Source organism: Acinetobacter sp. GW821-FHT09D10, assembly GCF_059416285.1.
In genome coordinates this window covers 922,555-979,833 of sequence record NZ_JBWKOW010000001.1, presented here as the reverse complement: position 1 = coordinate 979,833, position 57,279 = coordinate 922,555, and the positions used below count along the sequence as shown (strand labels likewise).

The window sequence follows — 57,279 nt, the reverse complement described above, 5'->3', positions numbered from 1 at the left end:
TTGGGCGCGGCGTGACATGGATTGCATGTACGGATGCAGATACTGTGGTTAGTCCTGATTGGCTACGCTATCAGATCCAGCATCAACCAACAGATGCAATTTGCGGTACTGTGACCTTAGATGACTTGAGCCATCTATCTATAACCAAACGGCAGAAATACTTGGCACATTATAAAGATCAGATGGATCACGCGCATATTCATGGGGCAAATCTAAGTTTTAGTACAGAGGTTTACTTGCTGGTAGGTGGTTTTGAGCCAATATCTTGCCATGAAGATATTTCCCTCATCGAAAAGATTAAAAGTCTATCTTGCAATATTACTTGGAGTAATCTGGTCCGAGTAACGACGAGTAGTCGGCTAAATGGGCGCGCACCTCAGGGCTTATCTTACTTTTTAAATAATCTCTAATGACTTAAAGCATAACCTCGCCCAATATCGAAATATTCTTTAAGTTCTGTGAGTCATATTTAATTTTTATTTTGCTACCGACTTTATATTGATCGTGATTTTGTTTAGCAGCAAGCACCTTTAGGTTTTCAGTAATGCAGATAAGACCTCATCGTTAATAGCCAAAATTAAAAGATTCTTAATTAAATTAAGGCAGGGTATATAACTTAGTTGTTGTATTTATGACTACATATGTAAACAAGTCTTATTATCAAATGCTTTAGCCCTTAAAATTCTAGAATTAAATTTTTAAGGGGTAGATGTTTGGATTTTTTAAATTTTTTTCGAGATATTCGGGTTGAGTTAAGCCATTATCCATGGCTAGAGATGTTGGTTTCACTCATTATTTTGATTTTATTTGCAGCTTTTGCAAACTTTATTGCTAAACGAATTATTGTTCGGGGCGTGCGTCATTTAATCACAAAGCTCAAATCACCCAATCAATCTATTTTTGCTCAGCATAGCGTCATAAAGAAATTTGCAAATATTGTTCCTGCCGTTGTGATTATGAATGGTATTGCAACAGTTCCTCATCTAACTCAGAAGGTTATTACTTTTGTGGAGATGGGGGCGCAAGCATTTATTTTTCTTACACTCGCACTCACAGTCAGCGAAGTGTTAAATATCTTCAATCTTATCTATCAGCGTAATCCAAAATCTAGAAATAAGCCGATTAAAGGTTACTTACAACTGGTTAAATTAATCTTATTTGTTGTGTGTGGCCTGATGATTTTGGGAACATTCCTTAAAAAGGATGTGTTCACTTTACTTGCAGGTTTTGGTGCGATGGCAGCAGTATTAATGCTGGTTTTCCAAAACACGATTTTGTCTTTAGTTGCCAGTGTACAAATTGCATCTTATGACATGGTTCGTATTGGCGACTGGATTGAGATGCCGTCACTAAATGCAGATGGGGATGTGATCGATATTTCGTTGCATACGGTGACGGTTCAAAATTTTGATAAAACCTATACCACCATTCCAACCAATAAGCTCGTTACCGATACTTTTAAAAACTGGCGAGGCATGAGCAATTCAGGTTGCCGTCGAATGAAGCGTTCACTCTTTCTCGATCAAAGCAGTGTTCATTTTATGACTGATGAAGAGCAACAAAAGCTCAAAGAGTTTTTATTATTAGATCAATATCTCGATGCAAAGAATTCTGAAATTGAAGAATTCAATAAACATTTAAGTAATCAATCTCGTTATAACAAACGCCGTTTAACCAATATTGGTACATTTAGGGCTTATGTAGAATTTTATTTGCGCCAACATAAGGGTATTGCTCAAAATCAAACCATTATGGTTCGTCAATTACAGCCGACTAGCCAAGGGCTGCCTTTAGAAATTTATGCATTTAGCAATACAACTGCATGGGTTTCATATGAAGCAATTCAGTCTGATATTTTTGATCATTTAATTGCGATTCTTCCTGAATTTGGCCTACGCGTTTATCAGGCACCTTCGGGTCATGATTTGCAAAGATTAACGTCAGAAATTCATCCAAGTTAAGTTTTAAGTTGTAAATAATAGACCTCAAACTATTTTTGAAAAAGCTCCCATATGGGGGGCTTTTTTAATCTTTCTCACTCCTGAAATTTTCTGTTAGCTATTATTTTAAAGATTAATTTAAGTTTTTGACCGTTCTGACACAGGAATTGTCCTTTAAAGATATTAACAAGTTCCTTTTTGGAACTTAGTGTGTAGTTATCTTGAGGAAGAGAAAAAGAACATGTACCCAAACGCATTCAAAGATATGGCTTCTAAAACTTTATGGCCTTTATTTCCACGTCGCGTCGCTTTTGATTGGAATGAGTCACCACTACATTGGATGCCACAATCTCCAATAGGAAGTCATGCTATAAACCATTTCAGTTTTACACTTGTGCGAGGAGAGTACTTTTTCTGCCGCATTTTTAATAAGGCACTACCATTCATAACCGATGAAAAATTAAAGAAAGATGTAGAAACTTTTATTCGCCAAGAGGCAATTCATGCGCAAGCGCACAAAGAATCTATCGAAAAATATATACAGCGTTATGGGATTGATATTGAAAAACAGTACGAACGTGTAATGGAATTATTTGATTATATGCTTGCAGATAAGCCGTTTGGCAAAGCTCTACCAAAGCGTATGCAAAAATCTTGGTTATTGTTCCGTGTTGGTATTGTCGCTGCTGCTGAACATTACACTTGCGCATTAGGCCAATATACTTTGACGAAAGCTCACTGGGAGGAAAAAGGTTGTGACCCAGCAGTAAGTGATCTATTTACTTGGCACTGTGCAGAAGAGGTTGAACATCGCACGGTTGCTTTCGATTTATTTGAGCACTTAGGCGGAAACTATGCATTACGTGCTGCGATCATGAGTTTAACTGCACCAATTTTTACTTATTTAATGATTAAAGGCACCCAAGAGCTGGCAGCAGTAGATCGTAGTTTACCTAAATCTCAACAAAGCTTAGCTCGTCTAGGTTTTTGGCAAGAATGGTTTAAAGCAAGCTCTCAAGAGTTAGTACCAAGTCCTGTGTGGTTTATCACGATTGCTAAAAACTTCTTTAAACCTGCGTATCATCCTTACTATGAAGGTTCAACCGAGCTTGCATTGGATTATATAAATCGATCACCAGCGGTCAAACTTTATGAAGAAATACAAAAAGGATTGGTGAGTTAATATGAATACAAATATTGAAAAACAACAAAGATATATTCAGTCTGCTGATGTCACTTTATCAATATATGAATGGGGGACAGCGGCGGATCATAATGAAACACTGGTGTTTATTCATGGCTATCCTGACGAAGCACAGATTTGGGATGAGCTAGCTTCATTACTTAAATCAGATTTCCATATTGTGACTTACGATGTACGAGGTACGGGTTTATCTGGGGCTCCTTTATCTGAAGCGGGATATCAGATGGACTATCTCATTTCTGATTTAAAAGCTGTTATTGAACAAACAAGTCCCGATCGTCCTGTACACCTAGTTGGCCATGATTTAGGGGCATTACAAGGGTGGGAAGCTATTTTAGATGACAAGTTAAAACCTTATATCAAAAGTTATACAGCTTTAGCGCCTAGTATCGACCATGTGGGCATATGGTTTAAAGAAAATCTAAACAGTAAAGATCCGATGAAAATGTTCGCTGCTGTCAAACAAATGATTTCCTCGAGTTACATGCTGTTTTTTAATGTTCCCCTTATCCCTGAATTAAGCTGGTATTTGGGCTTGGCAAAAGTTTGGCCCCAAGTCGTTTCACAACTCGAAGGTAAGAAAGTTACAGCTCATTCCAACCAACTGAAAAATGGAATACATGGCTTGGGCTTTTATCGCCTAAATTTATTCAAGCCATTATTGAATGCACAGAAACGTTATACATCGGTGCCGATACATGTTGTATCAATGACTAAAGATCGTTTTGTGCCTCAGCATATTGTAGACAAACAAGATCGATGGGTGAATTCATCTTTTACACGTACAGATATTCCATTGGGCCACTGGGGAATTGCAAGCCATCCTGATTTAATCGCAATGCCTATTCGTAAATATATTCAAAAGCTGACTGCGTAAAAACAATAAAGCTGGAGGTCTAAAATGGAAACCGAATTAAAACTGGCATCACCATTTGTTTTAAAAGATGGTTTTACACTCAAGAATAGGCTTATTAAATCGGCTTTAAGTGAAGGGCTGGCACATACAGATGGGCGACCAAGTAAAGAGCTGATTCAGCTATATCGAACTTGGTCGCAATCTGGTGTCGGAGTTCTGATTATGGGTAACGTGATGATTGATTCTAGAGTAATCGGTGAACTGAGCAATGTCATTATTGAAAACGAAAAAGATAAAGGATTGGGGATTTTCAAAACTCGTCGATTACGTGCGTCTTAAAATTATAAATTAACGTTTTATATCAATGAGGTTATAAGTTATGTCGACCGCTTTTCAGATAAAAATATCGAGATTTAGTCTAGTCGCAAAATTGATGGGAATTAGCTTTCTTCTATTTTTTGCAGGTGCAGCGCTTTTCATCTTTTTAAATATTCCTGCAATTTTACTTCAGTTCGAATGGGGTAAATTTCTTGTTCGATTAATTCGCTGGGGAGAGTTGCATGGGGGAGGTGAGCATTACGAGTTGATGATCTCAGCCATCTATATGGTATGGGGCTGGTTTCTATTAAAAGCCGCCAATGAACCTCTAAAAAACTATATGTTTTTTGAATTTACCATGATTGCAAATATTGCTCATTTCGGTGCAATGTTTGTTATGGGATTGGTGATGGCACATGAGTCTCCACATTTAATTGGAGACGTATTGTTGGGTTGGATTATGCTATTCATTTATATTTATTTCTGGTTGCCTGTCAGGAAAATATATAAATCTGATCATCAGTTGACTCATTCAGTTTAAGACTTAGCGGTTGAGGGGGCGAAAATTGAACTCGAACCCTTCGCTGTAGATTATCCAGCAAACCAAATATTCTGATGATCACACATTGGGCTTAAATGTTTAATGCGTAAATTGTCTTGTTCAAAATCACCTAAACCCCCAGCAATATCTAATTCACTGCCTATGGCGATATGTTTACCTTTATAACTTAAACTTTCTTTTTCAGAATCCCACTGAGCGGTGTGTTCCGGAAAGATAACCAGTATATCGTTCACATAAAGACACTCTTGTTTTAGCTGCAATATTCCTTTTAAGCGTGCTGAAGCTGAAACACCATTAAACTGATAAACAGGTAGTTTCACTGCACTCGTTTCTTCGTTCGCCTCTTGCCGCTGACATCCCGTAAGGAGTAGCAATACAACTGTGCAAATCAATTTATTATTAATACCCAATTTTGTTCCTATAGGGACTTCCATGTATTTTTGATAGTAATGGACTAACGTTGCATATCAACATTTAGATTGTTAGAGAAGATTTCATCTTATTATATTTTACTAATTCATATATTGTTATCTTTTTCGTCTGTGTTTGCGGGTAAAATATGACGTGTCATCCACCAAAATAATAGCGCCAACAGACTCACACCTGCACCTAGAGCACACACGCCAAGCCAGCCAGCATAGGCATAAGTAGCTGTGGTACTGATTGCCCCCCAACCACTACCCACTGCATAAAACAGCATGTAAAGGCCAACAAGCCGGCTATGAGCTTCTGGACGAGTACGAAAAATCATACTCTGATTGGTCACATGTAAAGCTTGTCCACCCAAGTCTAGCAGTACGATGCCAATCACAAGTGCCCAGAGCGAGTACGCCATGAGTGAAAGTGGACCCCATGCAATTAATAATATTAACAGTGCCGCCAAGCTTGTGCGCTGAGCATATCCGCGGTCGGCCCATTGTCCAGCACGTGCAGCGGCGAGAGCACCAACGACTCCAACAAGACCAAAGGACCCAATAATCGTATGTGAAAAACTATAAGGTGGCTCACTCAACGGTAATACAAGTGCGCTCCAAAAAATATTGAATGCCGCGAACATGAGTAAAGCTAAGACACCACGCACTTGTAGCAATTTTTCTTGGCGAAGCAGTTTTACCATAGAGGCTAGAAGTTGCGGGTAGTGCATTGAAACGGGCTGAACTTTTAAATGAGGAAGTCTTCTCCAGAGTGGTAACGCAATCATGAGCATGATGATGGCTGCACAAAAATACACGCCACGCCAACCCGCTACATCACTGATTCCCCCTGAAAATACTCGGGCAAGCAGTAAACCAATGAATACACCACTTTGGGCAGTGCCAACGACATGTCCTTGCTCATGTGGGGCCGCAGCACTCGCTGCATAAGCAATAAGCCCTTGAGTCATTGCTGTCCCGAGTAAACCGACCGCAAGCATTCCTGCCAAAAGAACAACAACAGAATGAGCAAATGCAATAACTAGCAATGCAGATACTAAAGCCAGTAACTGTATAGCCATTAATCGACGCCGATTTACAAAATCACCCAACGGCACCAGAAACACGAGGGCCAGCGCACAACCAATTTGAGTGGCTGTAACTACACCACCGATGGCGGCATGACTAATGTTAAAGTCCCTAGCCAATATGTCGAGCAAAGGCTGTGCATAATAGACATTTGCTACGCTTGCACCACTTGCAATAGCAAACAGCAATATGAGGCCACGAGGCATGCCTGAAAGTTGTCTATGATTTTCTAGGGCTGTGTTTGATGGCGCAAGAGAAGCTTTCATAGTCCTAAATCCATTTAATCTAGTTTTAAAATGAAACTAGTTGAATGTTAGGTTGCCTAGTTTTAAAATGCAACTAAATGTTTTATTCCTGATTATTGGTAAGGGAACTCAATGGCGAACTCTACAGCTTTAAAAGAAGAACCTTGTCCTGTTGCGCGCTGCGTCAATCTCATAGGAGATCGGTGGTCATTGCTTATTGTGCGTGATGCTTTTGATGGAATGCGCCGTTTTGGAGATTTTCAGCGCAGCTTAGGAGTAGCACGTAATATTCTTTCTGATCGTCTAAAAAAATTAGTCGATGCTGGTGTTCTTGAACTACAAGATGCTTCAGATGGTACGGCCTATCAAGAATATGTGTTGACCGCTAAAGGGGAGAGCTTGTTTCCAGTGGTTGTAGCTCTACGACAATGGGGTGAGCACAACTTATTTGAAAGTGGTGAGCGCCATTCTTTGTTAATTGATAAGAAAACAGGTCAGCAAATCCCATTTATGGCGCCAGTCAGAGCAGATGGAAAAGTGCTTAATGCTTCTGATACTCAAGTGCAAAAGATCAAATGAAATTAATCGCCCCATCCCATTCTTTTGCAACTGTAAAAGCGGAGAAAAGAAAAATTAACCTTTCTTAACTTAAATTTTGGGAAATTAGTTGTTAACCTTGCGCGTCAAATTAAGGTGAGACTATGAGATTTATATTCCTCTTTATCAGCGCAATTTCTATCCCATGTTATGCAGCGTCAGAAGTAATGCAGCTTCATTACTGCGAAACTGTAAAAAAAGCAGCAAGTGGCGTGATGGATGCTAGACAACATGAGGTGCCAGCTAAAGAGCTACATGACATAGCGAATCATCTTGAAGAGGAACAAGCCAAACAAATTTATCAAGAGCTTATTAAATCTGCATATTCTTCAAAATTATTTGAAGACCCTCTTATTAAGTCAAAAGCTGTCGAGAACTTCCAAACCACTTGGCATGAGCAATGTTTGGCAAAAGAATTGGCTAAAAATATTTGAGGGTGTCGGTAGGAAATAGTTAACTGACACAAATAAAAAGACCATCTAATTTTTTAAGTTAGGTGGTTTTTTAATTTTAGAGCGAGAAATGAGTTTGAGCACATGACTTCAAGTTTGGCAAGCTTTCAATAGTTATAAAAAATGGATTATGTATTTATTGTATCGGAGTGGTGTCGAATGATTTTTTACAATTAAAGCGGAGGTAATGAGCGATTTGATGAGTAACTTGTTTAACAATTACGCCATAAAAGAAAAAGTGCATTCCAATTTATGAAATGCACTTTTATAAAGTGCTAAATTATCCAGCAAGCCAAATACTTTTATGATCACATGAAGCGCTTAAGTTTTTAATTTCATGGTTATCAAATGCGTATTTACCAGAACCCCCAACGAGATCTAATTCTTCACCTAAGGCAATTTTCTCTCCTTTATAAGTTAAAGTTTGATTTTTAGTATCCCATTCAGCAGAGCGTTCAGGAAAAACAATTAACACGTCATTCACATATAGACATTCGTCTTTTAGCTGTAATGGGCCTGTTAATCTTGCGGATGCGGAAATACCATTGAACTGATAGACAGGGATTTTTACTGATCTAAGTTGATCATTATTTTCTTGCTTACCTGATACTTGCTGCTGACATGCAACAAGTAGTCCAACGGAAGCCATTACTAACAATATTTTATTGATATACAAGTTGAGCTCCTATATCAGCCAAGTAATCCACACTGGTATATATGACTGTGTTCGTAACTGTTTCACCTGTATCTTTCCATGAACAAGCAGATTGAATACCAAATGCAACATTTAAGGCAAACCAAGGCCCACCACTATCACCACGAACACAACGTAAAGTGCCTAAACCAGATGTATGATTTGTTCCCGCTCCACTTTGAGTATTTGAAACGACTACATAAGTGTTTCCACCTGAATGATGATTCGCACCTGTAATTGATATTACCTCGCCACAACTTTGCATCAATGCTGGATTTGTACGCGAAGTTTGTCCAAGGTGACAAACATACGATCCATTAACCGTTCCGCTTTTTGCTACTGTACTTGTTCTATTTCGTTTACCAGTTAATGCTCGGGCAGGAGATGTAGCGTCAGCATAAAACTCCGGTACTGCTTGTTGAGCGGTAGTAGTTCCAGCTTTCATGAAGGCAAGATCCATTCCAGTATCGTCACGGTACATACCTGCTACAGGTGAAATCGCATATTGTGTGCCATCTTTGTCTTTATAATTCAATGGAACAGATGGCACGATACAATGACCTGCAGTTATAACACCAAGCTCTCCAGTTGAAATTCTTTTTGCAGTAAAGCCTGTCATACAGTAATTGGCACCTGAATTAGTTACTAACCAAGATCCACCACGAGATTTAGCTGGTTGAATACCAGTAGGAATTTCAGATAAGTCTACTTTGACGTTGAGTATTCTTTCGAGAGCTTGTTTATCAACTTGTTTTAGAGATTTTACATAGACTAATGCATTTCCTGTCTGCTCATTATCTAAAATCATTTCAACAGTAGGGTACGCCTTTTTAACAGCAGCAAATGATTTATTAAGATGATTTACTCGTTGTTGCTTAGTATTTGAAGCGCCTTGTATAAGGGAAATAGGGGCACTTACACCCCGCTCGATAGCTCTATATGCTGATTCCACTTCAGTTTCAGTTAAATTTGCCAGCTTTCTAACTTGAATACGTTCTTGAACATTTTTGTTTTTTAAAAGTTTAACTGATGTATCTGGTTTTCTTTCTAATTTAAAAGCTTGTTGAGAATTATTATTTCCAACTACTTTTACTTTTAATCCAAAGTCAGGTCCATTATCAAAATATAGGCCAGAAATAACATTTTTATATTTATCACTTAAACCTGCTACTTGATTATCTGTACCATGCATAATAAGTAATCGTCGCATAGCTTCGTCTAATGTAACTCCATAAGATGCTGCATAGTGTTTTGCATCAAATGCTAATGTCTCAGCGACATTCATTACAGGTTTTTGTTGATTTGAACTGCTATCTGCTGCAAATACACCAGTCGAAGCAAATGCAATAAATAAAGTGGTTGAAAGGGTTTTTAATTTAAATTTCTTGTATTTAGATGACATTTTTTGTCTCACAATGGAATCAATTATGAGTCTAAAACCTAACATATAGTTTTTTTATAAAATATTAAAGCGTGTAACTAAATATTTTACCAATTGATAAAATATAAGAATTGATATGTTAAATAGTTAATATAAATATAAAAATAAAATCATTATAAAATTGTAAATAAATTAATTTATAAGTGGTTTTTACATTGAATAACTTTAATTAAAACATTGTTTTTTAATATGTGATTTTATTTAATTAAACTTGGGGTTTTGATGGAATTTATTTTTTATAAGAAATAATAAAGGGGCAGAAGCCCCATATTAATTCTTTCGTCTCGACTGCCGTTGATGCCTTTGCCTATTTAAATTTTCAAGGATAGGAATAACTTCATTTGGATCGTAAAGATGCTTTCCGTCTGTTCCTTTGTTGAAAGAATGCAGCCCGTCAAATTTGATTAAAGATAATTATAAGAAGGGGTGGGAGCAATCTAACTTTTTAGCTAACTACCAGACAATAAAAAACCACCTAATTCTTTCGAACTAGGTGGTTTTTAAATTTTGGAGCGGGAAACGAGACTCGAACTCGCGACCCCAACCTTGGCAAGGTTATGCTCTACCAACTGAGCTATTCCCGCAATGTGAGCACATTATAGAGTGTTTCACTAAAGTGTCAACACTCTTGTGATTTAATTGAACATTTAATCAGCACGACGCCAAACTGTACCTTGACGTGTATCTTCTAATACAACACCTTGGTCGAGCAAAGACTGGCGAATGCCGTCTGCTTTAGCAAAATCTTTTGCTTTTTTCGCATCAACACGTTGTTGAATAAAATCTTTAATTTCAGCATCAGACAAAGTAAGAGCTTCTTGTCCAATATCTGATTTTAAGAAAGCATCTACATCGTGTTGTACCAAACCTAAAATGTTGGTGAGGTGACGTAACGTTGAATAAAGCACAGCAGCTTGGTCAGCTTGCTCTTCTTTTACAGCACGGTTTAACTCTTTGTTGAGTTCAAACAAGACAGCCATAGCTTCGGCAGTGTTGAAGTCATCACACATTGCATTGTTAAAGCGTTCAACAAAGCTTTGATCAAGCGTTTCAGTTGTCGTTTGACCATACACTTGTTGATAGGCTTTAAATGAATGATAGAAGCGAGTTAAAGAAGTTTTTGCTTCTTTCAATGCCACATCAGAGAAGTTCACAGGACTACGATAGTGTGAAGACACAATAAAGTAGCGAATCACTTCAGGGTGGAATTTCTCCATCACGTCACGAATAGTAAAGAAGTTGCCTAAAGACTTAGACATCTTTTCACCATCAACGTTAATGAAGCCAACATGCATCCAGTAGTTTACATATTGTTCGCCAGTTGATGCTTCACTTTGCGCAATTTCATTTTCATGGTGTGGGAACATTAAATCTGAACCACCACCATGAATATCAAAATGGTTGCCTAGGCAGCAAGTCGACATTGCTGAACATTCAATGTGCCAGCCCGGACGACCATTGCCCCAAGGCGAAGCCCAAGACGGTTCATTTTCTTTGGCATGTTTCCAAAGTACAAAGTCAAACGGATGTTTCTTTTCAACTTCTACGTCAACACGCTCACTTGCGCCTGCTTGCATATCATCAAGCTTACGCCCAGAGAGGCGACCATATTTCTCAAATTTAGTGACTTCAAAATAAACATCGCCGTTTGAAGCAGGATAAGCAGAACCTTTATTTACTAGATTGCCAATCATATTTTGCATCTGATCAATATATTCAGTCGCTTTAGGTGCTTCATCAGGTGCAGCACAGCCTAAATTTGCTGCATCTTCGTTCATTGCATCAATGAAACGAGTGGTGAGCTGCTGAATGGTTTCACCATTTTCATTCGCACGTTTAATAATTTTGTCGTCAATGTCGGTAATGTTGCGAATATAGCGAACATTCCAGCCTTGACTACGCAAGAAACGTATAATGTAGTCAAATGCAACCATAACTCGAGCATGCCCGATATGACAGTAATCGTAAACGGTCATACCGCAGACGTACATATCGATGTGACCTTCTTTGCGAGGTACAAATTCAACTTTTTTTCGTTGCTCAGAGTTATATAAAACAAACGGTTGCATAAGGGTTTTCAAACACTCTAAAAAAATCGTTATCCATCATAACGTATACACCATATTTCATAAAGTTATCAGTAAAAAAGATGCTGAGATAAGTATCGTTATTTGAAAAATGATTCGTTATAGGTGAAGATGCTGAAAGTTTTTAATGAATAAGAAAATTTATATGAATCATGCAAGTAACCCTTTTAAAAAAGCTGGTATTGCGCTCCTTACAATAGGTGTTCTAGATATTATTTTAATGATCTACTCGATAATAAGTAAGATTAGTTACTCATCATCATTTAATATATTTGCTGTAATTGTGGGAGTTCTCCTTCTAAAAGGTAGTATAAAGACTGCACGATTAACAAGATGGTTCAGTTTATTCTTCTCTATTATATTGGTGGGAGGAGCTATTGGGATGATATTGATCATGCCTTTCGATTTATTAAAAATACAAATTAAACTCAATATATTATCTGCGCTAATTACATTTTTTATTGTAGTGATATTTTTCTCTTTACTTGTATGGATCTATCGTCAACTTTCGACTCCAGAAGTGCTGAAATTATTTACTGAAGCAGGGTATGCAACTACAAAGAGTTCAGCTTATTTCTTTGGTTCTGTTTTTTTGATATTTATGCTGGGAATGCTTACTATTGTAGGCAAAGAGTCAGAACAGAAGGCTAAAGAATTAGCTCGGCAACAACTTGGTTCCAATTTTCAATATTACGTTTCGAGCATGTCTTTGTCAGGGAAATCGGGTCAGGCAAATGTTATTGCGTATACAGATAAAGAAATTCGGCATATTCAGATAGATTGGTAATAAATATGGGGGAAAAAAGATTCTTTGGTAAGTGTTCTTTAAATAAGTTGAAATAAGAACCAGTTTTTTCTCCATGTTTAATTAAATCCTATACATTTAAAAACGTGTAGATGATTGAGTTATGTTAGAATGCCCCCCAAATCTTTTGATTAAAATCACCGATCTTAAATAAGAGATCAGATCAATTATTTTGAGTCAAACTCGTATGCCCAATCCTACAGATTTTCAAAGCAGCGCATTAGCAACATTGCGTATTGAACAGCAAGCCTTAGACGTGTTAGCAACACAAATTAATGACAGTTTTAGTCAGGCTTGTGAAATATTGTTACAGTGTAAAGGCCGTGTTGTGATTACTGGCATGGGTAAGTCAGGGCATATTGGTCGTAAAATGGCTGCGACTTTTGCTTCAACCGGTACACCATCTTTCTTTATGCATCCAGGCGAAGCTGGGCATGGTGATTTGGGTATGCTGGTTCGTGGTGATGTTTTAATTGCGATTTCCAACTCTGGAAAAAGTGATGAAATCATGATGTTGATGCCACTCATCAAACATCTTGGTGTACCTCTTATTACTATTAGCCGTACTGATAAAGGGCCAATGCCTCAAAATGCTGACATCGCTTTAACTTTAGGTGAGTCTGACGAAGCGTGCCCATTAGGGTTAGCTCCGACATCGAGCACCACAGCAACTTTAGTATTGGGTGATGCGCTGGCTGTTGCTTTACTTGAAGCGCGTGGTTTTACCGCAGATGATTTTGCTCGCTCGCATCCTGCAGGAGCTTTGGGTAAACGCTTACTTTTACATGTAAAGCATCTGATGCACACTGGCGATGAATTGCCAAAAGTTTCACCAAATACACCAATGAATCAAGTGCTTTACGAAATTTCTAATAAGCGTTTAGGCTTGACCACGATTGTAGATGAACAAGAACATTTGCTTGGTATTTTCACCGACGGTGACTTACGTCGTTTAATTGATAAACAGCAAGGTTTCGATGTGAATTTACCTGTTTCTGAAGTAATGACAAAAAAACCGTCAACTATTTCTCAAGAAGCACGTGCGGTAGAAGCTCTACAACAGCTTAACCTGAAAAAAATTAGTCAATTTGTTGTGGTTGATGACCAAAATAAAGTGATTGGTGTAATTAGTATGCATGACCTTATTCAGGCAGGGGTAAATTAATCAATGGCATCTTATGCATTGTTAGAACAAGCACGTCATTTACAGGCATTGGTTCTGGATGTTGATGGTATTTTGAGTGATGGCTTTGTAACTTTAACGAATAGTGGCGATGAGATTAAGTCGTTTGATATTCGTGATGGTTTAGGTATGAAACTTGCGCAGCAAGCGGGCATGAAAATCATCATTATTACAGGCCGAAAAAGTAATATCGTTGAAAAACGTATGTCTGATTTAGGCGTGGATCTGGTTTTTCAAGGGCGTGAAGACAAAGGTTCTGCGCTACGTGAAGCTTGTTCACAGTTTAATATTCTGCCTTCTGATTGCTTATATATGGGCGATGACTGGCCTGATTTATCTGCTTTTGCAATAGCAGGAATGAGTGTCACTGTGCCAAATGGTCATGAAGAAGTGCGTCGCCGTGCGCATTTAGTTACCCAGTCGATGGGTGGACGTGGTGCTGTACGAGAAGTCTGTGATATGTTGCTGATCGCAAAAGGCATTTACCAAGAACTTCTTGAAAAATATCTTGCAGTACCGCATTAATAATAAGATTACTTAAAAAGGTAGGCTATTCCTGCTCATGGATACCAGAGTTTTATCTATTGTTGCTGTAGTGATTGCTGCTATAAGTGGTGGTTATTACTACTATAGTGGCAAAGCAAAAAAACTAGACATTGGTTCTGCGAAGAATATGACATATTCGGCGCAGGGCGTCCATTTGACTCAAACTGATGATCAAGGCAATTTGTATATTCGTGCTGAAGTTCGTCAGCTTGAACAGGATATGCAACAAAAAACATCAAAGTTGGATCAACTTAATGCGTCTATGTATAAAGATGGCAAAGTTGATGCAACGTTCTTTGCGAAACAGGCAAATGGTTATGATGATAATAGTAAAGTTATATTATCGGGTGATGTGGTGGCAACTAAACTTGCTCCACAGGGGAAAATTGAATTTCAGACCGATGAGTTAACTGGATATCCAAAGACCAGAGAAATTGAAACGGATCATCAAGTGATTGTTCAGTCTCCACAGGCCAACTTTGTTAGCAAAGGATTAAAAGCAAATTTAAATAACGGTCAGTACGAATTTTTTAATGTTCGAGGAAAGTATGCACCAAAGTCTTAATTTAAAACGTTCTTCAGCTTTCCTAAAACAAGCTGCGCTCATTACATTCGTTGCTTTATCATCAGCTTCGACTTTTGCGTTACCGTCTGACCGTAATCAACAAATTTCATTAGTGGCAGACCGCGCAACTTATAACGAAAAAACTGGTTTGACGACCTATACTGGCAATGTTGTGATTGAGCAAGGCACGATGAAGCTTCAAGCAGATTCAATTGTTGCTACGCTAAACTCTAAACGTGAAATTCAAACGATTACTGCCAAGGGTAGACCGTCTAAATTTCAGCAACAAATAAGTGCTGATAAGGGCGTGGCACGTGGTGAAGGACAGACCATTGTTTATAATGCAGATACGGGCATTATTACATTGAATGGTGGTGCATATTTATATCAAGATGGTTCAAGCATTCGTGGTAACTCATTGAAATATAGTATGAACAAAGGTGATGTAGAAGCTCAAGGCTCATCGTCAAATCGTGTGCAAATTATTATTCCACCATCAAGTTCAAAAAGCTTTCCAGGAGCGCGTGACTAATGCAACAAGCTCTTCAACAACCCCAAACTTTGTGTATTAAGCACTTAGGAAAAAACTATAGTAAGCGTTGGGTCGTCAAAGACGTATCTTTTAGTATGCAAAGTGGACAGATTGTTGGTTTGCTTGGCCCTAACGGTGCAGGAAAAACAACAAGCTTCTATATGGTTGTAGGGCTAGTACGTATGGATAAAGGTGAAATTCACCTTGATGATCTTGATATGTCCGATTTGGCAATGCATGAACGGGCACGTAAAGGAATCGGATATCTTCCGCAAGAAGCTTCTATTTTTAGAAAGCTGACCATTGCTGAAAATATTATGTCCATTTTAGAAACACGCAAAGACTTAAATAAGCAACAGCGCCAGCAACGTCTTACTGAATTATTAAATGACTTTAAAATCAGTCATATTAAAGATTCATTGGGAATGAGTGTGTCTGGTGGTGAACGCCGCCGTGCTGAAATTGCACGTGCATTGGCTGCTGATCCTAAATTTATGTTACTTGATGAGCCATTTGCCGGCGTTGACCCAATCTCGGTTGGAGATATTAAAGATATCATTCAGACTTTGAAAGATCGTGGTATCGGGGTACTCATTACTGACCATAACGTACGTGAAACTCTGGCAATTTGTGAACGTGCATATATTGTCAGTGAAGGGGCTGTCATTGCCGAAGGTACACCACAAGAAATTCTGGATAACGAACAAGTCCGTAAAGTTTACTTAGGTGACGATTTTACAGTTTAAATAAAATGGTTAATCTATTTGTCTAAAAAGAGGTCAATACCTCTTTTTAGTTTTTTTGTATTTATTTATTAAAAACAATAATTTAAAATGATCAGTTGATGAAAAGGTAATGTGTAAATTATTCAAGTAATTATGCTTCTTTATGCAAAAAACTATGTAGAATGTAAAAGCTTTTAAACGATAACAAACAAGATCAACAAGACAAGCATGATTGGATATAACCAAAGAAAAGTAGAAAGGACATGTAAAAAGCCGGCTTTCCTGAAAGGGTTGATGCTTTTAACTTCGTTGCATGTACCTGTAGTGATATATGCTGCTAAACCCAGTGAGCAATATCACACCCTAAAAGACAACTTATCACAACTTTTTGCCCCTAAAAGTAGTGATGAATTTAAAGTTGCCAAGATGCAAGAGCTGAGTAATTTTAAGTTGGATCGTTCTAGAGTTCAGGAGTTTCCGACTGTTCAACTCAATGATCGAGCAGCTTCATCTTATTCAAATTTGCCATCAAGGAAAATGACTTTGCAGGAAGCGGTGAAAGTCGCGATCCAGCGGAACCCAGATATTTCCCAAGCCATCTCCACTTTAGCTGGCCAAAATGCAGGTATTGATTATGCCAAGGCTGGTTATTATCCCCAGCTTTCAGGTGGAATAACGACAGGTGATTTGAGTAGTGGCGAACGTGGGCGGCAGTTATTGACTCTAAATGCGACTCAAATGCTTTTTGATTTTGGCAAAGTCAAATCAGGTGTGTCGGTTGAGAAGGCCAAAGTACAAGTCGAGCAGGCCAATGTGCTGGTCAGCATTGATGATATTGCACTTGATGTTGCACAGTCGATTGTCAATATTCAACGCTATCTTCAATTAAATAAGATTGCCGAGCAGCAAATTGCGGGTATTCAGCGTATTCAGGAAATTGCCAATTTACGTGCAAATGCCGGTATTAGCAGTCAAGCCGATCCGATTCAAGCCCAGTCCTATTTACAAGCTGCCCAGTCTAGTTTGATCGCACAGCAGTCATTATTAAGACAATACCAGCAACACTTAAGAACATTATTAGGTGGTGATGTTTCTCGAACAGGGTGGATTATTTCAGATGATCTGGTGAAAGTGTCCGATTTATATGGCGAACCTGAATTCAATACCATCCCAAAAATGATTGCGGCGCAAGCGGGTGTTGAAGTAGCTAAAGCTCAAAAAGAACAGACCCGACTGAGTCGTTATCCGACTTTGGCGGTAAAAGGTTCTGTGAGTCAGGCCATTAACGGCAGAAACCCAAACAATGATGAAGATGACGGTCTGTACAGTTCGGTCATGCTTGAAGCAACCAGTCAGTTTTATCAAGGTGGAGCCGTTTCTTCTCAGGTCAAAATGGCAAGTTATGCAGAAGAAGCAGCAAAGTCTAAAGTTAATTCAGTTTATCTGGATGTTCTTGACCAGATCAGAACCAGCCGTGAGCAAATTGAAAATAAACAACGCCAAATGCAGGTACTGACCAATCGCCAAGCCACTACGGTTCGTACACGTGAACTTTATCAAGAGCAGTACAAACTTGGTACACGTTCATTGGTTGACTTATTGAATGCAGAGCAGGCCATTCATAGTGCCAATTCAGAACTCGAAACCGCACGTTATGACATCTATAACAGTATTGTGCAATACATCTCGGCAACAGGACGTTCCCGCCAAGCTTATGACTTAAATAATATTTCAATTCAGGGGTTCGAAGTACAACCATGATGACAAAAATAAATTACCAGCCCTGGTTACAGGCGGTCTTAACGATTGCTAAACATTATCGAATTGAGCCTTCAGAAGAAAGAATCCGTTTACAACTTGACTGGAACCAGAATCAAAACCTTGATGATGTTTTACAGCTCATTACACGTCAGGTTGGACTAAATTTACGTAAAGTACCGTTTTCTTTAGAGCTGCTGAATCCGTGGCGGCTACCTGTTATGGTCGAGTTTTATGACGGACAGGTTGGTATTATTGATAAAGCCGATACCCAAGGAAATGTGAGTATCCAGTTTAGCGGAGACCATGGACTTTCTCAAAATTTAAGCCTAGATGTCTTAAAAAATACCATTAAGAATGTCTATATCCTGCGTCCTGAAAGCTCGATTCCCGATGCGCGTATTGATGAATATATCAAACCCTATGAAGCAAGCTGGTTCTGGTCAATTGTTCTAAGAGACTGGAAACGCTACGTTGATATTATGTTTGCCTCACTCATTGCCAATATTTTGGCACTGGCAACCATTATTTTCTCAATGCAAGTCTATGACCGTGTTGTGCCTTCACAGTCTGTTCCAACCTTATGGGTTCTGGCTGGTGGTGTGCTTATTGCTGCTATTTTTGAGTTTACCTTACGTGTGTCCCGAGTCTATCTATCCGATATTATTGGTAAACGTGCTGACTTACGTGTTTCTGACCGTGTATTTGGCCATGCCTTAAGAATCAAAAATAAAGATCGTTCAAAGTCTACCGGTAGTTTTATTTCGCAGATTCGTGAGCTCGAAGGTGTTCGTGAACTGGTAACCTCTACCACCATTAGTGCAATTGCCGATTTCCCATTCTTTTTCCTGTTCCTGACCATTTTCGCCATTATTGGCGGGAAGCTGTTCTGGGTGATGTTGCTGGTTGTACCGCTTATGCTTTTGCCGGGTATTCTGGCACAGAAGAAGCTAGCGCAATTGGCACAAGAAGGCATGAGAGAATCTTCAATCCGTAATGCCATTCTGGTTGAAGCAGTGCAGGGTATTGAAGATATCAAGTTATTGCGTGCTGAATCGCGTTTTCAAAACCAGTGGAACCACATGAACGAGGTTTCAGCCGATATTGGTATGAGACAGCGTAAAATTGTCGGGACCTTAATGGCATGGACTCAGATGCTTCAGGGTTTAACCTATGCAATTGTGGTTTTAGTTGGATGTTTTGCGGTAATGGATGGTGAAATGACCACGGGTGCATTAGTGGCCTGTTCAATTTTATCGTCACGCATGTTAGGACCGATTGCACAAATTACGGGTGTATTGGGGCGTTTACAGCAGGCGAAGGTTGCAAAACAAAGTCTGGATGAACTCATGCAACGTCCGATCGACCAAGCTGACCGTTCACATCTGGTACATAAAGCAGTTTTAAATGGCGACTACGAATTAAAAAATGTCTTGTTCCAATATGGAGAAGAAGACCCGAAACCAAGTTTAGCAATTCGCCATTTAAAAATTCGTGCTGGTGAAAAAATTGCAATTCTGGGGCGCAATGGTGCTGGTAAATCGACCCTACTTCAGCTTCTATCTGGCATGCAGGTCCCTGTTCAAGGGGCAGTGCATTTAGATGGTCTGGATCTTTCTTTAATTGACCCATCTGATGTACGTCGTGATATGGGTTTACTCAACCAGAATGCACAACTTTTCTACGGTACGATTCGTGAGAACCTCACTTTGGGGGCACCGCTTGCAACAGATGAAGATATTCTTCGGGCTTTAGTTGTGACAGGTGCATTACCTTTTGTTCAAGAGAAAAAAGAAGGACTCGATCACCTGATTTTAGAAGGTGGGGTGGGTTTCTCGGGTGGGCAGAAACAAGCCTTGTTATTGGCCCGTCTATTGATTCGTCAACCCAACATTTTATTGCTGGATGAGCCGACAGCAGCGATTGATGATGTGGCAGAGAAACAACTGATTGATCATTTAAAAGGATGGCTGGCTCATCGGACCTTGGTGGTTGCGACTCACCGCCGCGCTGTTTTAGAGCTGGTGGACCGTATCATTGTCGTTAACGAAGGCAAAATCGTGATGGATGGTCCAAGAGATCAGGTCCTTAATCAATCAACAGCCCAACAAAAACAAGTGCAAGGAGGTAATTCATGAGCGAACCACAACAAGAACAAGAACTCACCCGTTCAATGAATGTCTCTTATAGTGAACCACCGTTACCACGTGCCAGTTTAGTAATCTGGATTGTGGGGATTGGTTTAGTTATTTTCTTTATCTGGGCATGGGTATTTAAACTTGAAGAAGTTTCTACAGGCACAGGTAAAGTGGTTCCATCGTCTAAAGAGCAGGTCATCCAGTCTTTAGAAGGCGGTATTTTAACCAAGCTGAATGTACAAGAAGGCGATATTGTTCAAAAAGGCGAAATTCTTGCGCAATTAGATCCAACCCGTTTTGCATCGAATGTCGGTGAATCAAGATCTTTGCTTATTTCTGCTCAGGCAACAGCTTCACGTTTGCGTGCAGAAGTAAACGGTACGCCCTTGGTTTTTCCTGAAATTGTGCTGAAAGAACCAAAACTTGTACATGAAGAAACAGCGCTATATCGGTCTCGTCGTGCAGATTTAGAACAGACCATTGCAGGCTTAAAACAAGCTTTACAACTGGTACAACAAGAGCTGGCAATGACCGAACCGTTAGTTGCTAAAGGTGCGGCCAGTGAGGTTGAAGTTTTACGTTTACGTCGTGAAGCAAACGACCTTAGAAATAAAATGAATGATGCGCAGAACCAATATTTCGTAAAGGCTCGTGAAGAGTTATCGAAAGCCAATACGGATATTGAAACGCAGCAACAAGTCGTACTGGGTCGTACTGACAGCTTAGATCGTGCTATTTTTAAAGCACCGGTACGTGGTGTTGTAAAAGAAATTGCGGTCACTACCCATGGCGGTGTTATTCCGCAAAACGGTAAGTTGATGACCATTGTACCGATTGATGAACAGCTGCTCATTGAAGCGCGTATTTTACCGCGTGACATTGCATTTATTCGTCCGGGACAAGAAGCACTGGTTAAGATTACTGCCTATGACTACTCAATTTATGGTGGTTTAAAAGGTAAGGTTACGGTTATTTCACCAGATACGATTCGTGATGAAGTTAAACAAGACCAGTTCTATTATCGTGTTTATATTCGAACCGATTCAGACAAGCTTTATAATAAAGAAGGTAAGGCATACGGTATTACACCGGGTATGGTGGCAACGGTAGATATTCGTACGGGTGAAAAAACAGTACTGGATTACTTACTTAAACCATTTAATAAAGCCAAAGAAGCGTTACGAGAAAGATAATAAAAAAAGCCCCGAGATTCGGGGCTTTTTTTATGGGTTTGATTCTATTAAATTCACGTTATAATTTGATTTTTATTATGCTTTATTTAATTTATGGCTTTTACGATTGCATCACCCATTACGTTTGAAGAAGAAATTAAAAAAAGTAGATTTCAAGCTATCGCTGCACCAGTAGAAAATGAACAGCAAGTTAAAGAATTTTTAGAACAAAACAAAGATATCTCGACAACTCATCAATGCTGGGCATGGAAAATTGGCCATAATGTTCGCTTTAACGATGATGGTGAACCTTCAGGAACAGCAGGGCGTCCAATCTTGGCAACCATTGAAGGGAATGACCTGACGAATATTATTGTAATGGTTAACCGCTGGTATGGTGGAATAAAGCTAGGGACTGGCGGCCTTGTAAGAGCATATGGTGGTTGTGCTGGGCAATGCTTGCTATTGGCTGAGCGTATTGAACTCATTGCAAAGAAAAAGATTTATTTTTCCTGCCACTTTAATGAGTGGGCCATATTTCAATATGAGCTTACTCAACAACAAATTGAATATCAGGAAGCCTATACTGCAACGGGCGTGGATATCGAAGCAAGACTACAAATACATCAAATTGAACCACTCGCCTTAAAACTCAGAGATGTAACGCGTGGTCGTGAAGAATTAAAAATTGAGGATGAATTAACTGATGACTGATTCCTTAGTTAAATATCGGGAACAACATAAGCACCGTTTAAATTATATGCCATGGTTATATTGGACTTTAAAACCTAAAAATCGTGCTTGGGCCGAAGAGTGGCAGCAAGAATATCAAGCTTATTTGATGGAGATGGAAACAGTTGAGATTGGTAAAAACTGCTTTATCTCGCCCTTAGCTCATATTTTTGCTGAACCAGGACGAAACATTATTATTGGTGATAATTGTTTTATTGCAGCAGATTGCAGTTTGCATGGACCCCTTGAAATAGGTAATGAGGTCGCGATAAATCATCATTGTATTTTAGATGGGGGGCGAGCCGGCATAAAGTTGCATGATCAGGTCCGTATTGCTGCATATTGCCACTTATATGCATTTGATCATGGTATGCAGTTAGATCGTCCACTTTACCAGCAACCTGTCACCTCTAAAGGAATTGAAATTGAGCAAGACGTTTGGTTAGGTGCGCATGTGGGTATTAAAGATGGTATTAAAATAAGTAAGCATGCTGTGGTCGGCATGAATAGTATGGTGACCAAAGATGTGGAGCCGTACCATATTGTAGGTGGCAACCCCGCAAAATTTATTCGTTTAAGGGAATAATTCAGTCTTAAGAATGTAATAAAATGTTTGATCTTTAAACAAAAAAGTTGATTTTTATACATAAACCTTAACATACCAATTTTTATCTATGTTAAGTTAAAGCTAAGTTTTAAGAATAATCTCCAAGGCAAAAGACCTGAAGAAGAGAGGCTGATATGAACCGTGTTATTGCGTGTATTGACTCATCACCGTGTATTAATGCTATTGCCGATGCAGCAGCATGGGTTGCTAAAGCAACCGGACGAGAACTTGTATTATTACAAATTCTAGACTATTACCCTGCAAGTTATCATCTTGGTGAAATTAGTGGAGTAATTGGCTTTGAAAGCAATGCAATGCTGCTAAAAGAGTTAGCTGAGCTGGAACAAAAACAAAGTGAACTCGCTTTAGACTATAGCAATAATTTACTTCGTCACATTTCTGATCTTATTCAAGAAAAACATGGAATTACATGTTCAAAAATTCAAGAAAAAGGTGATTTTTTAGAGCAAAGTTTTAATCTCTTGCATGAAAATGACATCGTAATTTTAGGTCGAGTCGGGGAAAGAGCTGCCGAAAAACAGAAACCCATTGGAAGTAATGTAGAAAACTTTATTCGTGGGGCCAATTGTACTGTTTTGACCATTGGCGAAAACTTTAAAATACCGACACGATTTATTTTCGCCTATGAATATTCTCCGACATGCCAAAAAATGATGCGTCGTATTGCTCAAAGTGATCTATTACGAACACTGCAATGTCATTTGGTTTATGTCGGCGATCATCCAGAAGTACTTAATGAACCTGAGCATTACCTTAAACAAGCGGGCATAGATGTAGTGACCGTATATCGCTATGGCGATGTTGCACAAAATATTTTAGAGTACCAACAAGAACATGGTATTCAAATCATTGTGCTAGGTGCATTTAGTCATAGCAAAATTCATCAGTTCTTCTTGGGAAGTATTGCAACAACCGTATTCAGAAACGCGACTGTACCATTGCTAGTAGCTAAATAATAAGATTTGCATATAGTTATCCGCAAATCTTGTGGATAACTATATGGAAAAGCAACTGTAATAAAAGTAATTTATTGATTATAAATAATAAAATAAAAAAGACGATTTTTTAACCATTATTTCACAATTGCAATTGCGAAGCCATCATGGCCTTTTGAGCCAACGGTTTGTAATGCTGTACAAGATAAGATTTGTGGATGGTTTTCGAGGGCTTTAAACATTTCACGGATGCCTTCAATACTTGGTTTTTTATTATCTGGATTTAAAATATCACCTGCGCGAATCACATTATCAAGCACAATAATTGTACCTGATCTGGAAAATTTCAGGCTCAATTCTAAATATTCCGGATATCCCTGTTTATCTGCATCAATGAAAATAAAATCAAAAGGCTCGATAGATTGAGGATCAATCTCAGAAAGAATATCTGCGGCACGGCCAGTTTTAAGTTCAACTTTTACAGGAAGATTTGCATGGTCGATATTTTTTTGTGCCATTTCTGCGTGAGTGTCACGGCCTTCTATGGTTAGTAAATAACCATCTTCAGGTAACGCACGGCCTAACCAAATTGTACTGTATGCAGCAAAGGTTCCAATCTCTAAAACTCGTTTGCATTTATTCATTTGAATAAGCATCTGCAAGAACATTCCTTGGTTAGGAGCTACTGCAAGATGATTTGAGAAGCCGTGTTCATCGGTATTTTTTAATGCATATTCGAGTCGCGGGTCTTCGGGAATTAAATGTGAATCGATATATTCGTCAATGTCTGTCCACATCTGCTGCATAATCAAATTTACCTATATGTTGATAGGGGTATTTTAAACGTTTATGCCTAGAGTGCAAAAATCTTCGTTTGAAGAAATTTTGGTTGATTATTGAATGAGCAAATTACTTTTTCTGAGTTACCAACCCAAATTAAACAAGGAGTATAAAAAGGTTCATTTCTTGCTTATTTTTATCAATGTGTAGTTAGGGATGTATAAATGAGAATTACGTTGTGTGCTTTCACAAGTGTAGATTTTGAAGAGGGTATTGAGGTTTATTGTTCAGCTTTTAGTAATGAGCCATGGAATGAGCAGTTTGATGATTTAGAACCAATTAGAAAATATTTTGAGAGATATTTTCAATATTCATCTTCTTTTGGCTTTTGTGCAAAATGGGGAAACCAATTAATTGGTGTGGGAATGGGACATATTCACCCAACTATACAAGGGCTTCGTTATTATCTAGATGATTTTTTTATTCATCCCCAATATCAGGGAAAAGGAGTTGGTTCTAAGCTTTTAAAGTATATAGAAGGAAAGTGTAGAGAAAATAATATAGAAACTATTGTTCTGCACACGTTAAGAGCATCTATTTCCGAAGATTTTTATAAAAAGCATGGCTTTAAAAACCGCTCAAAACTCATCTCTTTAGCCAAACGTTTGTAATGGGTTTAAGTGAAAACTCCTTTCGATTGAAAGGAGTTTTTTAATTTAAAGGTTACACATCGAACTGCTTCGAGTTAAATCAGGTCCCCAAGTACGATAGCCTTGAGTATCGATATGAATTTGTCCGGAGCTATATAAACCAATACCCATATTTAAGCTTTGGCCATGCTGAGCCCAGAATTGACAGAGTTTAAATTTGGTATTTTCAATAAATGTATAATCTTGAGCTTGAGGGAACTCAGGACCAATACGGAAATCAATTGCAGAGTTAAATAAATGCTTAGAAGAGCTTGCGCCACCAGCACATTCATTTAAAGGTAAATCTCGGTAAACAGAGGTAACTTCAAAGTCTGTTAGAACTTTTGACGCAACTAAATATTTAAATACGCGAAGGGTCGATAAAGAATTTCCCCAAAGTTCGCGATTAGGCACAGCATATTCTGAGCGCCCACATTTTTGCCAATCGCGTGCTGAACGTAATAGCTCAAAACTTGGCACAATGCCCGCGACATTATTTCGGGTTAAGAATTTTTCATATTCACGAACACGTTCGTAATTTTCACCCGAACCTAACCAGCTTCGATAAGATGTAGGCTCAACTTTAGGGGGAATCGGGCGCTCGATAATAACGCGCTCTTGTGGAATAAAGATTCGTTTACCACTTGGAGAGGTTTTGCCTGTTGTTGTGTGTTGGGGAGAGCTGACACAACCTACCATAACCGCTGGGATTATGCATAAGGGCACCATACTCTGCAAAAACTTCCGCATAAGAAAAATTAAGCACTTATAAATATTGCGGCTATTTTAATGCAAAACAGTGCACAAATTACGAGGAATTTGCAATGAAATGTTTGAATAGAGTATAAAAAAAGATCAGCGGTTGCTGATCTTTTTTGAAATTACTTTTCAAGATATTGTAATTTATCAGGTTTGCCGTTCCATTCTTCACGGTCAGCCGGTTGATCACCAATTTGAGTAATGTTAGGCCATTTTTGAGAAAGGTCAGCATTGAGCTCAATAAATACTTCTTGACCTTCTGGTAACTCATCTTCAGAGAAAATTGCATTTGCCGGGCACTCTGGTTCACATAATGCACAGTCAATACATTCATCCGGATTGATCACTAGGAAATTCGGACCTTCGTAGAAACAGTCAACAGGACAAACTTCTACGCAATCTTGGTATTTACATTTAATACAATTTTCAGTGACAACAAAGGTCATGGCGACAGCTACCTAAAAAATATGGTTTCATTTCGAATAGCTTATTTTAGGCAAAAAAGGGGTAAACAAACAATTGCTTTTATTGATATTCTTTATTCATGCATATGAAGATAAGTTAATACGTTGATAATCAAACAAATCTTTCAGTCTTATGAACTGCTTGTCTATAAAATTAAAATAATAATATATTTTATAAAACAATAACTTAAAAATTATTTTATTTAATTATTTAGATGTCATTTAAGTCAAGGCATCTATTTTAATAAATACCTTAACTTTTTATTTTTTCTTTTACAAATTTTGATTTTCAGCTTTTTTTGCTGAAAATCTTCAAATATTTAGAGCTAAACCTTACACAGTAAATGAATATCTTCAGGTTCGAGCTGCCAAAGTTGTTGATCTGGAGCACTTAAAGGTTCTGCACCATGCTTCATATAGAAGTCTACAGTGCGCTGACTCGGGGTTGCTGAAATATACAGTTGTTTTGCACCGAGTTGCTTGGCGGACTCTTTTGCGGCTTGCATAAGCTTAGCACCAATGCCTTGACCTTGTTGGTCTGCATCGACATAGAAATAGTGCAATAACTTTGCGTTAGGGTAATCCGCTATAAGTTGATTTGAGACTACGCTCACACCAATCAGTTTTTCAGAAGCATCAAATGCGCCGATAAATATTGAACCTTGTTCATAGAGCTGTTTCAGTTTAGGTGGGTCATTTTCTAGATGATATGAGTCCCAATGTTGTACATCAAAAAAACAATCAACTAAGTCTAGATGTTGTTGTTTTTGTATGTAGTTTTGAGTAATTAATTCACGGCGGCTAATTTGCTGCCAAATAAGATCGATTTCTGAATATTGCAAAGATCTTAAGATCATATAAATATTATTCTCCGAGGTGAATAAGCAGACCTAAGCCTGCTTATTCAGAAGTGATTTATTAAGATTTCAGCGCAGCTTTCAGCTCATAGAGTTGTTCAAGCGCCTGACGAGGCGATAAGTTATCGACTTCAATTTGCTTAAGTAAATCTAGAGCAGGGGATGAAACTTCGATCTCGACAACTTTTTCTATGATTTGTGAACCAGAGTTTGCATCTGGTGGAGCAAACAAATCATTTTGAAAACTGGTTTGTAGATGTTGCTGCTGCTGTTTTTCCAAAATGCGTAAACGCTTCTGCGCTTCTTTAATAACATTGGCAGGAATACCGGCTAACTTTGCAACCTGTAAACCATGGCTTTGACTTGCAGGGCCTTGCTGAACTTTATGCAATAAAATCAGGTTGCCGTTAAGCTCTTGCGCCGTCACATGATAGTTATCAATTCCTGCTTCACTACCCAGTTCGGTTAACTCGAAATAATGGGTGGCAAATAGACATAAACATTTGACGCGTTTGGTTAAATCAACCACGCATGCCCATGCTAAAGACAAGCCATCATAGGTACTGGTTCCGCGGCCAACTTCATCCATCAAAACAAGCGATTGATTCGTCGCATGATGCAGAATTTGTGAAGTTTCCGTCATTTCAACCATAAAGGTCGATTTGCCTGTAGATAAATCGTCGGCTGAGCCAATACGAGTGAAAATACGATCGATTGGACCGAGTTTGGCTGCTTTGGCTGGAATATAACTGCCACAGTAAGCCAATAAACTAATTAATGCCGTTTGACGCATGAATGTCGATTTACCGCCCATGTTTGGGCCAGTAATGATTGCCATGCGATGTTGGCTATCAAGAAAAGTATCATTTGGTGTAAATGGTGCTTTATTTAATGCTTCAACTACAGGGTGACGGCCTGCCTGAATTTTAATTCCAGTTTCTGGGGTAAATTCAGGACGCGCCCAATTGTTTAAGCGTGCTTGATGAGCAAAGTTAGCAACCACATCAATTTGAGCAATTGCTGAACTCATCATTTGGAGATGAGCAATATTTTCGCGAAGGTTTTCAAGTAAAGCTTCAAATAGTGCTTTTTCACGTGTTAATGCGCGCGACTCGCTCGACAGAACTTTATCTTCAAAACTTTTTAACTCAGGGGTAATGTAGCGTTCAGCATTTTTTAAAGTCTGGCGACGAATATAGTCAGCTGGAGCTTGCTCTGCTTGAGCACGAGTGAGTTCGATGTAGTAACCACTTACACGGTTATAACCGATTTTAAGGGTATTAATGCCAGTACGTTCACGCTCTTTAATTTCTAAATCAATGAGGAATTGACCGGCGTGATCGCGAATTTGACGTAATTCATCGAGGTCAGCATCATATCCTTCTGCAATTACATTGCCATCACGAAGTAATACAGGTGGATTTTCAACAATGGCTGCCATCAAATGTTGATGAAGCGCTTTAAAATCACCAAGTTCTTGATCAAGTTGAACTAATAGTTTGGATTTTTTCGCTTGAATGACTGGAGTTAATGCCGTTCTTAAAGCTGGAATTTGTGCACATGCATGACGAAGTTGTACTAAATCACGTGGTCGCGCACTGCCCAGGGCAACACGACTAAGTACACGCTCAATATCACCAATTTCTTTAAGCACTAAACGGACTGGGCTTTCATGATATCCCTGAATGAGTTGCTCAATGGCATCTAAACGAGCATCGAGTAATGCGGTATCACGAACCGGTTGCATGAGTGTACGGCTTAATAAACGCCCACCCATTGCAGTTTGGCAATCATTTACCAGTTGGAATAATGACGTGCCGTGTTCAAATAATGGTTCAATAATTTCTAAGTTACGACGTGTGATTGGGTCAAGCGCAATAAAGTCTGTGCTTTGTTCAAGTTGAATTGAGCGAATATGTGGTAATGCCGTTTTTTGTGTTTCTTTTGCATAGTGAATGAGTGCAGCGGCAGCAGCTTTGGCTAAAGGCAATGGGTCTAAACCAAAACCTGAAAGCGTTGATACCGTAAACTGGTCACATAAGGTTTTTTGTGCATTATTTTGATTGAAGTCTACATTCGGGCGTTTGGTAACGGGACAATCTAAGTGCTTTTTAATTTGTTCGATAATATTCGTATCGACCAAGTCTTCATCAATCAAAATTTCACTTGGCATTAAACGCGCAAGTTCGATAGGCAATTGTTCTGGCTTGTAATCTTGTTGTTGAACTTTAAAAATGCCTGCACTTAAGTCGAGTAAAGCAAAACCAATCTGATTTTGATGGATGCATAATGAAACCAGATTAGATGATTGATAACTGCTGAGTAATGCATCATCAGTTAACGTACCCGGAGTAAGAATACGAACAACTTTACGATCAACCGGACCTTTACCTGTCACTTCTCCAACCTGTTCGCAAATGGCTACAGTTCGTCCAGCTTTGACAAGACGTGCAAGATAACCTTCTGCCGCGTGATAGGGAACACCCGCCATTGGAATAGGTCGCCCACTCGCTTTACCACGATGGGTTAAGGTGATGCCTAAAAGTTTGGCTGCTAAATGAGCATCTTCAAAGAAGAGTTCATAAAAGTCACCCATACGATAAAACAGCAACGCATGTTGATAGTCCGTTTTGACTTTGAGATATTGCTGCATCATAGGTGTATGAGAAGATAAGTCAGCCATGATTTCAGCGCTATTCATGCGTATTAAACCCTTAAAAAATCAATAATAAATAAGTTAACTTTGAAAGTTTGGTTGTCAAACCAATTCTAACAACTTCTGTGTAAATCTGACTTAATCTAAGAAAAAAGTATACCTTTGTAGTGTACCTTCTTTAGTGTCAATATTGAGTTAACAGTGTGTGAGAACTTAACTTAATTTTTCACGGTTGCTATCTTAACAAATTGAGACTGATTGACAAAAAAGATTCCTAAAATGAGCGAGGAAATAAATAGCTAATTAAGATTGTTGAATATAAATATTTTTTAATTTTGATTATTCTTTTGTCTTGGATATTTTTTTATATCTAAATATTTTCATATCGTAGCGAATAATGCAGGAATATAAGCGCCAGCCGCACGTAGTTTTTTGCCTTGTGGTGTAAGTTTAACGTCTATGTAATAAAAAACTGATGGATAAATTGAATATCCATCAGTTTGAGTTCTATTTATAAATCACGAGCAACTAAAGTTAAAATGTCGTAGGTTGCGACAAGTTCACCACGCTGGTTTTTGACTTTAATATCCCATACCACAACCCCATGCGCAGGCTGAGACGGGTCTTTTTGTGGTTTAGGTGTTTTCTGCTTACAGGTTAATTCAACCTGAATCGAGTCACCAATTTTAACTGGTTCAACAAAGCGTAAGTTGTCCATACCGTAATTGGCAATAACTGGACCTTGCGCTGCATCTACAAACAAACCTGCTGCGGCAGAAACAATAAAGTAGCCGTGCGCAACGCGTTCACCAAAGAAAGACTCGGCAGCTGCAATTTTGTCGGTATGCGCATAGAAGTAATCACCACTTAAACCAGCAAAGTTAACAATATCTGCTTCGCTTACTGTGCGACGCGCCGTTAATAAACGTTCACCAATGACTAACTCATCAAACGACTTTTTAAATGGATGTACACGGTCTTCGTTGACCTTAGATCCAGCAGTCCACGAGTGAGTAATTTGTGTCAGGCTATTTGGAGAACCTTGAATTGCTGTGCGCTGCATATAGTGTTTAACAGCACGAATACCACCTAACTCTTCACCGCCACCTGCACGACCAGGTCCGCCGTGTACTAAATGCGGAAGTGGAGAACCATGTCCTGTACTTTCTTTTGCTGACTCTGCATCGAGTACATGCACACGTCCATGCCAAGGCGCAATTTTTTGAATAATCTGTTCGATATTCTCATCGTTATTTTTAACGACTGAAGCCACTAAGCTACCTTCACCACGTGAAACAAGGTCGGCAAGCTCTTCAATGTTTTGATATGGCATGAGTGTACATACTGGACCGAAAGCTTCTGTGGTATGCACATGTGCCGCTTGCAAAGGTTGTTCGCATAACAATAAAGTTGGAGCGAAAAAAGCACCTTTTTCAAGATGATCTGCATTAAATGTAAAGGAATCACTGTCACCAAAAACAATTTTTGCATCTTTGCTGAGTTCAGCAACTTTTTCTGCAACGTCATGTTTTTGTTTAATGCTGGCTAAAGCACCCATGGTGGTTTCTTCTTTTTGAGGGTCACCCACCACAACTTTAGCAAGTTTGGCAGTGAGCTTCTCTTGCACAGTAGCTAATAAATTCTCAGGAACGAAAGCACGACGAATTGCAGTACATTTTTGGCCTGCTTTTGTGGTCATTTCACGGAAGACTTCACGCACAAACAAATCAATCGTTTCTTCATTTGCCTCTAAGCTTAAAATTGCACTGTTTACCGAGTCGGCTTCCATGCTAAATGGAATCGAATATTTATTGAGATGAGGGTGGTTACGTAGTTTTTGGCCAGTGTAGGCAGAACCCGTAAACGTGACACAGTCTTGTGGGCCTAACTGTTCTAACAGGTCATATGTTTGACCGCAAATTAGTTGTAGTGAGCCTTTTGGTAACACATGAGCTTCTTCAATGGCTTTTACAACAGCTTGAGTTAATTGAGAGCCATCGGTTGCAGGTTTAACAATACATGGCACACCAGCAAGTAGAGTTGGTGCAATCTTTTCCAGCATTCCCCAGATTGGGAAGTTAAAAGCATTGATATGAACTGCAACACCAGCTTTAGGACTTAAAATGTGCTTAGCACCGAAAGTGCCATTTTTAGATAACTGAATCCAACTGTCTTCGGTAATAATTTTTTCGTCATTGAGTTCACGGCGAACTAGACTCGAATAAGCAAATAATGTCTGGATACCACCTTCAATATCAATCCATGCATCTTTACGAGTTGCACCTGTTGCATACGCAAGTTTGTAGAACTCTTCCTTGCGCTCAAGTAAATATTGAGCAATTTGTTTTAAAGCATTGGCACGTTGGTGGAATGTCCAGTTTGCCAATTCTGAACCATTTTGTTTGGCATATTGAACAACACGTTTCATATCAATGCCATGACTACTTACGGCATAAATCGATTCACCTGTAATTGCATGGTAAACAGGACGTAGTTCTTCACTCGTCGAATGCCATGTTCCATAGACATAAGAAGCAAGGTGAGGTAGTTGATGCTCAGACTGCTGAAAATCTGTGTCAGTTGAGGTTCCTTCTAGGTGTGCTTGTTCAAGCATGACCAAACTCCTTTTTATGTGATACATCAATTATAAAAATTGCAAAAATATGATTCATAATTTCAGATTAATTTGTCTAAAAGTCAACTTTATTTTGATTTTTAAAAGTAAAAAAGTTTTTTACAATTGGTTAATTTTTATTAATTTCAATTATTTAATGTGTTTTTGTTTGGTGGATTTAATTTGATACTAAAAAATGGGTTGACTTTGTTTTTAGTGTATCGAAAAATAGATTTAAGGGTGATACCTACAGGGAATGAAAGAATGGAAAATAACTACCAGAAATTTGAACAAAATATTGCCAATGACATTACGATCGAGGCTAAGGATGAAATGCCAGATGCCTATCGCAAAACATTGATTCGTCAAATCGGGCAACATGGCCATTCTGAAATTGTAGGTATGTTGCCTGAAGGGAACTGGATTACTCGTGCGCCAACTTTAAAACGTAAAGCGGTTTTGTTGGCGAAGGTACAAGATGAAGCTGGGCATGGTTTGTATTTGTACAGCGCGGCAGAAACTTTAGGCGCTGACCGTGATGACATGATGGAAAAGTTGATTGATGGGAAAATGAAATACTCATCAATCTTTAACTATCCAACTTTGACTTGGGCAGATGTTGCTGCGATTGGCTGGCTTGTCGATGGGGCAGCGATTGTGAATCAGGTTGCGCTTTGCCGTACTTCGTATGGGCCATATGCACGTGCAATGGTACGTATTTGTAAAGAAGAAAGTTTCCACCAACGTCAAGGTTTTGAAGCGATGATGGCTTTGGCAAACGGTACACCAGAACAAAAACAAATGGCACAAGATGCAGTAAATCGTTATTGGTGGCCTGCACTCATGATGTTTGGCCCAAGTGATGAGCATTCTCCAAATAGCGCACAAAGTCTGGCGTGGAAAGTCAAACGCTTTGGTAATGATGAATTACGTCAAAAGTTTGTCGATAACACCGTACCGCAAGTGTTGCAGCTTGGCTTGGAAGTACCAGATCCAGATTTAAAGTTTAATGAAGAAACAGGCCACTATGAGTTTGGCGAGATCGACTGGCACGAATTTAATGAAGTGATTGCTGGACGTGGACCATGTAATCACGAGCGTATCGAAGCGCGCCGTAAAGCATGGGAAAACGGCAAATGGGTTCGTGATGCAGCAGTGGTCTACGCTAAAAAACAGCAGCTAGAAGCGAACAAAGTGGCTTAACAAGATTTATGGAAAAATTTGAGGAAATCAAAATGGAAGATAAAAACAACTGGTCACTCTACGAAGTATTTGTCCGTAGTAAACAAGGCTTAAGCCATCGTCATGTGGGTAGCTTAAGAGCACCAGATGATGAAATCGCACTTCAACATGCACGCGATGTTTATACACGTCGTAATGAAGGAATTAGCATTTGGGTGATTCGTTCTGAACTCATTAAGTCTTCACAGCCAGATGAAAAAGCTGAATTTTTCGAACCTGCTCTAGATAAGGTTTATCGTCATCCGACTTTTTACCATATTCCAGATGGCATTGAGCATATGTAAGGGGAATGGCAAATGAATCATTCAGTTTTATCTAAATTCTTATTACATATTGGCGACAGTCAACTGATTTTATCTCAGCGTTTAGCTGAGTGGTGTGGACATGCACCTGAGCTTGAAATTGATATTGCTTTAGCAAATATCGGTTTGGATTTGTTAGGTCAGGCAAGAAACTTTCTGACCTTGGCAGGTCAATATGATGAAAACCAACGTGATGAAGATCAGCTTGCGTATTTCCGTACAGAGCGTGAATTTCTAAACTTATTGTTATGCGAACAACCGAATGGTGATTTCGCACAAACGATTGTACGCCAATGGTTAATAGATCATTACCATCTTCATTTATTTACTGCTTTAACGCAGAGTTCACTTCCTGAACTAAGTGCGCTTGCTGTGAAATCTTTAAAAGAAGTGAAGTATCACATTCGTTTTTCTACAAGCTGGATGGAACGTTTGAGCTTAAGCACAGATGAAGCTCATCAACGTGTACAGGACGGATTAAATAATTTATGGCGTTTTACTGCTGAGTTATTTGAACTTAATGCAGATGAACAAGCATTGGTCGCACAAGGTGTGATTCCAGATTTTTCAAATGAAAAAGAACAATGGAACCAAACCGTTGCAGATGAGCTTAAGCGCTTTGAATTAAATGTTGCTGTGAACGGAGCTTACCGCCGCGGTGCGAAACAAGGATTGCATACTGAGCATTTAGGTTATTTGTTGGCTGAAATGCAAAGTATTCAAAGAACTTATCCGGGCATGACCTGGTAAGACAAGGAGGTGAGCCATGCACATGATTCGTCATTGCATCGACCAATGTTGGGATGTTCTACAAACGGTAAGTGACCCTGAAATTCCGGTTTTATCCGTTGTGGATTTAGGCATGATTCGGGGCGTAGACATTAACGATCAACAAGAAATTGTAGTTCGTCTAACGCCAACATATAGCGGTTGCCCAGCAACAGATATGCTCAAAGCACAAATTGTTGAGGCATTTATCGCAGAAGCGTTGACACCGGTCAAAGTGATGGTCGATTTATCAGAAGCATGGACCACGGACTGGATGTCTGAGGCGGGTAAAAAGAAATTGCAAGTTTATGGCATTGCGCCACCTGAAGGGTTGGCACATCAGTGCGGTACGCATGTTCATTTGATTGATGGCATAGAGTGTCCACGTTGTAAAAGCCGACATACCCGACTGTTAACAGAGTTTAGTTCTACCGCCTGTAAAGCACTTTATAAATGTCAGGACTGTCTTGAGCCTTTTGATTACTTCAAATGTATTTAAGTCTTTAGATAAGGAAATCAGCCATGAGCCAATTTGTACCATTAAAAGTAAAAAGTATTACGCCTCAAACCGATCAGGCAATTTGTATTGCATTTGACGTTGTGCCTGAACAACAAGAACAATTTCAATTTCAACCGGGGCAACACTTAACCATTCGCCATTTAACTGAAGCTGGTGAAATCCGCCGTTGTTATTCAATTTGTAGCTATGCTGGCAAAGAAGACATCAGTATTGCGGTTAAAAAAATTGATCAGGGTCAATTTTCACATTGGGCAAATGACCATTTAAAAGTAGGTGATGTGCTTGAAGTGATGCCACCACAAGGCGTGTTTTTTCAAAAAGCAGCAAAGGTTGGCGGACAAAACTTTTTAGGCGTTGCTGCGGGCAGTGGTATTACCCCAATTTTGTCGATTGTTAAGCAAGTTTTGTTTGAACAACCTGAAGCTAAATTTACGTTGCTTTATGGCAATCGTTCATGGAAACAAACCATGTTTGCCGAGCAAATTATGGATTTGAAAGATCAGTTCAAAGAACGTTTTCAACTCATCAATATTTTTTCTCGTGAGTTCAACGACAGTGAATTGATGAATGGTCGTATTGATGCAGAAAAGCTAAAACAACTTTTTGATTTTGATGTGCTTGAAACGAGTTTTGACCATGTTTTTGCCTGTGGTCCAGACGAAATGATGAATGCTGTAGAAAGCACTTTGCCAAATTATGGGATTGCAGCAGAGAAAATTCACACTGAACGTTTCCATACAGGGCAGGCTCGTAAACGTAGCGCTGAAGCTGATGCAAACCGTAAAGAAGAAAAAGTAAACATCATTTTAGATGGTCGTGAGCTGATTGTTTCTGTGGCTCAGGATGATGAAAGTATTCTTGATGCGGCTTTACGTGCGGGTGCTGATTTACCGTATGCCTGTAAAGGTGGGGTGTGTGCGACCTGTCGTTGTAAGGTTGTTTCTGGTGAGGTGGATATGTTCCTTAACTATAGTCTTGAAAAAGATGAAGTCGAAAGGGGCTATGTACTCAGTTGCCAGACCTTACCAAAAGGCTCCAATGTTCGTTTGAGTTTTGATGAATAGAGGCCTCTCATGCAAGAGTTGATTAAAGCCAGCACAGCAGCTGACGGTGTTTTGTTATTAACACTAAACCGTCCAGAAAAAAGAAATGCTTTAAACAATGCAACATTGCAATGTTTATGCGAGTTGCTCGAAAAAGCTGAACATAATACTCAAGTCAAAGCGGTGGTTTTAACGGGTAACGCTCAATGTTTTGCGGCTGGGGCAGATCTTAGCGAGTTGGCTGCTATGGACGCTGTCACTTTGCAACTCGATATTCGTCCGAAGCTTTGGCAAAAAATTGATGCTTTTAGTAAGCCGCTCATTACCGCCGTCAATGGCTATGCCTTAGGCGCTGGGTTTGAGTTGGTTTTGCATTCAGATATGGTGATTTGTGGTGAAAATGCCCGTTTTGCTTTACCTGAAATTGGTCTTGGCATGTTGCCGGGTGCAGGCGGAACACAGCGTTTGGCGCGCTTGGTTGGGCAACAACTCACCATGCGCTGGGCCATGACAGGTGAGATGATTTCGGCAAAACAAGCAGAGCAACATGCTATTTGCAGTCAGGTTGTACCGACTGAATTAACCGTTGAATATGCTATTCAACTTGCAGCCAAAATTGCGAAACAAGCGCCTTTAGCGATTCGCGTGATTAAACAGTCAATTAAAAGTATTCATGAAACGACTTTAAGTCAGGGACTCAAGTTTGAACGTCAAAACTTTGTCTGGCTGGCGGCTACAAAAGATCGAAACGAAGGGATTAATGCTTTTTTTGAGAAAAGAAAGCCAGTGTTTAGAGGTGAGTGATGGACTATCAAAATATTATTGCTGAAGAAAAAAATGGTGTTGGCTACCTGACATTTAACCGCCCAAAAGCACTGAATAGCTTTAACGTCGATATGCACCGTGAAGTTGCTGAGGTTTTAAACCTGTGGAGCAAAAATCCGGATGTTCGCTGTGTTGTGATTAGTGGCGAAGGCCGAGGCTTTTGCGCAGGCCAAGATTTAGGTGATCGTGTAGTAGACCCAAATGCTGAAGCTCCAGATTTAGGATATTCCATTGAAACTTACTATAACCCGCTCATTAAAGCGATTGTAAATATGCCAAAGCCTGTGATTTGCGCCGTAAATGGTGTGGCAGCAGGCGCAGGGGCAAATATTGCGTTGGCGTGTGACTTGGTGATTGCAGCTAAATCGGCAAACTTTGTACAAGCATTTTGCCGCTTAGGTTTAGTTCCAGACTCGGCGGGTACATGGTTTTTACCACGTGCTGTAGGCCATGCGCGTGCTATGGGTCTGACTTTGTTAGGTGACAAGCTACCAGCAGAAACAGCAAAAGAATGGGGCATGATTTGGGATGTTGTAGAAGATGCCGAGCTTAAAACAAAAGTCACGGAACTTGCAGAACGTTTAGCGAAACAGCCTACTTTCGGTTTATCTCTTATTAAAAAAGCAATTCATCAATCAAGCAATAACACCTTTGATGAGCAAGTGCTATTAGAGCGTGACTTACAACGTATTGCTGGACGCTCGGAAGATTATCGTGAAGGTGTACAAGCCTTTATGAGTAAACGTGAACCAAATTTTAAAGGGCGCTAAGCATGACAGATTTAGACTTATCTCACGCCCGAATTGCCGTAATTGGTTCTGGCACCATGGGCATCGGCATTGCCCAGTTAGCCATCGTCAATGGACACTCGACCATTTTATATGATCTGGACGCTCAAAAAGCACAACAAGCCGTTGAGGGCTTGGAGCAGACTTTTAAAAAGCTGGTTGAAAAGAGCAAGCTCACACAACAGCAAGCTGATGAAGCCTTAGCGCGTTTAACTGTGGTTAATCAAGTTGAAGCGCTACGTGATGCTGACTTGGTCATTGAAGCGGTCGTTGAGAAAAAAGAAGTTAAACAATCTTTATTTAAACAACTTGCTGAAATTTGTAGTGCGCAAACCATTTTTGCAAGCAATACCTCTTCAATTTCAGTGACTGCAATTTCGGCTGGCATTGCTCACCCTGAGCGCGTAGTGGGTTTACATTTTTTTAACCCTGCGCCAGTGATGAAACTGGTCGAAATTGTGCAAGGCTTAAAAACACCAAATAGCCTATGTTTGGCTTTAAAAAACTTGATGATCGGCTGGAAAAAAATTCCTGTACTCACCAAGTCGACTCCTGGTTTTATTGTAAACCGAATTGCACGTCCGTTTTATGCAGAAGGTTTTAGAGCACTGCAAGAACAAGTCACTAGCTACGACCAGCTAGACTATGCCTTAAAGCAATGTGGCGGTTTTGCGATGGGACCGTGTGAACTTACCGACCTTATTGGGCAAGATGTTAACTTTTCGGTAACGCAAAGCGTTTATCAAGAGTTTTTTTACGAGCCACGCTACCGTCCAAGCCTGATTCAAAAAGAATTAGTCGATGCGGGCGCTTGGGGCCGTAAGTCAAAACAGGGCTTTTATCGCTATAACGAAAAAAATCAGTACGAGACATTTCAGCCTAAAGCTGTGATTGCCAAACCAGTCGATGCACATATTCAGCTCAAAGGTGCTTGGTCTCAGCTACCTGCGTTTTTAACGCGTTTAAGTTTAAAAAGCGGATCTGCGAGCGACGACAATATTCTTCAAATTGATGATATCGACTTACGTTTAAGCCAAGGTGAATCAGCCAATATTCATTACCTAAGCCGTAAAGTGGTTTTAATGGATTGGCACCATGATTTTGAGCAGGCAGAGGCTTTAGTACTCAGTCATAACGAGCTTTGTGAAGCAAGTGATCTAGCTAAAGTTGAAGCTTACTTTGCGCAATTTGGCATGAGCGTGATGTGGATTAAAGACCATCCGGCACTGTTAACCTTACGTACCATCGCTTTACTCATTAATGAAGCCTGCGAAGCAAGTTTACATGGTGTTGCGAGTCTGGAAGATATTGATAATGCCATGAAATATGGAGTGAATTATCCTAAAGGTCCTTACCAGTGGTTGACACAAATGGGCGGCGCTTATGTGCTCCAAACCTTAAATAACTTATATGCACTGTATGGAGAGGAAAAATATCGCGCGAGTATCTACCTCAAGCAATATGTAGCGAAAACTCAAAACATTGCTACTCAATATTCACGTGATATGACCGAATTTGCATAATCAGGAGTCAACATGGAAGACGTTTTAATTTGCGATTTTATTCGTACCCCAATTGGACGATATGCAGGTGCCCTAAGTGCTGTACGTGCAGATGATTTAGCTGCATTGCCCATCAAATATTTAAAAGATAAACACCAGAACTTACCGTGGAATACTGTAGACGAAGTGTTTTTAGGGTGTGCCAATCAGGCAGGTGAAGACAACCGTAACGTTGCACGTATGGCAACACTGTTGGCTGGCTTACCTGATACAGTCCCAGCGATGACCGTCAATCGTTTATGTGCCTCTGGTTTAGATGCGGTAGGCCTTGCGGCACGTTCAATTAAAGCAGGCGAAGCACAGTTCGTTTTGGCAGGTGGTGTTGAGTCGATGAGCCGCGCGCCATTTGTACAAGCTAAACCGACTGAAGCGTTTAGCCGAACCCCTGAAATTTATGACACCACCATTGGCTGGCGCTTTGTAAATAAGCAACTTAAAGCACAATACGGCACAGACAGCATGCCGGAAACTGCCGAAAATGTAGCTGAAAAATACCAGATTAATCGTGAAGACCAAGATGCTTTTGCATTGCGTAGCCAACAAAAAACGGCTGCGGCACAACAAAACGGTTTTTTTAACGATGAGATTTTGCCTGTCGAGATTGTAGACCGTAAGAAAAACGTGGTGGTGGTGAACCGTGATGAACATCCGCGTGAAACGACACTTGAAGCACTCGCAAAACTAAAAGCGCCTTTTAAGAAAGAAGGTGGATCGGTGACTGCCGGAAATGCCTCTGGTGTAAATGACGGTGCTGCATGTGTGTTAATTACTAACCGTGGATTTGCAGATGCACATGGTTTAAAACCTTTAGCACGAGTAATTGGCATTGCAAGTGCGGGTGTTGAACCCAAATATATGGGTATAGGTCCTGTTCCAGCGGTACAGAAAATTTTAAAGCAGACAGGTTTAACGCTAGATCAGATGGATGTGATTGAACTGAACGAAGCATTCGCAGCCCAATCTTTAGCTTGTATGCGTGAACTTGGTCTAAAAGATGACGATGAACGCGTGAACCCAAATGGCGGTGCGATTGCACTCGGACATCCGCTCGGTATGAGTGGTACACGCTTAGTCATTACGGCAACACGTGAGCTAAAAAAACGAGGTGGACGCTATGCACTGTGCACGATGTGTGTAGGTGTTGGACAAGGCGTCGCACTGATTTTGGAAAACTTAAATTAATTCAGACGGTTTTTAAAATTACATAATGAGGAGAGAGGCGATGGACAGCCTTACAACGGATAATGTTGAGCAATTAACACTTGCAGAGCTTAGAGAGCTGCAAACTAAACGGTTAAAACAAACCCTGACTTTTGTATATGAAAATAGTCCGGTGTATAAGAAAAAGTTCGATGAAGCAGGTGTACATCCTGATGACTTCGTGACTTTAGACGATCTGGCAAAGTTTCCATTTACCACCAAACAGGATTTAAGAGACAACTATCCGTTTGGAATGTTTGCCGTACCGCAAGAGCAAATTGTGCGTTTACATGCTTCATCAGGCACAACGGGTAAACCGACTGTAGTGGGTTATACCCAAAAAGATATTAACACTTGGTCAGATATCGTTGCGCGTTGCTTACGCATGGCAGGTTTAACTGCTAAAGATATGATTCAGGTCGCTTATGGCTATGGACTGTTTACAGGTGGCCTCGGTGCACATTATGGCGCTGAGCGTTTAGGTGCAACCGTTATTCCAATGTCTGGCGGGCAAACTGAAAAGCAAGTTCAGCTCATTCAAGACTTTAAACCTACTGCAATTATGGTTACGCCATCATATTGCGTAAGTATTATTGAAAAGCTGGAACAACAATTTGGTACTGCACGTAATACTTCTTTAAAAGTCGGTATTTTTGGTGCCGAGCCGTGGACCAACGAACTGCGCCGTGAAATTGAAGAACGCCTCAATATTAAAGCACTCGATATTTATGGTTTGTCTGAGGTGATGGGACCGGGTGTTGCCATGCAATGCCTAGGCGAGGGCGAGGGATTAACCATTTGGGAAGATCATTTCTATCCAGAAATTATTAACCCTGAAACGGGTGAAGTCTGTAAAGATGGCGAACTTGGCGAGTTAGTTTTTACCACCATTACCAAAGAAGGCTTACCGATTATTCGTTACCGTACCCGTGATTTGACCCGTTTGTTAGCGGGAGAAAATCTGGCGATGCGTAAGATGGATAAAATTGTGGGCCGTAGTGATGACATGCTCATTATTCGCGGCGTGAATGTTTTCCCAACTCAAATTGAAGAGCAAATTTTGCAAGTTCCGCATTTAGTTCCAAATTATGAAATTTTGGTGACTAAAAAAGGACATATGGATACTTTGCATATTCGTACAGAGATGTGTCATAACTGTACTATACAGGCCAATCAACTTGCTCAGGAGTTGATGAAACGCATTAAAACCATGATTGGGATTAGCGTTACTGTAGAAGTTGTTACAGAAGCGACCTTACCTCGTTCGGAAGGTAAGGCAAAGCGGGTAATCGATATGCGTCAGATTGCTTAACATCAAGATCATTCAGGGTATAGAATCTATACCCTGAAACTAAACGCCAAGACATGAGTATGAGTGCAAAAATACAGCAAATAATTGATTCTGTTGTAAAGAATGAGACCTTAAGTGGAACTTCGCTTATTTCGACAATTTTTGGAGATTCAGTACTTCATCGGGGTGGAAACATTAGTCTTGCAAGCCTGATTCAGTTATTAGAGCTATTTGGTTTTAATGACCGTGCTGTAAGAACTTCTGTTTTTCGTTTAGTTAAAAATGATTGGTTATGTTCAGACAAAATCGGCAGAACCAGTTTTTATCGCATTACCGATTCAAGCCGTTCGACGTATTTGCAAGCCGAGCAACGTATTTATAACGACCAGATGAAAGAGTGGGACCATTATTGGGATCTTATTTTGATGTCTAGCCTCGACACTGAAAATAAAGCGTTGCTAAAGAAAGAACTCGAATGGTTAGGGTTTGCCAATATTTCGACAAACTTAATGGCCTATCCGGGTTGTAACCGTATTGAACTGCAACGGTTGTTGGTTGACTTAAATATGAGTGAGCAAGTGGTGGTGTTTAAAGCCGAAACCTTGCAGCTCTTTAATAATTCGGTCGATACCATTGGTCGCATGCTCAGAACCAACTGGCCAATCGATGAATTACGCCAAAGATATTTACAGTTTCTCGATATTTTTAGAGAAATTGGCGTGTTGCTGATGCAGGAAAACGAACAACTCGAACCTGTTCAAGCCTTCCAAATTCGAACTTTGCTGATTCATTATTATCGACGGATTTTATTGAAAGACCCTGCATTACCGCTTGAATTGTTACCAACTGATTGGCCTGCAATTAGTGCACGAACATTATCAATGAACATTTATAAAAAAGTATTTGAACCTGCCGATGAATACTTCTTGTCTGTTGCTGCAACAGCAGAAGGGCCTATGCCAAATGCCACAGCACATTATTGGCGCCGTTTCGGAGGTTTGGTTGCGACAAATGAGAGGTTAAATCATGCCTTGTTATAGTATTGACGGTGTTATTCCAGTCGTAAGTCCAGAGGCTTTTGTACACCCAACCGCTGTTTTAATTGGTGATGTGATTATTGAAGCGGGCGTATATGTGGGGCCATTTGCTTCATTGCGTGCCGATTTTGGTCGTATTCATATTAAGCAAAATGCCAATATACAAGATAGCTGCACCGTACATGGTTTTCCGCAAAGTGTGACGTTAGTTGAAGAAATGGGGCACATTGGGCATGGCACAACTTTACATGGTTGCCGTATTGGAAAAAATGTTTTGGTCGGCATGAACAGCGTAATTTTGGACTATGCTGAAATTGGTGAAAACACCATTATTGGTGCAAATAGTTTGGTTAAAACCAAAGATATAATTCCGGCAAATGTATTGGTAATGGGTAGTCCTGCCAAGGTGGCACGTGATTTATCAGAACAAGAAAAAAAGTGGAAAACTAGAGGCACGCAAGAGTACATTGAACTTGCACAGCGCTGCTTAAACTCAATGCAAGAAGTTCAGCCTTTAAGCTCAGAGTTGGATGACCGCCTGACCTATAAGGACTTTAATTCTTCAAACTATCAGATTAAACAAGATAGTGTTTAACGGCTTTTAATCAGTCGATTTCAATACCCATGAGTTCATAACACTTAAGGAATACTCGCACGAGTAGGGAGACGTCTGTGCAAATAATGGAAAATACTGCGGTTGATCAATTCGCAGAGCTATTAGGTGTTCAAGTGCTGCATCGCAGTTTTGATCAAGCGCGTTGTCAGCTTAATGTGAAAGACGAGCACATGAATGCATTGGGTGGCGTGCATGGCGGCGTCATATTTTCTTTAGCCGATATTGCTTTTGCGATGGCTTGTAATGCAGGGGATGCGCCATATACTGGCCTACAGGCTGATATTCGCTATATGAGCGGTGCGAAAGATAGGGTTTTATTTGCAACAGCAACCAAGGTCGGAAGTAGTAAAAAATTCGCGCATTATGAAGTGGTGATAACAGACGGTTTGAATAATAGGGTCGCTTTGTTTACATCTACATGTTATAGGCTTGCGCCGTAAGATGCGTTTATGAGGTCGTTAGATTCAGAGCAGAACTTATCAGTTACTCAACTTATAGCCAAAATGATTAAGGCATACGTTAATTCCGTTAAGTGAATAGTCCGTGCAACCTTTATGAATGCACTTCAGTTCAATAAGTAAAAATCTGAGTATTTCTAATTGGTTGATAAACCAGATTGTATCTAAATTGCCGCATTAAATCTTTTGAAATTGGTTGAGGTTGTTGTATTTGCATTATCAAAAGCTGTAAAAACTGTCCATGACTAAACACAGCCAAATTCTTTTGGGCATAAGTTTTAGTCAATACCTTTAACTTCTCATGGAAAGCTTGAACCCGCATATATAGATCTTCAAAAGACTCTGCATCATCGGCATCTTTATGCTGATAATCCATTTTCTCCCAATAGGCATTTACCCAAGCTTTACGGTCATCCATATTGGTATTGGCGCATTTACGCTCAGACAAATAGCTAAACTCATGCAAATGTTCATCTACTTCAAAATTGAGATTATATTTTTCTAAGAGTGGAAGGGCGGTTTGATGTGTACGCAAATATTGAGACACAATCACATGATCAATCTCGGGCAGTTTTGAGCAGAGTGCTTGAGCTTGTTTATGCCCATTTTCACTTAAAGCAATTGAAGCATGTAAAAGTGTTTTTCCATTAATATTGGCTTCACTTTCAGCATGTCGGATCAGAAAAATGCTCATATTAATTCCGTTTTGATAAAACTAATTCCTGACTTTCATTGTAAAAAGTTAAGGTATAGCTTTTTACAGTTTTCCCATTCGAACTTATACAAAATTTGCCTGAGACTGGAACTTTCCATTCTGATCCAACATTGCTTACCAAGCCAATCCACGCGTGTCCATTAAAAGTAAATACTCGTTCATTTTCTATATGAAAGTTTTCGAAATAAATGGCATCACACCAAAATTTGTCTGTGTTATCAAAGTCTTTTTTAGAGAATTTCCAACAACTTAAAATTGAAAAGTTGCTTTCAAACCATTCATCTTTGTAGTTGAGCTGAATATAGTTATGAATGGCCTCAGCCGTAACTTTTTCTAGTTGTAGAACTCTTCGCTGAATACGTCTTTTACTCGAATAAATGAACTTTCTATATTTATCTTCTTGGTATTCGTTTCTTTCCATAGTTTTAAATATTACATAAGAGGTTGACTAAAATTAGCATATTAAACCGTATGCTACATATCGGAGTGCATTCAACTCAAGAAATTTATCATTATTAAATTTTTGATATAAGTTGTATGAAGAATTAATTTTATTATAAAACTGAAATGACAAGACTAAATAAAATAGTATTGGTTATTAAATATTGAGTATAGCCCTCATTGTTTAAAATAAATTAAAAATCTATCAATATAAAATATATTATAATAACTTGGTATCTTAAGGTGGTTGTGAGTTGGCTTTTTTAACTTATTGATTTTATTTTTATGAAAGTGTGTGAGGTTGGTGTGGATTTTTCGTTAAATAAATTGAAGCAAAAAAAATATTATAAGAGTTACTTATTAGGTATGATGTTATTAATAATATATGTTTTGTGTCATAAATTAATTTATTCACAAGTGATTTTAATAGCTGGTATTTTTATTATTGAGGTAGGTTTTATAATATGGGCAATTGATTTTTATAAGAATAAAATAAAAGGAAAACCGTTTTATATATTTGTATTTAGTATTGTTAACTTTTTTATATTGTGGTTTTCAAATGTTCACGCTCAGGACTTAGTTGTACAAAGTTTTGGTTTGCCAGCTGAAGATTTTAGTCTTACCTTACACTTATTAGTACTTCTTTGTTATATTCCAGCAGCAATAGTATTTACATTTATTATTTTTTTTATAATTTATTTAGGGATTTTTTTATATTTGATGTTGATAATTTTAAAGAACTATCTATATGTTTTTATTCATCCATTTTTAGTAATACTAGGTAAAGCTAATGTTACTTATAAAAGTAATATTGATCATGGGGTTTTTTTGCATTTTTTAGTTTTTGCTATTAATAGTCTATTATTGATGGGAGTGTTTCAATTTATTATTAACCACCAATCTTCATTTTATCCATCTATTCGATATGTTGCTTATTATGTAGATTATCAGTATTTATATAATTACCCGAAGATTGATAAGGATAAAAAAACTAGATTACACGCAAATAATTATTTTTCAATTATGGAAGGAAGTGGACAGAATCTTAAAGTTATAGTAAAAAAAATAGAAGATTAATAGTTTATAAAAATAGTCTGTCATCGATAGACTATTTTTTTGTGAGGTTTAATCATTTTATTTGATTGAAAATTTAATTTAGTTTTATTCTAAATAGCTGAATCCACAGTCAATGATAGGTGCTTTTGTTTTTATCTAGTATATGATTAGATTTTTCTTACAAGATATGCCAAAAATTAGGTGCTCAAAAGATAAATGATTAAACGGACTTTATGGTATCAAGATGAAAAAGAGTATGTGCAATTAACTCAAGAAGATTTACCAAATATAGATAACTCTTTAGTTATTCTAGGGGAGGCAGGTATGGGAAAATCTTGCCTGCTTGAGTGGTTAGGAAGTTTAGAGAATTTTGCATATTGTACTGCTCGACAGTTACTTCGTCGTCACAAACCTAATACTTTGCTAAATAATAAAAAAATTCTTGTAATCGATGCATTAGATGAGTGGGGTTCATCTAAGGATGGCGATGGTATCGATTTAATTTTGCAAAAATTAGGAGAACTTGATTATCCACAGTTTGTTTTGTCATGTCGTGTAGCAGATTGGCGTAGTGCTACTGGTTTAGTAGCAATTAAAGAACAATATAATATTGAACCATTAGAACTTCATTTAAATCCTTTCTCTCAAAGTGATATGAATGATTTCTTAAGTGAAAAAATAGGAAATGAGCAAGCGTTGAAAGTTGTGGATCATTTTGTGAACCTCGGCTTAGAAGGGCTATTGGGTAATCCACAAACATTAAATTTGATTTCAGAAGTTGCTAGATCCACTCAACTACCTGAGACATTAACTCAACTGTTTGACGAAGCAGTTAATTTACTAAGAATTGAACATTCTGAACAGAAGATAGAAAGACAACTATCTAAAGAAACTGAACTTGAAGTAGCTGGAGCTGCTTTTGGAAGTTTAATATTGTCAGCAAATGAAGCTATTACTAGAAAGCCTCTACACAAAATTGATGATGGGGAATTACCAATAAGTGAAATAAAAAGTCTTACACAAGGGCAGTACATTGAAAATGTAATTGGTTCTCGCTTATTTAAAGCTAATGGTGTTGAACGCTTTACCTATCTACATCGTAGGATAGGAGAATTTTTAGGTGCTAAATGGCTAATTAAACAAGCAAATACGAGACGTAAAAGAAAACGTCTTCTATCTTTTTTTCATGCATATGAGCTTGTTCCTGCTAATCTACGTGGTATACATGCATGGTTAATTATGGACCATAATTTAGCTTTCGAAGTTATTAAATTCGATCCAATCGGAATATTAGAATATGGGGATGTCGATAATCTTTCAGTAGAACAAGCTAAAGTTTTATTGTCTAGTATAGAAAACTTAGCAGAAAATAATCCTAGGTTTTATAAACGAAATAGCTATCAGATTCGGGCTTTCACTACACCAGTTATTTTAAGCCAAATTAAAGATATTCTTTTAAATTATGAAATTTCTTTTATATTTAGAATTTTTTTACTTGAATCTATTCAGTCGTTTCAATTACCAGCTTATTTCATTGAAGTTTTAAAGAAGTTAGTTTTAGAGACTGAGATAGAGTATGCGATTCGTAAAGCTGCTGGTGAAGCATTATCAATTCAAAAGCAACTAATTGATTGGAAAGAAATTTATCTTAGTCTCTCTAAATTTAATGATGAATCATCATTTCGACTAGCTTTAGAGTTACTACAAGATATTGGATATAACAAAATTGATAGTAAACTAATAGCCACTTTAGCTTTTTTATACTTAAAAACTGAAGAAACTGTTTCGGGACCACTTTGGTTCATCGAAATTGATCTACCTGATAGTCAAATAGAAAATTTTCTTGATACTTTTGTAGAATATTTAAAATCAGAAGAAAAAAAATTTCAACATGATGAAAGATATGAAATAAAGAATCTTCTTTCTCATTTAATATTAAGAGTTCTTAATTTTAAATCAATTTTAATTGAAAAATTATGGGGATGGCTTGAAGTATTTGATTATAGCTACGGTTACAATAATGAAAAAATAAAAGAATTAGAAAACTTTTTTCGAACCAATGATTTATTAAGGCAAAAAATACAGAACTTTGTACTTCTTGAACATACTAATGAAAACCTTATAGGGCAACGAGCTCGAAATCTTTCTCAAGCATCATTAGGTCTTATACCGAATGAAAACGATGTTATTTTATTATTAGAAAATATGTTCTTAGCTAATCCTAGGGATAAGCGTTGGAAAGACATTGTTCAGTTAGTAAAACATGATGGTGAGAGTGGTCAAAAGGTTCGTAATGTAGCACTGCCTTTTACGAGAGGGAACGTACAAGATAAAATATGGTTAGAGCAAATTTTTATTAGAGAATTAGAAGATTGGGAAATTAAAAATAATTTAGTTAAACAAGAGCTAGAAAAGAAGCAGAAAGAACTTCAAGCTAAAGAACAGAAATTTTATCATGAAAATAGTGAGTTATTGCGTAAAGGTAACTATAAGCTGCTTCTGAATCCTGCAAAAGCATACTTAAAAAGATTAAATGATATTGATAGTAAAAATGTACCTCACCAAAGTATTGCAGCGTGGCTAGGGGATGAAATAACAAATATTTGTATGGAAGGGTTTGAAAACTTTCTGACGAATAGTACCCCCAAAGTAAAGGTTGAAGATATTCTGGAAATTAGAAAAGAAGGTAGGATTTATAATGAATGCTTTATCCTCATTGCGGCATTGGTAGAGCGTGTTCGAAAAAATATTGGCTTATATGATTTACCTGATGAGCGTTTATTTGCTGGTTATTTTATATTAATGAATCATCGATATGACCAAGATGTGAAAATTCCGGAAGTATACGAAGAAATTGAAAATGAGTTGATAAGACGTGGACGTTTAGAAGAAGCACTACAATTATTTTATGAACCCCTATTTCAAAGCAGATTTACTCATATTCAAGGTTTAGCTAACATTCTGAATGGTGCGAAGTATAAAAAATTCAATATTGATTTAGCTAAACGATGGATGGATAAATTTCCACTTATTCCTATTGATCCAGAATTGGAAATAGTAAATAGTTTGCTCAATAACGGTGAAATAGACTTTATAAAACAAAATTTATGGCAACGTATAAAAGTTGACAATATTGATCAGCAGAGAAATTGGATTACTATTGGTTTAATTTTAGATTTTGAAAAAACGGTTAAACAATTTGAGAATATATTAAGTGACCCTGATTTTATTTGGACTATTAGAGATAGGCTAAATAAAACAAACCTTCAATTAAAAGTTAATTTATTGGAATGGATAATGACTACATTTCGGACTACTTATCCTAATGTAGGCTACCCTAGGGGCGGGTTTTCGGGTAATAGGCAACCTTGGGATGCAACTGATTTTCTTAAAGGGATTATTGGCCAGATAGCTAAAAATCCTAGTGATGAAGCCTGTAGAGCATTAGAGAGACTAAAGAAGGCAGAGCAAGATAGTTATACAGATTTTATTAAAACTTTACAGTATGAACAAAAGCAAATACGAGTTGAGAGTTTATATACTCCTCCTACAATTGAACAAATTAAAGCGATTTCAGAAGATTTACCACCTCAGTCCATCTCTGATTTACAAGCTTTTATTCTAGAAGAACTAGCTATAGTTCAAGCTAAAATCCGAAGTGATGATGCAGAATCTTGGCGTGGTTTTTATGATGATAATGCTAAACCATATAAAGAAGAGCGCTGTCGAGATCATTTAGTAGGATTGCTCCGACAAGGAAGTAACGAAGTAGTTTATGAAGTGGAAGTTCATGAAGCTGATGATAAAGAAGCTGATATAGGATGCACTGTAGGGCAATTACGTTTGCCAATTGAAGTAAAAGGGCAATGGCATCCTGAATTGTGGACAGGTGCGGATAATCAGCTCAATAAACTATATGTACAAGACTGGCGTGCTGAGGGTAGAGGCATCTATCTTGTGCTATGGTTTGGTCCAAGGACTGATAATAAGAAGTTAAAAAGCCGAGGTAAGGGAAAACTTATTCCTACTACTGCTGAACAGCTAAAGGCAATGTTGATTGAAAGTAGCCAAGCAGCAAAAACTGGTCAAATTGAAATAGTGGTTTTAGATATTGAAAGATTAAATTAAACAATTTAAATAGGGTAAATATATCTATTAGTAGGTAGTTCCTATGATTTTAGAACACTGATCTTATTAAATTAAAAAAATAAAACTTCATATTTGGAGATTGGAGAATTATAATTTTTCAATATTTTTTTTTGGTCTTTAAAATGTTAAAAAAATTAAATGATAAATATGGGTTGGATTTTAATAGTCTACTTAGTCTAGGGCTAATTGTGGCTTTTATATATGTGATTTTTTTTAAGTTAACTTTTTATAATGTTCTTAATGTAGAGTGGTATATGGCTATTTTATCACCACAACAAATTATATTATCTTCATTGACATTATTGGCTGTAAGCTCAATGAGTATAATTTTGAGTTTTTTCTTTGATAAAGTTTTTAAAATTAATTTAATTTCTGAGATAAAAGATCTAGTTTATTTATTTTTTTATGCATTTATAATATATATTATTATGCAGGTGGTGAGTATTTTTGGAGTTTATTCGGATAGTATTCCTCTAAAATATAAAAATTATATAACTTATATTGGTTTAAATGTTGGATTTTCTAGTATTTATTTTTTTCATAAAAAAATAGTATTATGGGGGGGGAATCAATATAGTATAAAAAATAATTATTTTCTTTGGTTTAAAAAAGTAGTAGCTCAAGGAGTAAAATTTTTAGCCCCATTAATTTGTGTTACAGGAATAGCAATTACACCAATAGTTTTGGGATATGATGCTGCAAATCAAGTTAAATCGCAAATGGCTAAAATACTTCCAGAAGTAATTTTAAAAGAAGAAAAAAGAAAATGGTATTTATTAGAAGCCAATAGTACAGATTCATTATTAATTACCCATGAGGATCAAGATGGGAAAAAAAGTTATAGAACTAGAACTGTGGAAATGAAAGAAATAGAGGTTGTTAAATAAGTAATCATTTTATAGTTATTTTATAATTTTAAAAATTCATACTATTTCTAAACAGCCTCCCAAGGCTGTTTTTTTATCTCCCTCTATAACCCCCACTTAACAATAACTCCCTCATTATTTAGCCTTACTTTTCTAATGATTTAATTTAAAACAAATGGCATTTTGTGTGCTTGACTGCAATAAATGTGAAGCTTATCCTTTGCCTGCTGGCCTACATTGCCAGTCGGTCGTCGCGGACCGTCCCTTAGGAGCATTAAAGGTTTTATACTTTTAGTGTGTACACCCTCGTGCCCCCTCTATGGTGGAACGGAGGGGGACACCCTTGGGTGTGCTGGAGTCTTAAGGCCAGTCCGCGAACCCCCTTCGTTCTGCCACCATAATTTTAATGTCGGCAGAACTCCCAATAAAAAGGAGTTGGCTTTGCACATCCATTATTTCTTGGCTCTCAATGCCAAAAGCTATAACGACACAGCTTAAAAATTAAAGCAGCTTGAATGCCCTAAGGTTTTCAGGCTTAAAGTCTTTTTTATTTAAAACTTAGCAATAACAAACTTGAGATGTGCCAAGCACAGTCTTAACGGGCTTTGCTATGCTTTTTTTCTCCCAAAAAAGCATCTCATTTAGAAACAACAAGAATTTATAACGGTAAAACGATGCCAAATTTAGTGCTTTCTTCCCGTGCCATACAAGTTATCAATAAGTCGATTGATTTATTTCACCATCACGGCTTTCATACGGTTGGAATCGACAGAATTGTGAAAGAGTCAAATATTCCAAAAGGGACTTTTTATAACTACTTTCACTCAAAGGAGCGGTTTATTGAAATCTGTTTGATCGTACAAAAAGAGCGTTTAAAAGAAAAAGTGGTTTCAATTGCTGAGTACGACCAAGACACAAACGCGACCAATAAACTCAAAAAGCTTTATTTTTTACATACCGATGTAGAGGGACTGTACTTTTTATTATTTAAAGCCATTTTTGAAACGAAACTGATCTATCCAAACACCTATCAAGTTGCGATTAAATATAGAACATGGCTGATTAATGAAATCTATAGCCAACTTATAAAACTAAAAACCGATGCGACTTTTCAAGACGCCAAACTGTTTTTATATATGATTGAGGGCACAATTATTCAGCTTTTAGACTCAAATCAAATGGATGAGAGAGAAAAGGTGTTGGATTGTTTTTTTATAGGGTTCGTTTAAGACATATACCTAAATAAGGGCCTATAGGCTGATGTTCGCTATATGAATGGTGCTAAAGATAAGGTGTTATTTGCAACGGCAAGGCGTATTAACCCGTCTTGTCGTTGCCACCATGAGCCGTGATGAACATTTTGACAGCCGATCGACAATAGGATTCGATTTCATGGTCGTCCGTTGCTCTTGCTTCATCAAAACGCGCAATCATTAACAGATCACATCCTTTGAAAAGCGCGGCAAACATTCGAGCAGATTGACGAGGATTAGGCACGTTCAGAAGCGCTTTGGTATGCAACTGACATAGCATGGCCTCAAGTTGGGTGATGACATGGGTAGGGCCAGCTTCATAATGGAGCTTGCTTAATGTCTTTTGGTTTGTCTTATCGGCTACGATCATAGCCTCGACACTACGAACGTCTGGGCTTAATAAAGTACGCAGTAGAGATGATCCCACCGCCATGAGCTGTTCTTCGGCCGAACCTTGGAGTCCTTCAAAAAGAGTTTGTGGTGCAAACTGTTGGCACCGATCCAATATTGCTGCGCTGAAAAGGGCTTCTTTATTTTCGAAATGTCGATAGATACTAAGCTTCGATATCTTTGCTTTCTGGGCAACTTTGTCCAATGTTGCTGCTTGAAAACCCAATTCGACAAAAAGTTCATACGCAGCATCCACTATCGTTTGAGCTAATGCTTGATTGACTGGTCGACCGCGCTGACTTCTTTTTTTCTCGCTCACAATAATTATAGTCCTTGACAGTATCTTAATTTCTGAATTACGATACCATGAAGTATCCAAAATGTGCAAGTCAGTGATTAGATCTCAGCGATGTCCTTTAGACCTAGATTTCCTCCTGCATATCTAACGCAATGTTATTCGGTTGGTCAGTACAGTGATGGGTGACTTTCTCTGCAATATCGAAGTGTATTAATTGCCTGTTACAAGTAAATAGCTGAGCAGGGTATTGAACTTCAGGCATCAGCTAACTTCTTGATTTAAATTAGGAGCCTATCACTATGGATGACGTCATTATTATAGGAGGCAGCTTTGCTGGTCTTGCCGCTGCATTGCAACTCGGCCGTGCCCGTCGTAAGGTCACTGTTCTTGACACGGGGCTGCCACGCAATCGCTTTGCTGGTCATTCTCATGGGCTGCTTGGACATGACCATAAACCGCCGCTAGAAATCTTAGCTGAAGCACGTCGGCAGCTAGAACGCTACCCAACGATTCAGTTAGTCAATGCTCGGGCCGAAAGCATCTCTGGTTCTATCGATAACTTTTCTGTTCTTACTAGCGATGGCAAAACTATGGGCGCACGCCGTCTTATCTTAAGCTATGGTGTTGTCGACCAGATGCCTAATATTTCTGGTTTTGCTGAAAATTGGGGCGCATCCATCGTGCCTTGCCCTTATTGCGATGGCTTTGAAGTTGCTGAACAACATTGGGGACTCGTCTGGTCTGGTCCAAAGTCTCACAATTATGTACGTCTATATCATGATTGGACGAGTACATTAACAGTCTTCACCAATGGTCATGAGATTTCTGCTGATGTTCTGGCAGATCTCGAACGCCGTAATGTAAATGTGGTAGAAGGTCAGATTACCGAAATTGTCCATAACGAAGGGCGCAGGGCAACGGTATGCCTTGATAAGCATCAAAATGTCATGGTTGATATTCTATTTGCACATCCAGACACTAAGCCTTCCGCAGGTTTACACGAAACATTGGGTCTTGCCACGGTCGATACACCTTTCGGTATAGCTATTAAGGTTGATGAACGTCGTGAAACCAGTATGCCTGGTATCTATGCCGCTGGTGATCTCGCTAATCCGCTCATGGCCTCAGTTACCGCAGCATCATCGCAGGGCGCAATCGCGGGTATCTCTGCTCAGCAGTCGATGTTGGTCTGAGAGCATATTTTTTCGGGGTTACGTAAGCGTCACCATTTGGTGAAAGACATTCCTAAGCAAGCGTTCGCCAATTGATGACTGATTTTTATTGTAATAAGAATAAGGAGGTTTCGGCCTCTTTTTTTTCTAAGCATTTCGAAAGTTGAAAAGTTTATATTTTAGAATTGTGCTTTTTAACCCCATGACATCAATTGTCTAAAAGCAGGAATGGATGAACCGCTTTGATTGATTCATTCAAGATCAAGCTGATTATCATCTTTAGTTATTTTAATTTTTAACTTTTTATATTTACGTTTATTGGGATCAATTGCAGAATTTATGACCTCATCTGAGAAAGAGGCGCATAACATTAATTTTGCGTATGCTCGGTAACCTATCAAAATTCTGCGTAGCGGATAGTCAGTTCTTGTAGAGTAATATTCGATACGCGAGTTAAGCTCTTGTAGTAGGGTCTGTTCGGCCATTCGAATAATTTTCTGTAAGTGGTGCATTGCAGCATATAGAGATTTAGCTAATCAAAGAAGGGTTATTTAGGAATGATATGAAATTTAGAAAATTAAACACTGATATTGCTTATTAAAATATTCTAGGCATACAATTTATTTTTTATTACCTGTAAATTTAAGCAGATACGCTAAAATCATAATGTCCTGATAAATAATGGAAAAATTACTGGTAACAACTCTTTTTCGAGCAACTGGTCTATGTGTGTTATAGTCAAATTCGATTAATAATTGGTATTAAAATGGATATTTGTATTGGCGGCATACTTGATGGTCAAAAAAGAAAGGATGATCAAACTTATTTCAAAGTAGACAACCATTATTCTGATCATGGTTCTCAATATAATAAAGAGTATTTTCATTTAGATGGGCAGCTTCATTCGTTTTGGATAAGTGAAGAGCTTGGCTTGTATGAGGCACAAAAAAGAGTTGAATTAATACTAAATACGAGATTTTTAGTTACCTAAATTAAAATAATTTATTTATATAAAATTAATATGAAAGAAGTCCAAAAATATTGGACTTCTTTCATATTAATTAAATCTTTTTATTTATTTTTTCTTCATTATTTTTAATTGGTGAAGAATCTTCTGATTCAGATGGCTGCGCTGGTTTTTCAACTTTATCCTCATTTGGTTTTGGGTCGGAGTCATTCTGGTTTTGAGTTGCTTTTTTTGAAAAGTCTTTGAAGTCAGACATTTTAAACTTCTTAATAAGAGTAGTGAAGCTTAATCGTATACCTTTAACTGAGTTACATTGCGGTATTTATAGGGGTGGTATGTAGAGATATGTTCCTTTATATATTTTAATATCGAAATAATTTTTAAAAGATATCTTATGTGTTGATTTAAATGGTGAAATTTAAATTAATGGTGGGAATCAATTAATATTTTAAATTTATGTTATTTATAGAGGGTAGTAAAACTTTAATATTCATGTCTACATTAAAGAGTGTGGGAGTTTTAGGGTGTTGTTTTTGTGGGTTAAATTTGTATTTGAGAAGTGAAAGTAAATTTAATAAAATTTAAAATAATAGAAAATATAGAGATTTAAAATATTTATTTGGTAGGGAGAGTTAAAATATCTATATTATTTTGATAATAAACAACGGTATTACATTCAGATACACTTGCGTTGTATCTATATAAAGATAAAGGGCCTATGTTAACTAAGTGTTAGATAATCATCTGCACAACATTAAATAGGAGAGACTCTAATGTCTCAGGACCAAGTTAAAAGCGATCAAGACAAATCAAAAGAGCAACAACAGCAACAACAAGATGGTAAAGAGTTTGAGCCTAAAACTCCTGATCAAAATGATGTAGAAAAATTGAATGAAAATGATAAAAATGAGAAAAAATCATAATATAGATAATTATATTTTTTCTTAAAAAATTGGTTGGTAGAAAGAATAACCATTCTTTTTGCCAATTTATAAAATTAAGAGGAATATTTTTAATATGTATTTTATTCTGATAGTTTTTATTTTATTTGTTTTTTCTTATATTTTATTTAAAGTTTTTTCTAAAGTTAATCTTGAGCTTCCCGAAAGCACCCTAAAAATAGCTGGTAAAATATTTACAGAGAATAAAAACTTTTTTGAACATGAAATAATTGTAATTTTATATCAAGAAGAATTGATAACTTTAGTCGGCAACCAAAATGGTGGTAGATTTAAGGTCTTTAAAAATGCTGTAATATGCCTCGAAAAAGAAACAAATAAAATCGCAGTGTATATAGATACTTTAAGAGTAGGGTATCTTAATAAAATAAACTCTTCTAGTTTTGTTAATTTTTTAAAAATAAAAGGTTTTAGTGAGAGAGATGCTTTTGAAGTTGATGCAGTTATAATGAGTGAAGAATCAACTCAATGGAGCGTAAAGCTAGACATACCATACGATATGGAAAAGTTTAGGTTTGATAAATATTAAACTGCAATAAATATTAGGTTGATAGTTTCATAAGATATATTTTGGTACATATTTTTTAGTATTGGAAATAAAAAAAGATCATAATTAATTGTAGTGATAATAAAAAGGAGAAAAGATATGGAACTGAGAGCAGTAAAAATGCATAAAATGTTTAGAGATTTTCATGAGGAAAAGGCGCTTGGCTATATAGGAGAATATGATGAAAAACATGATCTTGTAGCCATATATAATATTTTAAAAGAAAAAATGCAAAAAATAGAAGGAACCTATCAATGGATTCTACCTTCATCAGGTGAAGTGTTTTTTGTTGAGGAAGATCCACTCTATACTCGTTAACTAATTTTACCCTCTAAAAAAACGATAATTTATAAATAAAAAGTCCTCTAATGAGGACTT

The 57,279-nt window shown here is 38.1% G+C and carries 59 protein-coding genes, 1 tRNA gene and 1 pseudogene (1 of these 61 only partly in view); 43 read left to right on the top strand and 18 right to left on the bottom strand.

The genetic code is table 11. The features are described 5' to 3' along the window. Positions 1-410: the 3' portion of a glycosyltransferase family 2 protein gene (locus AC07M3_RS04590; protein ID WP_494566668.1), read on the top strand. The gene continues 235 nt to the left of window position 1, outside the view; the window shows 410 of its 645 coding nt (coding positions 236-645); the start codon falls outside the window, past its left edge; the stop codon is at positions 408-410. A 4-nt stretch (positions 411-414) separates the two neighbouring features. Here the strand turns inward: AC07M3_RS04590 and AC07M3_RS04585 are convergent. Then, positions 415-546, bottom strand: a pseudogene (locus AC07M3_RS04585) (DUF3592 domain-containing protein); the annotation flags it as partial. A 167-nt stretch (positions 547-713) separates the two neighbouring features. Between AC07M3_RS04585 and AC07M3_RS04580 the strand changes: the two are divergent. From AC07M3_RS04580 to AC07M3_RS04560, 5 genes are all read left to right on the top strand, one after another. Then, positions 714-1,961 (top strand): mechanosensitive ion channel family protein, encoded by a 1,248-nt coding sequence (locus AC07M3_RS04580; RefSeq protein WP_199990936.1) that lies wholly within the window; start codon positions 714-716, stop codon positions 1,959-1,961. A 220-nt stretch (positions 1,962-2,181) separates the two neighbouring features. Next, the gene (locus AC07M3_RS04575; protein ID WP_092707991.1) at positions 2,182-3,123 is read left to right on the top strand and encodes a metal-dependent hydrolase; all 942 of its coding nucleotides are present in this window, start codon (positions 2,182-2,184) and stop codon (positions 3,121-3,123) included. Between the two features lies 1 nt (position 3,124). Continuing rightward, on the top strand, positions 3,125-4,021 hold the full coding sequence (locus AC07M3_RS04570; protein WP_494566667.1) for an alpha/beta fold hydrolase: 897 nt from the start codon (positions 3,125-3,127) through the stop codon (positions 4,019-4,021). A gap of 24 nt (positions 4,022-4,045) precedes the next feature. After that, positions 4,046-4,339 (top strand): hypothetical protein, encoded by a 294-nt coding sequence (locus AC07M3_RS04565; protein ID WP_494566666.1) that lies wholly within the window; start codon positions 4,046-4,048, stop codon positions 4,337-4,339. Positions 4,340-4,379: 40 nt separating this feature from the next. Then, positions 4,380-4,859, top strand: a complete 480-nt coding sequence (locus tag AC07M3_RS04560) for a DUF6632 domain-containing protein (protein ID WP_494566665.1) — start codon at positions 4,380-4,382, stop codon at positions 4,857-4,859. A gap of 50 nt (positions 4,860-4,909) precedes the next feature. On the opposite strand, the gene AC07M3_RS04555 is transcribed toward AC07M3_RS04560, so the two are convergent. Both AC07M3_RS04555 and AC07M3_RS04550 read right to left on the bottom strand, forming a co-directional pair. Continuing rightward, entirely contained in the window at positions 4,910-5,314 is a 405-nt protein-coding gene (locus AC07M3_RS04555; protein WP_494566664.1) for a hypothetical protein, read from the bottom strand. 83 nt (positions 5,315-5,397) lie between these two features. Further along, entirely contained in the window at positions 5,398-6,648 is a 1,251-nt protein-coding gene (locus tag AC07M3_RS04550) for an MFS transporter (RefSeq protein ID WP_494566663.1), read from the bottom strand. A 111-nt stretch (positions 6,649-6,759) separates the two neighbouring features. On the opposite strand from AC07M3_RS04550, the gene AC07M3_RS04545 reads away from it, so the two are divergent. Further along, positions 6,760-7,206 (top strand): winged helix-turn-helix transcriptional regulator, encoded by a 447-nt coding sequence (locus AC07M3_RS04545; RefSeq protein ID WP_494566662.1) that lies wholly within the window; start codon positions 6,760-6,762, stop codon positions 7,204-7,206. A 122-nt stretch (positions 7,207-7,328) separates the two neighbouring features. Beyond that, positions 7,329-7,658: a hypothetical protein gene (locus tag AC07M3_RS04540; protein ID WP_494566661.1), complete on the top strand. Its 330-nt coding sequence runs from the start codon at positions 7,329-7,331 to the stop codon at positions 7,656-7,658. Positions 7,659-7,956: 298 nt separating this feature from the next. Here AC07M3_RS04540 and AC07M3_RS04535 read toward each other — a convergent pair whose 3' ends face one another. From AC07M3_RS04535 to cysS, 4 genes are all read right to left on the bottom strand, one after another. Beyond that, positions 7,957-8,325 (bottom strand): hypothetical protein, encoded by a 369-nt coding sequence (locus tag AC07M3_RS04535; RefSeq protein WP_494566660.1) that lies wholly within the window; start codon positions 8,323-8,325, stop codon positions 7,957-7,959. Positions 8,326-8,338: 13 nt separating this feature from the next. Continuing rightward, entirely contained in the window at positions 8,339-9,772 is a 1,434-nt protein-coding gene (locus tag AC07M3_RS04530; RefSeq protein ID WP_494566659.1) for a chymotrypsin family serine protease, read from the bottom strand. A gap of 547 nt (positions 9,773-10,319) precedes the next feature. Further along, positions 10,320-10,395 (bottom strand) — tRNA-Gly (locus tag AC07M3_RS04525). Positions 10,396-10,458: 63 nt separating this feature from the next. Then, entirely contained in the window at positions 10,459-11,880 is a 1,422-nt protein-coding gene (gene cysS / locus AC07M3_RS04520) for a cysteine--tRNA ligase (RefSeq protein ID WP_494566658.1), read from the bottom strand. Positions 11,881-12,043: 163 nt separating this feature from the next. On the opposite strand from cysS, the gene AC07M3_RS04515 reads away from it, so the two are divergent. The 12 genes from AC07M3_RS04515 to AC07M3_RS04460 all read left to right on the top strand — a co-directional run bounded on the left by AC07M3_RS04515 (position 12,044) and on the right by AC07M3_RS04460 (position 23,638). Further along, a complete protein-coding gene (locus AC07M3_RS04515; RefSeq protein WP_244524347.1) occupies positions 12,044-12,685 on the top strand; it encodes a hypothetical protein in 642 nt (213 codons plus the stop codon). 205 nt (positions 12,686-12,890) lie between these two features. Beyond that, complete coding sequence (locus tag AC07M3_RS04510; protein ID WP_092708146.1) at positions 12,891-13,868, top strand: KpsF/GutQ family sugar-phosphate isomerase; 978 nt, start codon at positions 12,891-12,893, stop codon at positions 13,866-13,868. A 3-nt stretch (positions 13,869-13,871) separates the two neighbouring features. Continuing rightward, the gene (locus AC07M3_RS04505) at positions 13,872-14,411 is read left to right on the top strand and encodes a KdsC family phosphatase (RefSeq protein WP_494566657.1); all 540 of its coding nucleotides are present in this window, start codon (positions 13,872-13,874) and stop codon (positions 14,409-14,411) included. Between the two features lie 37 nt (positions 14,412-14,448). Next, complete coding sequence (lptC, locus tag AC07M3_RS04500) at positions 14,449-14,997, top strand: LPS export ABC transporter periplasmic protein LptC (protein ID WP_307010539.1); 549 nt, start codon at positions 14,449-14,451, stop codon at positions 14,995-14,997. After that, complete coding sequence (gene lptA / locus AC07M3_RS04495; RefSeq protein ID WP_092708152.1) at positions 14,981-15,529, top strand: lipopolysaccharide transport periplasmic protein LptA; 549 nt, start codon at positions 14,981-14,983, stop codon at positions 15,527-15,529. Before lptC ends, lptA begins: the two co-directional genes overlap by 17 nt. Further along, positions 15,529-16,275, top strand: coding sequence for an LPS export ABC transporter ATP-binding protein (lptB, locus tag AC07M3_RS04490; protein ID WP_003650837.1), 747 nt, complete (start codon positions 15,529-15,531; stop codon positions 16,273-16,275). Before lptA ends, lptB begins: the two co-directional genes overlap by 1 nt. A gap of 273 nt (positions 16,276-16,548) precedes the next feature. Next, a complete protein-coding gene (locus AC07M3_RS04485) occupies positions 16,549-18,015 on the top strand; it encodes a TolC family outer membrane protein (RefSeq protein ID WP_199990923.1) in 1,467 nt (488 codons plus the stop codon). After that, positions 18,012-20,150, top strand: coding sequence for a type I secretion system permease/ATPase (locus tag AC07M3_RS04480; protein ID WP_494566656.1), 2,139 nt, complete (start codon positions 18,012-18,014; stop codon positions 20,148-20,150). Before AC07M3_RS04485 ends, AC07M3_RS04480 begins: the two co-directional genes overlap by 4 nt. Further along, entirely contained in the window at positions 20,147-21,343 is a 1,197-nt protein-coding gene (locus AC07M3_RS04475) for an HlyD family type I secretion periplasmic adaptor subunit (RefSeq protein WP_494566655.1), read from the top strand. Before AC07M3_RS04480 ends, AC07M3_RS04475 begins: the two co-directional genes overlap by 4 nt. 93 nt (positions 21,344-21,436) lie before the next feature. Further along, the gene (locus AC07M3_RS04470) at positions 21,437-22,036 is read left to right on the top strand and encodes an IMPACT family protein (RefSeq protein ID WP_494566654.1); all 600 of its coding nucleotides are present in this window, start codon (positions 21,437-21,439) and stop codon (positions 22,034-22,036) included. Next, on the top strand, positions 22,029-22,640 hold the full coding sequence (locus tag AC07M3_RS04465) for a DapH/DapD/GlmU-related protein (protein WP_494566653.1): 612 nt from the start codon (positions 22,029-22,031) through the stop codon (positions 22,638-22,640). Before AC07M3_RS04470 ends, AC07M3_RS04465 begins: the two co-directional genes overlap by 8 nt. Positions 22,641-22,795: 155 nt before the next feature. Beyond that, the gene (locus tag AC07M3_RS04460; RefSeq protein ID WP_092705331.1) at positions 22,796-23,638 is read left to right on the top strand and encodes a universal stress protein; all 843 of its coding nucleotides are present in this window, start codon (positions 22,796-22,798) and stop codon (positions 23,636-23,638) included. Positions 23,639-23,754: 116 nt separating this feature from the next. Here the strand turns inward: AC07M3_RS04460 and AC07M3_RS04455 are convergent, their stop codons facing one another. Further along, positions 23,755-24,423, bottom strand: coding sequence for an O-methyltransferase (locus AC07M3_RS04455; protein ID WP_056478888.1), 669 nt, complete (start codon positions 24,421-24,423; stop codon positions 23,755-23,757). Positions 24,424-24,621: 198 nt separating this feature from the next. Here AC07M3_RS04455 and AC07M3_RS04450 point away from each other — a divergent pair, with 198 nt between their 5' ends. Continuing rightward, positions 24,622-25,068 (top strand): GNAT family N-acetyltransferase, encoded by a 447-nt coding sequence (locus AC07M3_RS04450; protein ID WP_045125211.1) that lies wholly within the window; start codon positions 24,622-24,624, stop codon positions 25,066-25,068. A 45-nt stretch (positions 25,069-25,113) separates the two neighbouring features. Here the strand turns inward: AC07M3_RS04450 and AC07M3_RS04445 are convergent, their stop codons facing one another. The 5 genes from AC07M3_RS04445 to paaZ form a co-directional block, all read right to left on the bottom strand. Beyond that, complete coding sequence (locus tag AC07M3_RS04445) at positions 25,114-25,836, bottom strand: peptidase M15 (protein WP_494566652.1); 723 nt, start codon at positions 25,834-25,836, stop codon at positions 25,114-25,116. 131 nt (positions 25,837-25,967) lie between these two features. Beyond that, positions 25,968-26,291 carry a ferredoxin FdxA gene (gene fdxA, locus AC07M3_RS04440; RefSeq protein WP_003650851.1) on the bottom strand — a complete coding sequence of 108 codons (324 nt, stop codon included), beginning with the start codon at positions 26,289-26,291 and terminating at the stop codon, positions 25,968-25,970. A 344-nt stretch (positions 26,292-26,635) separates the two neighbouring features. Continuing rightward, entirely contained in the window at positions 26,636-27,166 is a 531-nt protein-coding gene (locus AC07M3_RS04435) for a GNAT family N-acetyltransferase (protein ID WP_494566651.1), read from the bottom strand. Positions 27,167-27,227: 61 nt separating this feature from the next. Beyond that, positions 27,228-29,867 (bottom strand): DNA mismatch repair protein MutS, encoded by a 2,640-nt coding sequence (mutS, locus tag AC07M3_RS04430; protein ID WP_494566650.1) that lies wholly within the window; start codon positions 29,865-29,867, stop codon positions 27,228-27,230. 466 nt (positions 29,868-30,333) lie between these two features. After that, complete coding sequence (gene paaZ, locus AC07M3_RS04425) at positions 30,334-32,436, bottom strand: phenylacetic acid degradation bifunctional protein PaaZ (protein WP_494566649.1); 2,103 nt, start codon at positions 32,434-32,436, stop codon at positions 30,334-30,336. 264 nt (positions 32,437-32,700) lie between these two features. On the opposite strand from paaZ, the gene paaA reads away from it, so the two are divergent. The 13 genes from paaA to AC07M3_RS04360 all read left to right on the top strand — a co-directional run bounded on the left by paaA (position 32,701) and on the right by AC07M3_RS04360 (position 44,070). Beyond that, positions 32,701-33,639 carry a 1,2-phenylacetyl-CoA epoxidase subunit PaaA gene (paaA, locus tag AC07M3_RS04420; protein ID WP_005041608.1) on the top strand — a complete coding sequence of 313 codons (939 nt, stop codon included), beginning with the start codon at positions 32,701-32,703 and terminating at the stop codon, positions 33,637-33,639. 32 nt (positions 33,640-33,671) lie between these two features. Next, positions 33,672-33,962 carry a 1,2-phenylacetyl-CoA epoxidase subunit PaaB gene (gene paaB, locus AC07M3_RS04415; protein ID WP_494566648.1) on the top strand — a complete coding sequence of 97 codons (291 nt, stop codon included), beginning with the start codon at positions 33,672-33,674 and terminating at the stop codon, positions 33,960-33,962. Between the two features lie 12 nt (positions 33,963-33,974). Then, positions 33,975-34,730, top strand: coding sequence for a 1,2-phenylacetyl-CoA epoxidase subunit PaaC (paaC, locus tag AC07M3_RS04410; RefSeq protein WP_494566647.1), 756 nt, complete (start codon positions 33,975-33,977; stop codon positions 34,728-34,730). Positions 34,731-34,746: 16 nt separating this feature from the next. Further along, positions 34,747-35,247, top strand: a complete 501-nt coding sequence (paaD, locus tag AC07M3_RS04405) for a 1,2-phenylacetyl-CoA epoxidase subunit PaaD (RefSeq protein WP_494566646.1) — start codon at positions 34,747-34,749, stop codon at positions 35,245-35,247. A gap of 23 nt (positions 35,248-35,270) precedes the next feature. Then, positions 35,271-36,332, top strand: a complete 1,062-nt coding sequence (gene paaE / locus AC07M3_RS04400) for a 1,2-phenylacetyl-CoA epoxidase subunit PaaE (protein WP_494566645.1) — start codon at positions 35,271-35,273, stop codon at positions 36,330-36,332. A 9-nt stretch (positions 36,333-36,341) separates the two neighbouring features. After that, complete coding sequence (locus tag AC07M3_RS04395; RefSeq protein WP_092705341.1) at positions 36,342-37,115, top strand: enoyl-CoA hydratase-related protein; 774 nt, start codon at positions 36,342-36,344, stop codon at positions 37,113-37,115. Next, entirely contained in the window at positions 37,115-37,906 is a 792-nt protein-coding gene (gene paaG, locus AC07M3_RS04390; protein WP_092705342.1) for a 2-(1,2-epoxy-1,2-dihydrophenyl)acetyl-CoA isomerase PaaG, read from the top strand. The genes AC07M3_RS04395 and paaG overlap by 1 nt, the downstream gene beginning before the upstream one ends. 2 nt (positions 37,907-37,908) lie before the next feature. Next, positions 37,909-39,447, top strand: a complete 1,539-nt coding sequence (locus AC07M3_RS04385) for a 3-hydroxyacyl-CoA dehydrogenase (RefSeq protein WP_199990908.1) — start codon at positions 37,909-37,911, stop codon at positions 39,445-39,447. A 12-nt stretch (positions 39,448-39,459) separates the two neighbouring features. Then, positions 39,460-40,668: a 3-oxoadipyl-CoA thiolase gene (gene pcaF / locus AC07M3_RS04380; protein WP_199990907.1), complete on the top strand. Its 1,209-nt coding sequence runs from the start codon at positions 39,460-39,462 to the stop codon at positions 40,666-40,668. Positions 40,669-40,708: 40 nt separating this feature from the next. Then, on the top strand, positions 40,709-41,998 hold the full coding sequence (gene paaK / locus AC07M3_RS04375) for a phenylacetate--CoA ligase PaaK (protein WP_005041588.1): 1,290 nt from the start codon (positions 40,709-40,711) through the stop codon (positions 41,996-41,998). Positions 41,999-42,051: 53 nt separating this feature from the next. Continuing rightward, positions 42,052-43,017, top strand: coding sequence for a phenylacetic acid degradation operon negative regulatory protein PaaX (gene paaX, locus AC07M3_RS04370; protein ID WP_000062822.1), 966 nt, complete (start codon positions 42,052-42,054; stop codon positions 43,015-43,017). Continuing rightward, positions 43,004-43,609: a DapH/DapD/GlmU-related protein gene (locus tag AC07M3_RS04365; RefSeq protein ID WP_199990906.1), complete on the top strand. Its 606-nt coding sequence runs from the start codon at positions 43,004-43,006 to the stop codon at positions 43,607-43,609. The genes paaX and AC07M3_RS04365 overlap by 14 nt, the downstream gene beginning before the upstream one ends. 77 nt (positions 43,610-43,686) lie before the next feature. Next, positions 43,687-44,070 (top strand): PaaI family thioesterase, encoded by a 384-nt coding sequence (locus AC07M3_RS04360; protein ID WP_494566644.1) that lies wholly within the window; start codon positions 43,687-43,689, stop codon positions 44,068-44,070. A gap of 130 nt (positions 44,071-44,200) precedes the next feature. On the opposite strand, the gene AC07M3_RS04355 is transcribed toward AC07M3_RS04360, so the two are convergent. Next, positions 44,201-44,782, bottom strand: a complete 582-nt coding sequence (locus AC07M3_RS04355; protein ID WP_494566643.1) for a histidine phosphatase family protein — start codon at positions 44,780-44,782, stop codon at positions 44,201-44,203. Between the two features lies 1 nt (position 44,783). Further along, positions 44,784-45,224 carry a hypothetical protein gene (locus AC07M3_RS04350; protein ID WP_494566642.1) on the bottom strand — a complete coding sequence of 147 codons (441 nt, stop codon included), beginning with the start codon at positions 45,222-45,224 and terminating at the stop codon, positions 44,784-44,786. 305 nt (positions 45,225-45,529) lie between these two features. Here AC07M3_RS04350 and AC07M3_RS04345 point away from each other — a divergent pair, with 305 nt between their 5' ends. From AC07M3_RS04345 to AC07M3_RS04330, 4 genes are all read left to right on the top strand, one after another. Beyond that, positions 45,530-46,321 (top strand): hypothetical protein, encoded by a 792-nt coding sequence (locus AC07M3_RS04345; RefSeq protein WP_494566641.1) that lies wholly within the window; start codon positions 45,530-45,532, stop codon positions 46,319-46,321. A 195-nt stretch (positions 46,322-46,516) separates the two neighbouring features. Then, positions 46,517-50,428 carry an NACHT domain-containing antiphage protein EruA gene (gene eruA / locus AC07M3_RS04340; RefSeq protein WP_494566640.1) on the top strand — a complete coding sequence of 1,304 codons (3,912 nt, stop codon included), beginning with the start codon at positions 46,517-46,519 and terminating at the stop codon, positions 50,426-50,428. Positions 50,429-50,571: 143 nt separating this feature from the next. Beyond that, entirely contained in the window at positions 50,572-51,336 is a 765-nt protein-coding gene (locus tag AC07M3_RS04335) for a hypothetical protein (protein WP_494566639.1), read from the top strand. Between the two features lie 653 nt (positions 51,337-51,989). Further along, positions 51,990-52,544: a TetR/AcrR family transcriptional regulator gene (locus AC07M3_RS04330; RefSeq protein ID WP_494566638.1), complete on the top strand. Its 555-nt coding sequence runs from the start codon at positions 51,990-51,992 to the stop codon at positions 52,542-52,544. 88 nt (positions 52,545-52,632) lie between these two features. Here the strand turns inward: AC07M3_RS04330 and AC07M3_RS04325 are convergent, their stop codons facing one another. Beyond that, on the bottom strand, positions 52,633-53,277 hold the full coding sequence (locus AC07M3_RS04325; protein WP_494566637.1) for a TetR/AcrR family transcriptional regulator: 645 nt from the start codon (positions 53,275-53,277) through the stop codon (positions 52,633-52,635). Between the two features lie 278 nt (positions 53,278-53,555). On the opposite strand from AC07M3_RS04325, the gene AC07M3_RS04320 reads away from it, so the two are divergent. Then, positions 53,556-54,449: an NAD(P)/FAD-dependent oxidoreductase gene (locus AC07M3_RS04320; protein ID WP_494566636.1), complete on the top strand. Its 894-nt coding sequence runs from the start codon at positions 53,556-53,558 to the stop codon at positions 54,447-54,449. A gap of 230 nt (positions 54,450-54,679) precedes the next feature. Here the strand turns inward: AC07M3_RS04320 and AC07M3_RS04315 are convergent, their stop codons facing one another. Then, entirely contained in the window at positions 54,680-54,913 is a 234-nt protein-coding gene (locus tag AC07M3_RS04315) for a hypothetical protein (RefSeq protein ID WP_309949943.1), read from the bottom strand. Between the two features lie 281 nt (positions 54,914-55,194). Between AC07M3_RS04315 and AC07M3_RS04310 the strand changes: the two genes are divergently transcribed. Beyond that, on the top strand, positions 55,195-55,419 hold the full coding sequence (locus AC07M3_RS04310) for a hypothetical protein (RefSeq protein WP_494566635.1): 225 nt from the start codon (positions 55,195-55,197) through the stop codon (positions 55,417-55,419). Between the two features lie 70 nt (positions 55,420-55,489). On the opposite strand, the gene AC07M3_RS04305 is transcribed toward AC07M3_RS04310, so the two are convergent. After that, positions 55,490-55,651, bottom strand: coding sequence for a hypothetical protein (locus AC07M3_RS04305; RefSeq protein WP_494566634.1), 162 nt, complete (start codon positions 55,649-55,651; stop codon positions 55,490-55,492). 517 nt (positions 55,652-56,168) lie between these two features. On the opposite strand from AC07M3_RS04305, the gene AC07M3_RS04300 reads away from it, so the two are divergent. From AC07M3_RS04300 to AC07M3_RS04290, 3 genes are all read left to right on the top strand, one after another. Then, positions 56,169-56,318, top strand: a complete 150-nt coding sequence (locus tag AC07M3_RS04300) for a hypothetical protein (RefSeq protein WP_133746411.1) — start codon at positions 56,169-56,171, stop codon at positions 56,316-56,318. A gap of 94 nt (positions 56,319-56,412) precedes the next feature. Further along, positions 56,413-56,883: a hypothetical protein gene (locus AC07M3_RS04295; RefSeq protein ID WP_494566633.1), complete on the top strand. Its 471-nt coding sequence runs from the start codon at positions 56,413-56,415 to the stop codon at positions 56,881-56,883. Between the two features lie 147 nt (positions 56,884-57,030). Then, complete coding sequence (locus AC07M3_RS04290) at positions 57,031-57,219, top strand: hypothetical protein (protein WP_133746695.1); 189 nt, start codon at positions 57,031-57,033, stop codon at positions 57,217-57,219. Positions 57,220-57,279: the final 60 nt, after the last annotated feature.

Excerpts from the sequence above, each read along its gene's own strand:
- AC07M3_RS04575 (WP_092707991.1), top strand. The coding sequence starts at position 2,182 with ATGTACCCAAACGCATTCAAAGATATGGCTTCTAAAACTTTATGGCCT.
- AC07M3_RS04570 (WP_494566667.1), top strand. The coding sequence starts at position 3,125 with ATGAATACAAATATTGAAAAACAACAAAGATATATTCAGTCTGCTGAT.
- AC07M3_RS04565 (WP_494566666.1), top strand. The coding sequence starts at position 4,046 with ATGGAAACCGAATTAAAACTGGCATCACCATTTGTTTTAAAAGATGGT.
- AC07M3_RS04560 (WP_494566665.1), top strand. The coding sequence starts at position 4,380 with ATGTCGACCGCTTTTCAGATAAAAATATCGAGATTTAGTCTAGTCGCA.
- AC07M3_RS04555 (WP_494566664.1), bottom strand. The coding sequence starts at position 5,314 with ATGGAAGTCCCTATAGGAACAAAATTGGGTATTAATAATAAATTGATT.
- AC07M3_RS04550 (WP_494566663.1), bottom strand. The coding sequence starts at position 6,648 with ATGAAAGCTTCTCTTGCGCCATCAAACACAGCCCTAGAAAATCATAGA.
- AC07M3_RS04545 (WP_494566662.1), top strand. The coding sequence starts at position 6,760 with ATGGCGAACTCTACAGCTTTAAAAGAAGAACCTTGTCCTGTTGCGCGC.
- AC07M3_RS04540 (WP_494566661.1), top strand. The coding sequence starts at position 7,329 with ATGAGATTTATATTCCTCTTTATCAGCGCAATTTCTATCCCATGTTAT.
- AC07M3_RS04535 (WP_494566660.1), bottom strand. The coding sequence starts at position 8,325 with ATGGCTTCCGTTGGACTACTTGTTGCATGTCAGCAGCAAGTATCAGGT.
- AC07M3_RS04530 (WP_494566659.1), bottom strand. The coding sequence starts at position 9,772 with ATGTCATCTAAATACAAGAAATTTAAATTAAAAACCCTTTCAACCACT.
- cysS (WP_494566658.1), bottom strand. The coding sequence starts at position 11,880 with ATGCAACCGTTTGTTTTATATAACTCTGAGCAACGAAAAAAAGTTGAA.
- AC07M3_RS04515 (WP_244524347.1), top strand. The coding sequence starts at position 12,044 with ATGAATCATGCAAGTAACCCTTTTAAAAAAGCTGGTATTGCGCTCCTT.
- AC07M3_RS04510 (WP_092708146.1), top strand. The coding sequence starts at position 12,891 with ATGCCCAATCCTACAGATTTTCAAAGCAGCGCATTAGCAACATTGCGT.
- AC07M3_RS04505 (WP_494566657.1), top strand. The coding sequence starts at position 13,872 with ATGGCATCTTATGCATTGTTAGAACAAGCACGTCATTTACAGGCATTG.
- lptC (WP_307010539.1), top strand. The coding sequence starts at position 14,449 with ATGGATACCAGAGTTTTATCTATTGTTGCTGTAGTGATTGCTGCTATA.
- lptA (WP_092708152.1), top strand. The coding sequence starts at position 14,981 with ATGCACCAAAGTCTTAATTTAAAACGTTCTTCAGCTTTCCTAAAACAA.
- lptB (WP_003650837.1), top strand. The coding sequence starts at position 15,529 with ATGCAACAAGCTCTTCAACAACCCCAAACTTTGTGTATTAAGCACTTA.
- AC07M3_RS04485 (WP_199990923.1), top strand. The coding sequence starts at position 16,549 with ATGCTTTTAACTTCGTTGCATGTACCTGTAGTGATATATGCTGCTAAA.
- AC07M3_RS04480 (WP_494566656.1), top strand. The coding sequence starts at position 18,012 with ATGATGACAAAAATAAATTACCAGCCCTGGTTACAGGCGGTCTTAACG.
- AC07M3_RS04475 (WP_494566655.1), top strand. The coding sequence starts at position 20,147 with ATGAGCGAACCACAACAAGAACAAGAACTCACCCGTTCAATGAATGTC.
- AC07M3_RS04470 (WP_494566654.1), top strand. The coding sequence starts at position 21,437 with ATGGCTTTTACGATTGCATCACCCATTACGTTTGAAGAAGAAATTAAA.
- AC07M3_RS04465 (WP_494566653.1), top strand. The coding sequence starts at position 22,029 with ATGACTGATTCCTTAGTTAAATATCGGGAACAACATAAGCACCGTTTA.
- AC07M3_RS04460 (WP_092705331.1), top strand. The coding sequence starts at position 22,796 with ATGAACCGTGTTATTGCGTGTATTGACTCATCACCGTGTATTAATGCT.
- AC07M3_RS04455 (WP_056478888.1), bottom strand. The coding sequence starts at position 24,423 with ATGCAGCAGATGTGGACAGACATTGACGAATATATCGATTCACATTTA.
- AC07M3_RS04450 (WP_045125211.1), top strand. The coding sequence starts at position 24,622 with ATGAGAATTACGTTGTGTGCTTTCACAAGTGTAGATTTTGAAGAGGGT.
- AC07M3_RS04445 (WP_494566652.1), bottom strand. The coding sequence starts at position 25,836 with ATGCGGAAGTTTTTGCAGAGTATGGTGCCCTTATGCATAATCCCAGCG.
- fdxA (WP_003650851.1), bottom strand. The coding sequence starts at position 26,291 with ATGACCTTTGTTGTCACTGAAAATTGTATTAAATGTAAATACCAAGAT.
- AC07M3_RS04435 (WP_494566651.1), bottom strand. The coding sequence starts at position 27,166 with ATGATCTTAAGATCTTTGCAATATTCAGAAATCGATCTTATTTGGCAG.
- mutS (WP_494566650.1), bottom strand. The coding sequence starts at position 29,867 with ATGAATAGCGCTGAAATCATGGCTGACTTATCTTCTCATACACCTATG.
- paaZ (WP_494566649.1), bottom strand. The coding sequence starts at position 32,436 with ATGCTTGAACAAGCACACCTAGAAGGAACCTCAACTGACACAGATTTT.
- paaA (WP_005041608.1), top strand. The coding sequence starts at position 32,701 with ATGGAAAATAACTACCAGAAATTTGAACAAAATATTGCCAATGACATT.
- paaB (WP_494566648.1), top strand. The coding sequence starts at position 33,672 with ATGGAAGATAAAAACAACTGGTCACTCTACGAAGTATTTGTCCGTAGT.
- paaC (WP_494566647.1), top strand. The coding sequence starts at position 33,975 with ATGAATCATTCAGTTTTATCTAAATTCTTATTACATATTGGCGACAGT.
- paaD (WP_494566646.1), top strand. The coding sequence starts at position 34,747 with ATGCACATGATTCGTCATTGCATCGACCAATGTTGGGATGTTCTACAA.
- paaE (WP_494566645.1), top strand. The coding sequence starts at position 35,271 with ATGAGCCAATTTGTACCATTAAAAGTAAAAAGTATTACGCCTCAAACC.
- AC07M3_RS04395 (WP_092705341.1), top strand. The coding sequence starts at position 36,342 with ATGCAAGAGTTGATTAAAGCCAGCACAGCAGCTGACGGTGTTTTGTTA.
- paaG (WP_092705342.1), top strand. The coding sequence starts at position 37,115 with ATGGACTATCAAAATATTATTGCTGAAGAAAAAAATGGTGTTGGCTAC.
- AC07M3_RS04385 (WP_199990908.1), top strand. The coding sequence starts at position 37,909 with ATGACAGATTTAGACTTATCTCACGCCCGAATTGCCGTAATTGGTTCT.
- pcaF (WP_199990907.1), top strand. The coding sequence starts at position 39,460 with ATGGAAGACGTTTTAATTTGCGATTTTATTCGTACCCCAATTGGACGA.
- paaK (WP_005041588.1), top strand. The coding sequence starts at position 40,709 with ATGGACAGCCTTACAACGGATAATGTTGAGCAATTAACACTTGCAGAG.
- paaX (WP_000062822.1), top strand. The coding sequence starts at position 42,052 with ATGAGTATGAGTGCAAAAATACAGCAAATAATTGATTCTGTTGTAAAG.
- AC07M3_RS04365 (WP_199990906.1), top strand. The coding sequence starts at position 43,004 with ATGCCTTGTTATAGTATTGACGGTGTTATTCCAGTCGTAAGTCCAGAG.
- AC07M3_RS04355 (WP_494566643.1), bottom strand. The coding sequence starts at position 44,782 with ATGAGCATTTTTCTGATCCGACATGCTGAAAGTGAAGCCAATATTAAT.
- AC07M3_RS04350 (WP_494566642.1), bottom strand. The coding sequence starts at position 45,224 with ATGGAAAGAAACGAATACCAAGAAGATAAATATAGAAAGTTCATTTAT.
- AC07M3_RS04345 (WP_494566641.1), top strand. The coding sequence starts at position 45,530 with ATGAAAGTGTGTGAGGTTGGTGTGGATTTTTCGTTAAATAAATTGAAG.
- eruA (WP_494566640.1), top strand. The coding sequence starts at position 46,517 with ATGATTAAACGGACTTTATGGTATCAAGATGAAAAAGAGTATGTGCAA.
- AC07M3_RS04335 (WP_494566639.1), top strand. The coding sequence starts at position 50,572 with ATGTTAAAAAAATTAAATGATAAATATGGGTTGGATTTTAATAGTCTA.
- AC07M3_RS04330 (WP_494566638.1), top strand. The coding sequence starts at position 51,990 with ATGCCAAATTTAGTGCTTTCTTCCCGTGCCATACAAGTTATCAATAAG.
- AC07M3_RS04320 (WP_494566636.1), top strand. The coding sequence starts at position 53,556 with ATGGATGACGTCATTATTATAGGAGGCAGCTTTGCTGGTCTTGCCGCT.
- AC07M3_RS04315 (WP_309949943.1), bottom strand. The coding sequence starts at position 54,913 with ATGGCCGAACAGACCCTACTACAAGAGCTTAACTCGCGTATCGAATAT.
- AC07M3_RS04310 (WP_494566635.1), top strand. The coding sequence starts at position 55,195 with ATGGATATTTGTATTGGCGGCATACTTGATGGTCAAAAAAGAAAGGAT.
- AC07M3_RS04305 (WP_494566634.1), bottom strand. The coding sequence starts at position 55,651 with ATGTCTGACTTCAAAGACTTTTCAAAAAAAGCAACTCAAAACCAGAAT.
- AC07M3_RS04300 (WP_133746411.1), top strand. The coding sequence starts at position 56,169 with ATGTCTCAGGACCAAGTTAAAAGCGATCAAGACAAATCAAAAGAGCAA.
- AC07M3_RS04295 (WP_494566633.1), top strand. The coding sequence starts at position 56,413 with ATGTATTTTATTCTGATAGTTTTTATTTTATTTGTTTTTTCTTATATT.
- AC07M3_RS04290 (WP_133746695.1), top strand. The coding sequence starts at position 57,031 with ATGTTTAGAGATTTTCATGAGGAAAAGGCGCTTGGCTATATAGGAGAA.